The organism is Nostoc linckia z4, from assembly GCF_002608075.1.
In the GTDB taxonomy this organism is placed as follows: domain Bacteria; phylum Cyanobacteriota; class Cyanobacteriia; order Cyanobacteriales; family Nostocaceae; genus Nostoc; species Nostoc linckia.
Window position 1 is genome coordinate 1 of record NZ_LAHA01000069.1, and the last position, 42,893, is coordinate 42,893.

Genomic DNA, 42,893 nt, shown 5'->3' on the forward strand with positions numbered 1-42,893 from the left:
AAATATAAGCATTTGGGTAAGGCTGGAAGCCCTGCTCATATTGATGCTGTCCTCTCTGTGGCTAGAAGAACTCAAATCGATCACTTAACTTCCTGCATCGACTCTCTTCGTCAAAATTGGGTGGACTTGTACGATAGCCTCAAAGAGAAAAAGTAAGTCCAATCATCTTGTTCGCGTAAAACATTTGCGAACAAAATTTTCTTTGTTTTACCTCTATTTCTCCTTAACCGAGCAGTATTGGGGCGGTATCTCGCTCGTAAACCTAACCTATCATTGGCAGTGATGTTACAACGATTGCAGGATAAGCGATTAGCAGCACGGGCATTGTGTCAGACAGATGATGATATGACAGCGCGATCAGGGGTGGCGGCCGCGTTTGACCTGAGTTGGGAAACCTTGTCAGAAAGTGCCAAACTGCTAGGCTATCTGATCAGTCTGTTTGCAGCTGCACCGATTCCTTGGTCGCTACTAGAGGAATGTTTGGACAACCAAGACTCGGAGACTCTGGAAGATGTTCGCGACAGTGAGTTGATCAATCTGCATCTGCTGCAACAAACGACCCCCGGAACCTATCGTTTGCATCCCTTAATTCGCGATTTCTTTCAGACAAAATCAGCTCCCCAGCTTATTGAAAAGGCTGGGGAGCTAAACCCTGATATGCTGAAGCAACGATTTTGGCAGGTGATGGCAGCAGTAGCTCAGGAAATTACCCAAAGTTCCACTTACACTTACCAAAAGATTTTAACTATTTCTTCCATCATTCCCCATTTAGAAGCCGCTAGTAGGCTAAAAAACTGGCAGTTGAGTGATGATCAGTTAATGAGGATTACGCCTTACAGGAAAAAGAATTCTTGGAGAACCTCAATATTCGATCATCCCTCACGCTATGTACTTGAGCCTTACATGGGCTTAGGTCGATTCTATGAAGGTCAGGGTGCCTATACCCAGGCAGAACCCTGGTATACCCAATGCTTGTGGATAGCCCAAACCCGATTGCTTGCCAACTATCCTGGTCTAGCAACAAGTTTGCACAATTTGGCAGAACTTTATCGTGAGCAGGGATACTTTAGGGAAGCAGAATTGCTGTTTGAGCAATACTTGGCAATGAAAGACAAGCAGTTAGATGCTTACCATCCATATTTAGCATCCAGTCTCACAAGTCTAGCAAAGCTTTATTCTGAGAAGGGATACCGTAGTGAGTGTGGATTTCTCCTTCAGCAATCGGATGTAGTTACAATCTGTCTCGACAATTTGGGAGTACTTTATGTTAAGCAGGGACGCTACACTAAGGCAGAACCGCTCTTGCAGCAATCGCTGGGCATTCGAGAACATCTGTATGGCATTGACCATTCCGGTGTAGCAGTTGGTTTGCACAATCTGGGAAAACTGTATCGCGATCAGGGACGCTACACTGAGGCAGAAGCGTTCTATCAGCGATCACTAGAAATCAAGGAAAAAAACTTAGGATCTGACCATCTCAATGTAGCATTAAGCCTCCATAATCTCGCAGAACTCTATCGTGACCAAGAACGTTACAGCGAAGCAGAACAACTCTTTCAGCGAGTGCTGGAAATCAAGGAAAAGAACTTAGGAGCCGACCATCCCCACGTAGCTGTCAGTCTCAGTGGTCTGGGAACCCTCTATCGCTTACAAGGACACTACAGCGAAGCAGAACCACGCTTGCAAAGGGCATTAGACATTTGGCAACGGGATTTAGGAGAGACTCATCCTTTAGTAGGCAGAGGTTTAGACAACTTAGCAATGTTGTACGCGGCGCAAGGTGATGATGGGGTTGCAGAAGCATTATATTTAAAAGCATTGGAAATTCTCGAACTAAGGCTGGGATCTGAGCATCCCTGGACGCTCAGATGTCAGGAGAACTTAGAACAGTTGCAAAATCGTTCAAACTAGATGGTCAGCTTTCTGAAAAAGCTGAAGGTTTGATGGGAGCAAGCTTAAAGCCCGATTGACTGCGATCACTTCACAAAGAATTTTTGGGGGGTAGCCCATATCCGTCAATCAATTCCTGTGTGAGTACGCCTGTTTGATGGTCTTCTTTGTGCCTTTGCCTATTTTGTGGCCTAGTTTGTGAACCACAGGTAGAGTCGATGGAGGCTATTATGCCTCGCACCTCTCTGTTAGATCCGGACGTGTAGCTTTCGCTACATCCGGCTCCCGATGTTCTTAGAATATTATCCTTTTGCCTATGTGGGTATAATCGTGACAAGATTCATGTACAGCAATTAGATTTTTAGGTTTCCAATTGTTATGATTCCCGTCAATATGGTGTAGATGTACTCGTTCTTCACTTATACATTTCAAACCACAGTGACCACATGTATGTTTTTGCTTTTTAAGAGCTTTAGAGGTTTCCCCATCATAGAGCTTACTATTACGTTCACTCCAGTATGTTAAGTCTCCGTCAAATGGTGATTTATTCCCTTTGACATTGATATGAGAATTTTCGGAGTAAGGAACTTTGGGAAACGCCTTTTCTATCAACTTATCAGTTGATTCTTTTGTTATCTTTGATTCCTTTTTGAAAACTTTCCATGCTCTATTTCTGGTGTGCCAAAGTGAGAACCTTGACCCATCCATCTTGCAGAATTTATGGTAGTTTCTCCATCCTCTAACTATCGGTGCTAACTTAAGAGTTTTCACCTTAGAGCCATAATTCGAGTTGTTAACGATAGCCTTTACCTTCTGACGAAACTTTTTAAAATTATCCGCTGAGGGAATACTTCTAAATTTTCCGTTGCTTTGCACTTTAAAGTGCCAGCCAAGGAAGTCAAAGCCATCTGTCGTAGCGGTTATTCTTGTCTTCTTCTGACTTACGTTTAGTCCTCTTACTTCTAAGAATTGGCTGATTTTTTCAAGTATCTTTATTGCATCGTCTTTAGGTTTTAAGATTATTACCATATCGTCGGCATACCGTATTGATTGGTGAATATCTTCTATTCCATTGAGAGCGATGTTAGCTAATAATGGACTCACTACACCACCTTGACAAGTCCCTTGTTCTGGAAAATCAGGGTTTATTCCGGCTTTTAGGCATCGGAAAATTCCTTGCTTTATGCCTTTTGGGGCTATAAGGTTATTCATAATTGTGGTGTGTGAAATTTTTTCAAAACACTTTTCAATATCGAGTTCTATAACTCTCTTATTGATTCCATTAGTGCTAGAGTTTAGGTTTGAGAACAGAATTTTCTGTGCATCATGTGCCGAGCGCCCCGGTCTAAACCCATAACTCCTTTCATGGAATAGTGCTTCGTGTGCTGGTTCTAAAGCATATTTGGCGAGGCATTGCCAGCACCTATCCGCGATAGTGGGAATTTTGAGCATCCTGGTACTTCCGTCTTTTTTAGGAATGGAAATGTTACGTAACTTTTGGTGTTCCCAATCGTTACCAGATGCTTTTAACAGTTTCTCAAGTTGAAAGCGTTCTTTAGAATTAAGAGACTTTTTACCATCGATTCCTGCCGTTTTCTTTCCAGCATTTAGCTGTGATACTTGACGAATTGCCAATAACCTAGCCGCGTTGGATTTCAGAATAAGTTTTTGAAGAGATATGGCTTTACGCTTGTTTCCTTCTCGAACTGCTTTAAACACTCGTTTTTGTAGGCGGAATAGATTACGCCGAAATTTCTTCCAGGGTAAACTTTTCCATGATTCACTATAGTTTTCTATGTGCCTAACCATACTCTAACTCCAATGAGTGTTTTCTGAACACCTTGCAGCAATTACGCCGCATCCTACCCAAATCAAAGGAGTTCCGTATCTCGTCTTACCTAACTGGGGTTCGACTATCCCCAGTACCTTTGACTCGTTTTTATTCGTTCCCTCAGAAGATTGGTTGTTCCCTTAGGTGTAGCCATTTTAACCATCAGAAACCCTAGATTCTTGCTGTTGGTGGATAAGACCACAGCGGGTTTTAACTCTGATAAAGTCGGGTCTAGCTTATGTCCCGCTTCTTAATAGGTCACTTTTTTAGGCTCTGTTTCACCATAGGAACTCCCTATTAGCGCCAGTGTCTTCCCATAACGGAAGTCTGATTGCGCCCTGTTTCCAGCTTCACTCTCCATAAATCGAGTATGGTCGGTGTGGACAGATCAGGAGTCACGCCTGAATCTGGCGGGTAGGACTTTCACCTACATCTGTCTGAGAGTTCACCTCATCGAGGTGGCAAGTGTATGTACGGGCTAATTGCCGTCATTTTACTTACAACGAATCGCACTCATCCTTTAAGTGACGGATGTGGAGGCGATCGCTCTTTGCTGATTTTCCTTAACCCGCTTAAAGACAGCATTTCATTCACAAAAATAAATATATTCTTAAAATTGCAATAAATTGTTAAAAATTGGCAAAAATGCCTATTTTGGCACTTAATCTGATAATTGATATTGCATTCTAGATGTTCTCTAACCTGCATTCCCACAGCATATGCAAGCAATGGGGGCACAGAATTTCCGATTTCTCTTTGGGCGTGGAGTATTGCCTCACTGAAATTAAACCAATCAGGATAACTGTGCAAACGAGCAGCTTCTCTAACTGAGATAACTCGTGGCTGTTCTGGATGCAGGGGACGCAATGCAGTGCGGTTGCCACTCCCCGCTCTTAACGTCACGCAGAATCCATCCCATTGCAGCTTCTTTGATTTGGATTTAGCTTCCCTTGCACCTGGGGGAGTGTTGATGAATTGCTGAATTACTTCTGGTGTATGTGTTGTCGCTGCGAATCCCGTCTTAATGTTACTTACTATACCAAGATTCGGGAATATTTTTTCAAGATACTTAGCATATTCTCCCTTCACCCAATCTGGATGCCATTCTTGAGTGTTTTGCTTGGGGAGTAGGGGAATTGGCGACAAGTCCGCGATCGCATCTCTAACTGTATGTTGAGGTTGATGCTGCGGCGGTATAATTTCTCCAAACTTAGATGCAACAAAAAACACCCTTTTTCTAGCCTGGGGAACTCCATAATCTGAAGCGTTCAGGTTCCACTTTGAGAGAAAATAATGTTCTTCTAACACTGCTTGGAGGGAATCGGTGATCGTGCCAAACTTCTGATTCTCAATCCCTGGCACATTCTCCATGATTGCCGCAAGAGGATTGAGTTCCAACACCAGGCGAACAAACTCCCCCACCAACGAGTTTCTCTCATCCTCAACATTTTGCAGTCCAGCAACGCTAAATCCTTGGCATGGTGGCCCACCAAAAACGGCATGAATTTCCCCGTCCCAATTTACGTAGTTCGCCTGAATATGGGCGCGTATTTCTTTTGCCGTCACCTCTCGAATGTCTTTACACAAGACTGTGGCGTGCGGGAAATTATGTTGGTATGTTGCTAGGGCGATGGCATTATTATCAATGGCGATCGCTATTTCAAATCCTGCTGCTTTAAATCCCAAATCAAATCCACCCACCCCGGAGAATAGGCTAACAGCTATTTTTTTGTTTGTTGCTGTTGAGTTCATTGAGATTCTAATTAATATTAACTTCTTGCACTTGGCTTTAAAGACATATCAATTACAATCGGAGTTCTGCCTGACTTTCAAATCTGCCAGCCATCTGTCTAACCGACTATTACTAACTGTTTCTTCTATTAATGGGTAATCTGTAGTAAAGACTTTATACAGCCCTCCGGACTCCATTTCGTAAAAATTGACAATCAACCCTTCACGCTTGGCATTACTAAGCTTTTTGATTGCCTCTGGAAGCATCTGCCATACAGATTTCCTTTCCGAATCCGAGAGGAGGTTCCAAGCTTCTTCTTTAGCTTGTTGATATTGCCATAGTCCTCGGCGCACTGAGGAATAATCTGAAGCTTTCCGCAATATGTCTGCGAGGACTTCTGCATCAGTTGCTGGGACTTGATTCGTTCCGAACATCCCAGCCAATGTACTTTCTACTGCCTGAATCTCATCTTCTTCAAAGTCAATGTTTGACTCTTCAGGTTCTTCCAGGTATTCTTGGCAGTCATATTGTTCTGTATCCCTTTGCCACAAGGTTTCAAGTTCTCGCTGCATTACCTCAAGGTTTGTTGGGTTAACGATATTTTCATCGTTGACAGCAATCAATTCTTCTATGGTGTCAGTGAGTTGTTCACAAGGGATTAGTTCTTCAAAAGAGCCGATTTTATTCTTGGCTATCTCAGCTTGATGCTTTTCATATAAGTCAGCGATCGCCATTCTGACAATTCGCTGCGGTGACAATCCCAATTCCTCTATTAACTTCTCGGTAAAGACTCCTGTTTGGTAGTCATCCTCCATAATTTTGCCGAAGGTGTAATATCTATTTCCATCTGGTGTTGCTCGCCAGTTGCCATCTTTTTTTTCTTGATTCATGGCTTTGAGAAACAATCTTCTTTTCTCAATCAGTTCTAACACTAATCCACAAGTCAATCCACCAATAGGAATATCTTTCAATTCATCAATTAGGATTTTGTAGTTATGGGAACATAACCGAAGTAGTACCGATATTGGTAAAACCGCTAAATGTTCCGGACAACTGATAAATGCTTGAAAATTCTCGGCAATTCGGAGTGATCGCCTTTCCTCAGCACTGCCCTTATCCCAGCCGTACTCTTCTAACAGTGCGCGATACTCTTTTTTAGTGTAAGTCTGCTTGTACTCATAGAGTAGGAAAGCCGTGTGGAGGTACTCTAGGTTACTTTGCTCTATGTGGGTGGTAGGATTGGAGTCTATCCGATGCTTCTCGACGTATAATTTATTTGCAAAAGTTGTTGTAGTCATGACATTTTTCTGCGCTGTAATACGCGGTTTTATCTTTAAGACCAAGTTTCCTAATTCGACTAGTTAAATAAGTCAGGCCGCTTTTTCCCAATTTTTTGATGACGATTTGGAGATAGCAGCCAAAGCATAGCTCAAGGTATGCTTGTGAATTTTGGGCATTTTGTGAAACGACATATCTTGACCCCAATCTTGGACTGATTTGGTGCCAATATGTAATACTTGCGTGAGAGTTTTGACACAAGTTGCGCGAAAATTGGCGTGGGAAACAGTTTGCAGTATTTGCTGTTCAGTTAACCCTTCAAGGAATATTCTTTCTAGAAAGGTTTGAGCATCTACTTCCGGTGCGTTGTATTCTCCTCTCAAGATGCTTTTTAGCTGGTTTGGTATGATTTCGGCCGCGTGAATGTAAGCAAGTGAAATTTTGCAGTAGTTGGGTGTTCCGTCAAAATTGAGATCGCTTCCCCACTTGCGAACTGTTGGTCTTTGTACCCCTAAGACTGCACATAGTACAGTGATACATTTTTTGCGGTATTGTGAGTCGGTTTCTTCTTCCAGCAGTTCTCTGGGAGTGAGTTCAGCGATATCAAAACAGTGGCGTAGAAATTGCCTTGGTTCTAAGCCTTCTTTGGGTAAGTTTTTGAAGATTTCGCAGTATTTCATATTGGACTCGTGCAGAAATTTTGATTGAAACAGGTGTTTTTCTGCCATCTCAACTTTTTTGTGCTTTTGATTGAAGAATACCAAATCAACTAATTATGTATGTGTTTTATTTACATTTCGTAACTATTTAGCAGTGTAAAAACATTTTTACACTGCTAAATAGTTACGTTTGTTAACGTTTTTGCATATAAAGGCTTCAAATATGCTTTGTGGTTCCGATAAACTGAAGTAACATGAGTAAACAACAGCCCGAACAAAACCCAAAGCTACCTCCGAAGCGCGGTCGTCCTGTAGACGCAGAAAAAGACCGCGTGACAGTCCATATTAATGTTGATATGCGGAGTCAAATTGAGAAGTTAATACCTGACATGGGTAAAAGCTTGTCAATGGTAGTTAGGAACTTAGTAAATTTGGGTTTAGAGCTTGTTGGTTTATCTCAAAAGGGACTTACTGCTCCTCGGTCAGGTAATTTAGAGGAGTGGCTTGCGAGTTATACGTCTTTGGGAACTGAGCTGCTTATAGCCTGTGAAACTTTAAATTTATCAGCTCCAAAATCAGGACAAATAGCTATTTGGCTTTTAGACAAAATGGCTTTTGGGTCAAATGACCCTCAAATCATTAATGAAGAAGATACTGGTACAAAGCTTTTAGAAAGAATTCGTTTAGGAAAGAAATTACAAACATTTAGCCTTGAACAAGGCATAAAATTACCTGAAAATGAGGAATTTGCTACTTGGTTGGGGCAGCTATATACTAATGCTGTTATTGGGCAAGAGTTTGTAGCTGCTTGTCAAACGCTGGGTTTGCAGTTACCAGAGACAGGAAAACTACAGGAATGGTTACAAGATTTGGTGGAGCGATCGCGCAGCCTGTCTACAGTAGAATCGCAATTATCAAATGAGTTATTAGAAGAATGTGAGCGATTGGGGATAGATCCGCCAAAACCTGGTGAGGTTGGAGCGTGGCTACAAAATACCCGCCCTGCGGTATTTGAGGAGCCACTGCACGAACATAGGTTACCTTTTACAGATGATGGTTTGCCTTTAGGGGGGTCACAACCGTTTTTGGAGCATTTACTGACACTAAATGCACCGCCAACTGAAGATGAGGAGTATGACATTGCTCATAGGTTTGGTGTAGACCCAGCGCATCTGAAGGAACTCATATCCCGTATGAGATTTGACAGGAACGGACAGACAAATAATTGTCATTAATAAGCTTCGGGGATAAATGCATGGATGCCATTGAAGATTCCTCAACGTTGTGGACTTTATTATCTAGACCTGGATGGGAGATTAAGCCGAACCCAGTAAAGCATTTACTCAAAATTAAAGCTCCTGACTACCAGGAAGCATTAATACTTTATACTAACTATCGAAAATTTCTAGCGACGTGGGCTGCATCCCTCAACTGTACCTGTGCTTTGATTGGAATTCAGGGGATGCGTGGGGCTGCATTCAAAATTCTTGCAGCAACGCCAGCATCGCAGCAGAAGTTATACGAAGACTTAATTTTTGCGAGCTTACAAAAGTCGGTTCGTTTTGAATTTAATGGACTGGCCGGAAGCGATCTCTACGCCCACCGCAGGCATCGCTACTTTGAGGATAATATCTGTGAGTCTCCAGGCTTTTACATTGCCGAAACTTTTTTGTACCCTGAACTCAGACCAATTGTTGATGAAGTATTTTCAAATCCAGACAAGAAACTTGCTCTAACACGTATGTCTGACAATTTTCAATTGATCGTGTCCGCATCAGCAGCACGGGCAATGAGTTCTGACTCACAAGATGTGGTGCGTCGTCGAACCACAGATTTTTGGCACGCTAGAGACTACCAGATTTTTATACAGAAGTTTAAGCAAGATGGTAGCACAGGTTTTGAAATCACTTACCAGGCAACGACAAATCTGCCTAAGACTAATCCTTTAGCAGCGTGGGCACAGTTTACTACAAGTTATAGGTTTTTTGAGATTGATATAGGCGGGCGCAGGGAAGTTTACCGTTTGGGCGAAGGTAAAGACATTACATCAATCAACCGTCCCAAGATTGTTTCATAATTAGCGAGGTTTTATGGCAGTAAGATTCCTAGAAAATAAGGGCAGTGGCAATATCCTAGAGATTAGTAAAGCTAGGCTTTTAGAACTGACTCCTAATGTTTATCCCCTTACCTGGGAAGCGATTCTTTCAGGTAAAGGTGATAGTGTAGCTATCTTGGGTGCAGGTTTTGCCGAGCGAGAAGTTTTTTTTGGTTTTGAAGGAGTTGACTTGACGCGCTACCAACTTCCGACAATTGACTGTTACGACATTGCTACTCATCCACCAGAAAAGTTTTTAGCTTTACGCAGCCAATACCCAAATCTACAGTTAAATTATTTTTGCGATCGTAATTTAGCAGAACTTGAACTGACAACACTTTACGCTCCTAATAGCCTACGGCTAGTTTCAGTTCATGGAGTATTAGATTACTTACAACCAGATGCGGTTACAAAAACATTACTTGATATTGTGAAAGTACAGCCAGAGGCAATATCGATACGCCTGTTTTTAATAGGTAACCCGTGGTCGCGGAATTTTGCAAGTATAGAGCAACTGGCAATGGAATTAAATTCAATTGAAATTATTACAAGTGGCTTAGTTAAGCCGATTGATTTTGATATATTTTGTCGTACAGGTATTGTGCAATTAAATATTACAGACAAGGATAAAATTGAACATAATTTATTACCAGATTACGGTGCATCTCATGTAATGCCTGATAAATTAGTTGGTTATTTAATTAGTCAAGGATATCAGCTTGTTGTAACTGACGTGTACTCACTTTCAAATCAGGATTTACAAGGTGATGGCTCAAAAAATCATAGTAGTAATAAAAATGTATTTTTAGATAATCCACATGGAATGTTGTTATTTTTTAAAAAATAAAATACTTATTTGATATCGAGCTAATTAACGAAGATGAAATTGTTGACAAGAACAGTTAATGAAATAATGTTCTTGCAAAAACTCTATATTGCTCAAAATAAAAGAATTTAACTACATTAACATTGCAGATAATGTAGTGACGAACTGAATCAAAAAATTAAAACTCCTACAAATATAGTATTGCTTTATTCCAAGAAGAGGCATAAAGCAATACTTTTGCTTACCAACTTAAACTTAGCAGCGGATGTTATATTTACTAAGTTTGTGGGAACACTAAGAATACGGGTTTTAATACCGTTATAAAAATATAAGCACAATTATTATACACAAACGATACGGCAAGTGCAAAAAATGGCCTGTGTAGCCAGAAGAAAATTAACTAAGAGGCAAGATATAGAATATGTATTATCCCAACGATATTGAAGAAATTTGTTACGAGCAAAATCATATTGAAAAGGTATGGGATGAAATGAAACAAGTTATCCCGACTTACTTTCAACAATATATTGATACAGAAAGTGGATACTCAATCCCAGAAAGCGAAATTGAAAAGCTCGCTGTTAAATTTGGTTCTACCTGCAAACCAAAAAGTAAGCCAAAAGATACAAAAAAAATTCTGGAAAGGCTTTTGAAAGAATCTATAAAGGATTATGAAAAAGACCGCCAACGTTATCAAGATATTCTTGATTTAGAATCATTATCAGAATACAAATTCGATGTAAGTGCCTTCAAAAATACAATTTTAAGAAATCAAATTCCGATTATTAATAAAACACTGAAAAATATACATGCAAAGGAACTTGACAAGTTCCGTGCTGCATTTAATACTACACAACCGGGAGACTTGTTTAAAGTAATTTATAACATTGTTCAATTAGCAAATGAATGGCATAATGAGTGGTATAAAGAAAAAGAATTTGAAGAAATTGATACCTGCGATGGCTTGGAATATTATGAGTTAGATAAAGAAGCCTACATAGCATATGGAGTAATTGGCGGGGGAATTAAAAGTCATTTCATTTACAAGCTTTTTCCTGAAATGTATCCAAATAGAAGCAGAGAAGCTATTTGGGCATTATATTATTTAAGCAGTAAGAAAAAGTTTGGTTGTAAAGAAGACTCTCAGTTTCTTATGATCAATGCGAGAGAAGGAACAACTCAGCAAAATTATTTTTATCCGTATGCCTTGTTTTCATTTTACGCTATTAGAATTTATCGGCAACTAAAAGAGCTTTATGCAAAGCATGGAGTAAGCTTACCTATTGAATATAGATTTGTTCTAGTGGATAGCTTTCTCTCATTTGTCGCAAGAAATCATCAGGCTGAAATTGACGATTTAAAGAAGAAAGCAGAAAGCTATCATTATGAATACTAAAGCAAAAGAAGTTTTTGAAAAAGAGTTTCCTGCTTTAGCAGGTGTGTTTTCTTTAAAACCATTTCAAGAGAAAGTAATTAATCATCTTATAGAGAATGGTTCAACATTAGCAGTAATGCCGACAGGTGGTGGAAAATCCCTCATTTATTGGGTTACTGCAAAAGCACTAAAAGGAACTTGTTTAGTTATTTCACCATTGATAGCACTTATTGACGAACAGGCAGAAAAACTTGAAAAAGAAGGTTTTGAAGTCTTAGCTATTCACAGTGGTATGGGAGCTTCAGAACAAATGAAGCAATTAAAAAAATTTGCTCAAGGTGAATCTAAACCTGATTTCATTTTTGCTAGTCCAGAAAGGATGGCGACAGACGGATTTTTTGAATACTGTATTTCATTGCAGATAAATAAAATCAAATTAGTCGTTATTGATGAAGTCCATTGTATAAGCCAATGGGGATTTGATTTCCGACCATTTTACAAGTATATACCAACTTTTCTTGATTCAGTGTTTTCAGATAAATGGCCAACAATTTTAGGTTTGACAGCCACAATAAATCCAAAAGAGCTTATCGATATTACTACTGATTTTAAAATTAAAAAAAATTCTATCATCAAAGATGATGTATTGTTAAGATTTGATATTGATTTGAAAGTTGAGAAGCTATCAAACGAAGAAGAAAAGAAAGCTCGTCTTTGGCAAATAATAGATAACCACACCAACGAGAAAGTATTGGTTTATTTATATCGTAAATACCACAAAGGTGGTGTGGAAGATTTGTGTGAAACTGCAAATCAAAAGGAACTAAAGGCATTATCATTTCATGGAGATATGAGTAGCTCCGAACGGCAAAGTGTTCTAAACGAATTTAGAGATGGTTCAACCAATTTAGTTTTTGCAACAAATGCCTTTGGAATGGGTATTGATATTCCCAATATTCGAGTTGTAATTCATTTTATGATACCCGAATCTATTGAGCAATATTATCAAGAAATTGGACGTTCAGGAAGAGACAAAAATGGTGCTATTTCCTATATGCTTTATTCTAATAAAAATGTTCAGGTAAGAAAAACACACTTTATCGACAAATCATTTCCTCAAGGGGATCAAATCAAAGAATTGTTCAAAAAGGCAACTAACAATGAAGTTGGTAAAAAGACTTTGCAATATTTTGCAGAAGAAGAATTACAATCGGCTCTACCTTATTTTTTGAATTGCGGTGCAATTACGATAGAAGGCAAAGGCTTTACAGGCTTAAAAGTTTTCAAAACTAACTCAAACCCTATGTTGAAGTCAATAATTGAATCTTCAAGAACGGGAATGGTTGTTCCTGTATTGTTAAAACCCGAATTTTCAAAACTTACTTGTCGAGAATTTTTCAACATAACCTATAAAGCATTAGTTGATAATGAGGCAAAATTAGCTAAAAATCTTGACAAATGCTTAATTATTGAAGCAACAGAAGAATATCTTACTGATGAGCAAATTGAAACAATTAGTAATGAGACTGCAAGTAAAAGAGAGTATAAACATAATCTATTAGATTATCTCGTTTATCTCCTTGATAACTTTGACAGTTCAATTTCAATGCACCAAGATATTGGAAGATATTTAGGCGTAAGTAAGCATTCACTAAATAAGATACATCAAACTGAAAATGGGATTTGGGTTCGTTCAAAATCAGAAGTGATAATTGCAAATATTCTTTATCGTTCAAATATTGATTTTCAATATGAAGAAAAACTTTTTTATAATGAAACTCAATGGAAAGAACCTGACTTTACAATAAGACATAATAACAATGTTTGGTATTGGGAACACCTTGGGCTTTTGGGTAACGAGCAATATAACGAAAATTGGCAGGAGAAAAAGCAAATTTACAAAAAACTCGGAGTACTTGACAAAGTATTAACGACAAAAGAAAGTACAGTTTTGAGCAATCAAGTGAATGAGTTAATTAAAAAAATTAAAATGTCATAATAACAAAACCTAAAATTATATTTGGTAAATTTCTATATTTAGAAATGGTGAATTATGTGGTAAAACTAAATTTGTTTTTTGTCAAATCATATTAGTGGAATAGCTCTTTAGGTGTTCTGCGTTGCTTGGCTTATCGCATCCAACAAAAACAAACCTAAATCTTTATGCAGTGCTTCATTATGCTGCGGACAACCAGTTGAATGTAGACACCTTGGACAACCAGCTTCACAATCACATTCAACTGCTAGCGCATATGCTTTAGCAGCGAAATTGGTCAAGTCAGAAAAGATAGCTTCTGCTGCTCCATTACCACCTTCACAAGTGTCAAAAAAGTAGCCAATTGTTCTAGTTTCTTTTTGCGTAACTATTCCATCTACATCTAGGCTAGAGGACAAAACTACCAGGGGTACAGCTTTTACTATCTGGTGTTGGATGCTATGGACTGCTGTAAAATCAGCACTACTAGTCCATAGTGTTTGATATTGTTCAGGAACTTCACCTCCTGTGGATGTTATAATTTCTTGTTTGTATTTGTTGACTTGTACTTGTATCGCTTTTTGTAAGGGTTCATTTATTTCCACCAGTACACAGGGCGCTTGGTATTTTGTAACATATGGCTCCTCAAATGCTACTTCTGACTGAAGTTTTGTTACTTCAGCTGCTCCTAGAGGATGCCTACATAAGGAGCAAGTTTTCCCGTCAAGCGGTTTTTTGTAGTTACCACAACGCTGATTTTTACAAGTCATCCCGTAAGTGCGTTTCATCAACCGATAACCTGTAACAGAATTAGTAATTTCTCCCCAAACAAGGGTTAAACGCAACCGAGCATCTTTGATTTTGGTGGGGATAATTTTGGACTCTGCCAGTGTAGAAAGTGGTTGAATATCTAATTCTGATTCGGCTTCAGTAAATAAATCTGTATCTTTACCTAAATAAGCTAGTAATGCTTCTCCTTTCTCTTCATTTAGACTTTCGCTGCGGTAGGCTATTAACTCGCCGCTATCATCTTGTACCATATATACTGCTTGCGGAAATACTTCCCGATGGGCAAGCGAAAGTGACATAATTTCTAAAATTTCGCCTGTGTGCTTCTCAATTAAGGAAATCGAGGTTTGAGGGCTGCTTCTGAGGTTGATGTCTTTGTGCGGATAACCCCTTCCCCAAAGTTTGCCATTATTACTCAGAAAAATTTTGTTTTGTTGTAAAAGAGAACCTGCAACTGCGTCGGCGGCTTTTCCGAAACGGCTATTGAGTTCCTTTAAAGCCAGACTACTTTCAATGCAGCCGCATTCTAAATGTTTGCCTAGAATTGTGGGATAGTCTGGGTTAAAAGCAGCAGATTCAACTTCTCCCGATAATAACTGTTCGCTATGCCGAGCGTAGAATACATCAATAGGATTTTGTCCCAAGGGTAGATAAATTACAAGTCCATGCTGCTTGCGTCCTGCTCTTCCTACTCGTTGCCAAAATGACATTAAACTACCCGGAAACCCACGCAGCAAACAGCAGTCTAGCTCAGGTAGATCAATTCCCGCTTCCAAGCTAGAGGTTGAGATAATTACTTTAATTTGTCCAGCTTGCAGTTTTTGAATAATCTCCCGGCGGCGATCGCCCGTTAAGGAACTGTAGAAGACTGCGACTTTGCTTATTAAATAACCTAACCCAAGGCGTTGTGTTTCTCTTTGAATTAAGCCTAGTAAACCTTTGACAGCAGCACGAGAGTTACAGAAGACAATACCACTGAGATTATACTGCAACCAGGAAATCACAATTTTGGAAGCTTCAACATTAGCTGCACTATTTGGAGCAAGACATAACAGGGTACGTCCTGCATTAGCTGCACTACTACGTTCAATTAAGTGTAGTCTTTGGGGTTGATGGGTTCTGCCACTGAAGCGCAATGCCATCTCTTGGGGATTACCAATTGTGGCACTAGAGCAGATAAATTGTAGCCTCTGGGAATTACCGCCAACAGCATCAACTGCTAACCTTAGCCGCCGCATTAAATTAGCAAAGTGCGCGCCAAAAGCACCAATATAGGTGTGGCTTTCGTCAATTACACAGTAACGCAACTGTCTTAAAAACTGCCGCCATCCTTCTCCCTCATCTCGCCGCCGCACATTGTAAAGATAGTGATGCAATAAGTCGGGACTGACTGCCAAGATGTTTGGTGGATTAGGAATAAACAAGCGCTGCCGTTCGGATGTGGGTGTATCGCCCGTCATTAATGCGAGTTTGAGACGATTATTGGGCATTGCCTTAACGAGCGATTGTAACTTTCGCATTTGGTCGAGGGCTAATGCCTTGAGTGGGAAAATATATAATGCCGTTGTTTGCGGTTGCTTGATACAGGATTCGAGGATGGCGAGATTGTAGCACAGCGTCTTTCCGCTGGCTGTGGGCGTGGTAATACTTAGGTCAAACCCAGCACGTAATTTTGTCAGAGCTTCTAGTTGATGAGAATAAATGTTGGTGATACCGTTATTTTGCAACGCCAAACGTAAAGCAGGCGGTAAATCGCTGGGTACGGGGTGAACGATCCCTTGGTTGAGATTTTTGATATCCACCGCCGTGATGCTTGCAATCAATTCTTGAGCTACAGACTGAAATGCCAGGTGGGGGATTTGTTGAATGCGTTCGGAAACTGTTGCAGCTCTTGTATTAGTTTCTTCAATCAAAGTTGTGGAAGAAACCAAGTTGGCGTTACTTGATTGAATTGAGCCAATGGCGATCGCTTCTTCCCAATCGCCAAATTGAGTTGGAGTAACCTCTTCAACAAACTTAACAATTAACCGCCTGCCCAATAACGCCATGACTTCGCCTACTCCATACTCTGGGGAGTAAACTTGTTTACCCACACTTAACCATTGGGGAGGTTCTGGAACAGTTTGGTTGGCAGCGCGGATAATGGCGGCGTAATCAGTGGGTTTGTTATCAGTCACAAAACTACGTTTTTGCTACTGGTGCTTGATTACCTGTCAGTATAAACCTAATGAATTTAGTCTGAACATTGTGCTGCTTGTGTTGGTATATTCAATTTCTTATCGGCATACTCGAATTTGCGGAACTACAACAAACCAATCTTCTGTTAGGTTGCAGTAACCAATATGCCATACTATCAAATCTCTAATTACTTAAAAGTATGTTAATAACTTAAAAATAGATAGTTCTAACTTAATAGAACTTAAACTCCAATTACTAGAAAAATAATTTCTCCGTTTATCTAAATAAACCAGGGTGTATTTTCTAGTGCTGTGTGCAAATGAAATGACTGATTTTGACGAAGAAAAGCATCAGTTAAATAAGCAATGTCTCCAGCATATTTAGTTGTAATTGGTTCAGCACAAAGTGAATCAGTAGATGCCCAATTTAGTTTTGTTAGGCTAAGAATTTGAACTGCCAAAGCTTTCAAATCCGGGGCGGAATTAGGTACACCGCTTGGCTGTTCTGTCCAAATATTTATTTCTAGAGTTACAGGTGTTCCCAATGTTTTACGATAAGGATTATAGCCAGTAGTAGAAAGATAAATTTGATTGGGAGAAGTTATTACATAGCTACCACGGCTAAGGCTACCATCAGTTTCAACTCGACTATCATAAAGTCTTAAATGATGATGAGTATTTATCCATACAAACGAATAAGTTCCCTGTGGTCTAATGCTACGAGCAGCTCTTAAAATCGCCACCTTATCTTCTTGTGAAAACTTAGCTGAATAATGAAAATAAATATGTGGAGTTTCAGACAATGAAAGACGCGATAAAGTTTGTGTAATTAATGTTTGGAAATGTTCAGTTTTTTCACTGTAGGGAAATGCTTCTGTGTTTCCTGAATAAAACTCCCACCTGCCATATTGATTAAAAATGTTTGCATAACCCATTAAGCGTTCAGAACCTCGCCGACCACTTTGCGTGTAAGAAAGACCAATAAAGAAATCAGCGTCAGGGATTGCATCTGGGAGAACCCAAGGAGTAATACCACATTTAGCAACAAGATTCAAAGCTAAATTCAGGTCTTTCCAATCTGGATTTTCCAGAGTAGGCGTATCAACCATTTGGCAAGGAATGCCATTTTCAAGTAGCAATCGTTTTATTTGATAGTAAGGAGAAGTTTCGTCATCAATTGAAAATCCTTTTTCAGGAACATGGATTAAGAATATGCGCCTCAAATTTTTATTACCTATCCACTCTGGATGTTCGCTAAGTAATCGTCTACACTCATTTGTAATCTCTTTTGGTGAGGTAACATTAATAATTGAATTATAGATAAAGCGCGTACAAAAAGTGCGTTCAGAGCCACGATATTTGTACTTTCCTGTTTTAATACGCTCGATTAAATCCGCCATATTGTTCCGCAAGCTTGCGATACAGATTGGAACGATCTCAATAGAGGTTGATTCATTGTAGTAAGCCCCAAATTTAGTAATACCTTCTCGGATATCCGGTGATTCACGACGACGGTTAAATTCAACATTTGGTTCAGTTATGCTTTCAACTCTCAGTCCTTTTATTATGTGATTTTGACGTAGTAAAAATACTGGAGAAGATTGCATTTCTATATATAAATCATTAAAATTTAAGGGAAATATTGTTTGAGCAATATCTGTAGCAATTATCTGTGTTTTTTCGGCCCTAATTTTTGCAGCGTTAGGTTTTAAAGCTAAACTATACTCTTTAATTAATTGGTGAAAATTTAATTTAATTTTGTGTCGATTTAATTCTTGTTCAATAAAATCTCTAGGAAGATTGGGGATGACTTTATTACTAGGAACTTGTTCTTCTCTTTCAAAATCAAAAAAGAAAATACGGCTCCATTCTGCATCAGCATTAATAATCTTACCACGTCGCCATCCCTGCCATTGTGCTGTTACTGTTTTTTCAAGCATATCGCTCACTTGAAAATTACTTAAAAGAGTAGATAAAGATTGGACATTCTTAACTTCTAATGTGTAATCAATACAAAGGTAATATTGCCCCAAGTAATGACGAATTTGAAAAGTATATGCTGGATAAAATCTGACAATTTTATTAGCAGCTTGAGATAGGGGAAGTGCAATACCTTTTTTATGAGCTTTCAATATACCGAATGATAATTTATCAATATACCAATCATTAGCTTCGAGAGCATCTTTAAGAGATGATAAAATATCTTTAATACGATTATTTAATAATTTTTTGTTTATTTCTTGTCCATTAATATTAGTAAAATTCAGAGGAAATAAATTAGTAAACTCAGTATAAGTTTGAATATTTGCGGATTGAAGTTTTGCTTCTCTTTCTTCTGCGTTACTAAATAAAATTACTGTTGTTTGTGATTGACTGACTTCATAGACTGGTGCTGGTAGATAGAGATTAAGCATTTCATCTCGCATTCGTTTAGTGCCTTCACTAAGTGCTCTTACAAATGCAGCACCATCTTTATCTCGTATCATTTTTAGCCATTCAATTAATAAGGAATTGCGTGGAGTTGAAACAAGGATAGTATTTTCCAAAGAAAAACGCTCGGGAACATTGAAATCTCTTTGCAGAATGCATCCTGAATTACGAACAATGAAGCCATCTTTATACGATTCACATTCAATAGGAAGTTTTGAAGCATATTCTCGGTGAGCTACGGCATTAACGATTGCTTCATCAATTGCAATATAAGGGTATTCTGGTTCTTCTATAAATCCACCATCTGGACTCCTTCGCTGATAAAGTTTAAAAAACCCTGATTCCTTAAAGAATGTACGTAAATTACGGATTTGTTTCGTAATTGAACCACTGAATTGTTTTTCAAAAGTGGGTAATCTGCGGGTTGCTATATTTTCTGTAGTTGTTTCAAATCGAAGAAGACGAATATAAGACCAAGTTAGTAATCTTTGAGGATTTGCAGCAAAAAATAAGAAGCCTGCATTTGTAAATGCATACTGATTTCCGTCTTTAATTAATGCCCCAGCATTATATAATAGTTGTTCATCACTGTATTCATAGTCAGCGTCTAATAAATAAACTTTACGAAACTCTTGTAATACTCCTTTATCTAAGTCATTAGGATCGTAACAACAGCAAAATTCATGCTCAAAATCAAGGATTCTTTTGTCTCGTTTGAGTTGGTAAAGTTGTTCGTAATTTAATAAAATATTTTGAAACCCTTGGCGTTTCCAAGCTTGAGGAGAGTTACCTATTGTTTGACAAATTCCATATTTTGTATATGGAACATATATTAAAGCAATTATGTTGGAACTGTGAGTTTCATCTTGACAGTCAACTAATCGGACTTGAGCCGATTGATTAGAGAGTACACCATTGATGTTGAGCAAGTTATTTAACTTTTTTTCTCCCAGGTGTTTAATGCCTTTTACTTCACCTTTATTTGAAATTCCTATTACCAAAAGGCCACCTGACAAATTTGTATTCGCAAATGCAGATATACATTCTGTAATTTGTTCGGTCACTTTTTGGATTTGGCTATTACCGACATTGCCACACTGGTCTGGACGACCTGCTTCTTTACGGTCGAAGTACTGACCTTCAAAATCGGAGTCAGAGCTAGCTGTTAAAAATTCCCAGTAGTTCTCTGGACAATCGAAAACTTCTTTGGGTTTGGGCATGAAACTGGAAATTACTGAGTTTGCTGTAATTAATATATCGTGTACTTTCGCTTATGCAAGAGTTTATGGAATGATACCTTAAATAAACCTTCTTGCGATCGCAAAAATCCTGTATCATCTACTGAGTTAAACTCCAGCAATCCATTACTGAAAGCCAAATCTTACCAATAATAAGTAAATGATTATACTCAATCATTAAATTCCCGGTACTCGTCGTAGTATATTCTTTGCCACCAAAGTTTCAAACTGCGATCGCATTCCTTTAGCAGCTACAGGGTCATCAATTAGTACACCAGCTTCAATATTGCGTTCGTGGGCGGCTTCAGTAAAGTTAGCTGAAGTTACAAGCAGGCGTTCTTCATCTACGACAACGCATTTTGCATGAAGACAGGCTTTTGTACCTGCACCTGGGGCGAGCGAACGGGGGTCATAAAACACTTCTGGTAAGCGTTGTCCCGTCCATATCTCTTTACGGAATGTGTCTGCAAACTCTTTTAAAAGCGTTGACTCTGGTAATTTATTGTTGTGCGATCGCTTCACATTAAGGAACATCCTGACATTTATCTCTGGATTTGCATCCATCCGGGAAGCCAGTACACCAAACAAAGCTTGTGCTTTTTTCCCTTTGTCAACAGCAAAACTAGAAATGAGGATGCTACTTTTGGCCGTGCTGAATAACTCGCGCACAACAACGCTAGTATCGCGGCTTTGGGAACCAACAACTTCTTGTCCTGTCCAAACCAACTCTACTCTGTCGTGTATTTCCTGAGATGCTGACCGTTCTGCTGCTAGTAGACGCAATGTGTAAGCTATGTGGTCAGGAGTAGCACCCATTGCATTAAGTCGATTGAGTTCCTCAACAACACTGCTACTGAGAATTTCTGGGACGTAGGTTTTAATAGTTGAGATGCTAAAGGGTGGATGAAGCCTTCCTGTTTCAAAGGCTGTAGCCAAACTGAGCAAAACTGGTCGGCTCAGTTGGAGAAACGCTGTCATGACAATTCCTGATTGAGAAAAAACTCAGCACCCAAACCCTCAACTGTAGCTACGACAAGCGCCCGGTCAAGAAATTCGTTACCACGTTCGCAGGAAGATTCAGCAATTAATAAACATCCATGACAGGCTGCACCATGCAAAAAACGCTCCTCTTGTACGTTGTCTGGCTGGTGTTGGGCGCAAACAGGGTCGTTAGAACATAACCTTCCTAATTCTAGGGCGGTAGTTAGATGGTACTCAATTCGCTTGCCAATTTGTACTAGACCTCCCAAAGTTCCCTCCGACCCAGGGGAACCAGTGTATAAAAGAATTCCATAGCCAGTGTCACCAACATAAATGCGTTCACGAATTGATGAAGCAGCATAACCACATTCTAGAGATACTGCTGTGATCAATAGATGTGACAAAGAATGCAGCATAATATAAGGTATTCCAGGAAATTTAGCTTCTGGGAGTGCCTTGCGCTTCTGCCACACCTCGAAGCCCCTCCTCAATTCCAGCCCACGTTTTTGCACCGCAGGCTGCTTTACCCAGTTTTCTATTGCCTGTTTTTGAAAGCTGATAAATACACCTTCACCACGGTTTTCGATGGCAGGAACCCAGCTTGGTTCGATATCAAGGGCAGCCCGTCGCACATCCAGTGCCAGTTCGCCATCAATATCAGGCATTGCAGGTTCAAAGCGGGTGAACCCGACTTGGGCAATGACCTCTCGTAACCGATGTACTAGAATAATCCGGTCAACACGAGAGGATAGTAATGGTGGCAAAGCAGTTAACTTGCGGGCGCGGGCATAAAAGTCACCATCTGGGGCATCTTCTCCCATCTCTTCTGGGCTGGAAAGCAATGTTTCAATTTCTACTTGTTTAATAGTTTTACCTTGGTCTCCTTGTCCACTTTGCTTGCGCCGTATTTCTGCCCATACAGCTTCATCGCTAAATCCTTCCAAGGCGTTAGCAACTTTTTGTTTGCGGCGTTCTCTTTTGACATCATCTGAGCTTTCTGCATACTGAAGAAAGTCTTCATAAACTAAATTAACTGCTGCTCGCAGGGCTTCATCTGAGTCTGGGAGGGAGATAACACTCAAAACTTGAGAAAAGTAAGTATTACTTGCAGCTCTTACTAGCAGTCGGTTGTACTCTGGTTTACCAGTAACGCGGGAAACACAAGGTTCAAAAGCTTTTGGCCCTAGCCAAGGACGATGCCCCAGACATTGACCCAAAATTTTGCCATTGGGTACTGTGGCATCGGAGAGGGGACGACGAGCGCCGCAGGCTTGACAGCGAACGAAGATATCTACGAAATCGTTGCCAGAACCACGTTCGTCAAGCCAAAGCTGACCCCGGCATTTACTGAAAGTATCGCTATTGCTGTGGACAAAGCGATACCAGTCGATATCGCTGATGTGTCCGTTAACACAAGCTTGGACAAAGCGAACGGGGACAACTGGGATTTTCTTTTTGGTATCGCTGAGGTATTTACCTTTAACTAAACTACCCCAAGGTATCAGAGGACGGGTACGGTATTCTTTGGCGTTAGGGGAAGTCCAAGTTTCTTCTACTTGGGCGACAAACCAAGTGGGGAAGGTAAAAGCTGAAATCCCACTTCTGGCGGCGGCTGGGTCTTGCTCGTCTGTAGGTGGCGCATACATAGCAATGTCTCTGACATCCAAAATCTCGGCAACCCTGGCTGCAAGGCGGTCTTCGTAAATTCGCCGTCTATTACCCCGCCAGTGGTTGAGTCCGCCGATGATGACTGAGTAATTTGGTAAGTCCACCATTGCGCCGGGGCCAAAGGTGGAGATAATTTGGCTTTGCCGTATTTCTCCTGAAGGCTTGCGTTTGCTTTTTGACTTCATTTTTCGTCCTCCTCAACCTCAAAACCATCAGGGTTACAAACCCACAAGTTGACTGTGGGTTCTACATCTCGGAGGCTGCGTTGTGCTTTGAACTTGCGTGCTTCCATTGGTTGCTTTTCAAGTTCTGGGTCAAGGGGGTCGAATAATAATGGCGGTGCTTGACCTACTTCTTGTTGGTATTGCAAGCTGATTTTTTGACTAGCAATGCGTTCCCAAGTGTCTAGTAAATCTTTCACCCGTCCGCGAACTTTTTGACGTAGTGCTTCGGCTTCTAGGGCATCAAGTTCTTTATCGTGCATTTCTGCGCGATCGCTAATGGCATCGACCACATATTCTAAATCCTGCCGATGTTGTAAAATCTCGATAGCACGCGGTGGTGCAGTCATACCAGGATGTCCTAAACGCGCCAAGGCAACGGAAATAGCGGCGATACCCCGGTCAATGGCACGAGGTGAAAATGGGGTGACGCTAGTTGCTTCTACGGAACGGTAAAAGCTGGTATGCCAAGCTGGGAAGCGTTCGTAGTGAGAGCGATCGCGTGGTCGATGTATATTTAATAATGTAATCACCAAACCAGGGCGATTTTCATCCCGTCCCACCCGGCTGGTAGATTGAATATACTCGGATGCTGTTTTTGGTTGACCCAACACGACCATCAACCCTAAACGGGTGATATCCAAACCCACGGATATCATATTTGTTGCTAAGGCTACATCGATATGTTTCTTCTCGTGAAATGGTAGTGCCAAGCAGCTTTTGATTTCAGCAACAACATTAGTGCTGACACGGGAAGTTAATTCCGCCGGTTCATAGGCAATTTGACGGTCAGCAAATAAACCTTCAGTTTCGTTGACTCGTTTTCTCAAGCTATACCTTGCTAGACGAGAGTTGACTTCATCTTCAACGATGCGGCGACTACCACCTAATTCTCGCAGGGAGTTAAAATATCCCAGCAGGGTCATGTAAGGATCTGCGGGGTTATCAGGATTTTTTGCTCCTCCTGCTGCTTGATAATGTTTCTGTGCAGCACCCAGTAGTGCTAAGTAAGTTCGTAACAGTACCACTTTTAAGCTTCGTCCCTGGGCCGCAATGCCTACATAGGTACGGGCATTACTGACACTTGCTGGCACGGTTTTGGCGAAAAATGAATCGCGGCGATCTGGGCCGGGAGGTGGGAAAATATCTACAGCATCTCGCCCAAATAAGGCTCGAATTTGTTTACTAGCTCTCCGTACTGTTGCGGTAGAAGCAATAATTTTAGGGCGTAATTTTTTACCTTTATTTTCTCGGCTGCTCAGTTCGTCAATGGCAGTTTCATACAACCCTACCATTGTTCCCAAGGGGCCGGAAATTAGGTGCAACTCGTCTTGAATAATCAAGTCTGGGGCCGGTAAATGACCAGCAAGTGCTTGACCGCGACCGGGATGGGCAGGCCCGTAAAAACCATCTTTGTCATAACGGTCTACCAATCCAAATAATGCCCCAGTTTCTCCTACCCAAGGGAGATTAGCGAATTTATCGACGGTGGCGATAATAAAGCTGGGTAATCGTTGGTAAATTGGTTCATCTACGGCAACAATGGGCAACGATTGATTGCGGGTAAATTTGCATTTGCGGTTGATACAAGTAATTTGCAGTGACTTTGGCTGGTTTGCATCTGGTAGTAATTGAAAGGAATCAGAGGTAAAGCGTTTACCGCACCAAGGACAGTTTTCTAAAGGGATGGGTGAAGGTTTGCGGGTATCATTTTGAAAGGCAATAGTACGAGCGCGGGCGGTGTATTCATCGTTATCGCCTTTTTTTCCCATACGGTTGGGAGTGGCGGTTTGTCCCACCCACAGTCCAATTTCAAAAGGCCAGGGGCCTAATTTTTGTGTATCTTTTTGTCTTTCTAACTCTAAGGCGCAGACAAGAGTAGCAGCACGACTTAATTGATCGAGGGTAAGCAGGCGCAGGGTATAACGCATCAAAACACTTACGCCAGCTGAGTTTATTGTGGGGTTTCGCAGGCGGCGCAATACCATTGCAAATGCTGCTAATCCTAAGTAAGCTTCGGTTTTACCACCGCCTGTGGGGAAAAACAGCAAGTCTACTAATTCTCGGTCAGGGTGTTCGGGATGGGCGATACCAACCAAGTTCATTAGTAAAAACGCCAGCTGAAAAGGTCGCCATGCCGGAGGTCTGACAGATTCTGGGGTAGTATCTGTATTGTGGGTAAGACGCTGACGGATAGCAATGGCGATCGCTCGATTGGCAATTTGAAATGCTTCTAATACATTAGGATCGTCTAGGGCTTGCAATCCGGCGGCGATGCGTTTGTTTGCCCTGGTTGCCCGGTTGAGTAAATCGTTAGCAACTTCCAGTCTTTCTGGTTCACTGGGAAGATTGAGCTTTTGTGCTTCAATCCACACCCCATAAGCATCAACTATCCCAGACATCATATTTCGCAGAGTTTCCACCGTGGGTGCGGCGGCGAGTGCTTCCATCCCCAGTTCCACGCCTGCAACTTGCTCAGGTACTACCTTTTCTACATCAGCAATGGGCATCCAAGCAGTGCGGACTTCTTGACAAGTAGTGTCATCGTTGGTGACAGCAACAGCTGAAACGTTATGTCCTACTGCATACTCATAATCATCTCGATACTGTAAATCTGCTACCTTCTCATCCCAATCATCACCGTGTCGTCCGCGCAGGTTGGGACGAGGAACGAGAGAATAAGGGGTGCGGATGATGAGGCAAGTTTGGAAGGCGAAAGCAATATCGCTGTAGGGGTTGGCGGCTGGCGGGCGATAGTTCACCAGGAACACGGACACGGAACGAGTACCAACAGGAACTAACTCCGCCGCAGTTACGGGACGCACTGAGGTAACGAGTCTCAAACCGTTACTACCAGGAATTTCCCAATGTTTGGGTACATTACTTAAATGGAGAGGAACAGTTAATTCTGCTTGTCCGGGGGTTCTTTGCCACAGGCGGGGCAACTGGAGTTGGCTTTTGGAGTCTTCCTGATTTTCTTCATTTTCTTCATCAACCGGACTGTAATCGCCCCAGTGAACAGTAACATTTATTTCCTTAGCGGTTGCTGGTACAAGGATGCTTAAACCCATTGATGAGGGGAAAAATGCTCTCCGAGCGGAGGCACTGTCGGGTTGCTTTTCATCATCGCCAGCGTTGACTTGAGAAATCTCGTCTATGTCATCGTTACCTATATCTTCTGAACGCTGTTCTACCGAAGCTTCATAAGGCACTAAAAAACCCGTGAGATACCACTTAGATGGAGCTTGGTCGATGATTTCATCAACATGGGCGATATCATTGGGCGTAGGCCCCACTAAGTCAAGTTGTAGGGCATCAATGAGACATGAACGCACTTCGGCAGGAGTATGGGGCATGGTGTATCGCTGTTTACTCCTTTAAAAGATATAACAAGCAATTAACTGTTTTCTTATGTTGCCCGAAGTGTTTAAAAGTGTCAAATAATACTTTTGTTTAAAATCGTAGAAATCATTTGAGTTCAATGGTCACTGCAAAATTAAACTCACTAAAAATACGCTGATGTGCTGATTATTACCTAATCCCACCAAGCATATAACTTTTGAGAATTTATCTCTAGCTCATCGCATCCCCAAACAAATTGAACAAATTCACCAACAAAATCTAAGTCTTCCACACCGATAACTGTAATCGCATCAACAACTAAATTTGGGTTTTCTGCGCTGGTAAATGCTGTTCCATCAAAATTTACTATTAACCCTTTTTCTTGGCATTTCTTTCCAAATTCGATAAATAAACCTACGGATGGAGCTGCGTTAAAACTTGCAGATGTTGTAGTGTAACCATCTTTAACAATCTGTTCTAAGATTTCCAATGATAAGCCCTGAAACTTAATTGCATTAGGCGTATATTCATTAATTGTAGTACCCAGGATTTCCTCAATACGTTGAACCATAAATTTAATGATATAGATTCATCATTGATTGATAGAATTCGAGTGCTATCTGTTGAAAAGCTAGATAATTTAGCAGAAGCACCACTAGATTTTTCAGAAATATCTAATTTAGTAGCTTGGTTAAACCAGAATGAAAGTAATTAATTTCATCAATTAATCAACTTGTCAACCACGATTCAACAGATAATGTTTTTACTTCTTTAATGCGCTGAAAATCGCTATCGGCTGAGACGATGGTAAGATTATGTTGTAGGGCAATCGCTGCAATCCACAAGTCATTTTCACCAAAACCTAAATCAGTTATTTTAGTTTTTCTCCGCTTGCTTTTTTCTTTGGGTGCAAATTGATTAAACAAATCAGCTTTGAGTTGCCCGTAGATATTAGCAGTTTCTTTTTCAATGTTATGAATATAGATACCTCTAAGAAAATTTATGATTAGTGCTAAATTACTTTGTTGTCTTTGAGAACGTACAGCCATATCTATCAATTCTCCCTGCACAATCACACAGGTTGAAACTAAACTATTTTCGACCTCAAGCAAACGATTTAGTATATTGATATTTCCTAAAATGGCAAGACTACAGTGATTTGTATCGAGTAAGTACATTATTCAAAAGGATTATTATCATCAAATTTCGCTTGACCACGACTAGCAATGACTAGCCTTAGACACTCTTCTAAATCATCGCCTTCCCAAGTACCTATGGTTCTTAGATGTTCTAGAAGTGACCTACCTGTAGAATTAACTGTAGGTGTTATGGTAGATTCTACTTGATTTGATTTTGGTTGTACTTGGGTTTCTTTTGTTTTTAAGAAGCGCAAAAAATTAAGTGTTTCGGCTATTAGTTCATCTGGTGCTGATTCAATTTCTTGGAAAAGTTGTTCTCTGATTGTCATATTTATACCTGTTGTTTAATTAATGTGTTTAAAGTGCAATTTACTCCAAATTTAACCCTGGTATTATTGGCGCATCTTCTTTAATTTTACGTGGTTTACTAGCTTTCTTTTTACTAGCTTTAGCCTTGGGTTTCTTTTGTGCTGCTTTACCGCCGATTATTTCAGCTTGCGCCCGTTTTTGGTTAAGGTCGAGTAGGCGTGCTAAAACTTCATCATGCACTTCTTCTGTCCAACGGTAACGCCAAGGTTTTTTGCGTTGTCGTCCGTTGCTGGTTTCTTCCTCGTCTTCCTCGTCATCGTAGTCTAGCAGGAAGGTGCAATCGGTGGGGATGTCACTCCAGCCGTAAGCTTCGAGTACGGCTTTATCCATTGCGGCGTGCAGTGAGCGTAATTTTAGGATATCAGGGTCGCGTTCTTCTGGGTCGTGGAAGCGGTTGTAGGTGTCGGTCAGTCCTTGGTTGTTGCGAACCATTAACGCGGCGCGGTATTCGTAGTATTCTTTACCTACGGTTTCTAGAGTGGGGTTGGTTTCCCAGTTTTCGGGGAAAGGGAAGGTTTCAAAGCAGTCTGAGGGGGTGTAGCGGAGGTCATCTTTCATGGATGAACCAAAAAATCTCGCCCAAATTTCGTGGATACGAGATTGTAAGATTGCAAATGCCGACATACTGGAAAATGCAAATATAACTAAAGCATCAGACCATATTGCTCTTGAAGGAAGCATTGTTAATGTCCAATGTGGTTGATGTCTAGAACAAGCTAAAACATTATTTAGTTGATGAATAGATGCTTGAAAATCATTTCTTGGTCGCCAAAATAACCACCAGGGAGCTTTAGCTACATCAGAAGCTTTTGTTAAACGTGAGGGTTTAACTTTTTGCTCTAAAATTTCTATTAATTCTACCCATTCTCTTGCTTCATGTTCTTCCATAGACCCAAAATTAATAACATAACGCTTGTGAGAATGAGTAGGACTTTCATTAACTTCTGAACCACCCAAATAAGGAAAAATACGCTCTTGATTTTTTGGATTATTAGATAACAGGGTGTTCATTAATGAAATTGGAGAAGCGTCAGGATCATCATCCGCGAATAAAAAACCATTTCCATACAGTTCAATACCCTTGGTAGATTTACCAGACATTTCTAAAAGTTTACTTGGATTATCATGACCTCCAGAGTGGACAAGAAAAGCAGTAATTTGTTGTACAGGTTTTTTATCGAGATAGAAAGGAGGTGATATTTTACCTTTAAAAATATTGATAATACTAACAATTACTGCGGCTTGACCAAACCATTTAAATCTTCTTTGTGCTTCAAAAATAATACCGTTATTTTTACAAATCCATCGAAGTCCCCCATAACGGGTATCACCTTGAGCAATTGTATTAGTTGCAATCAGCCCTAATGAACCACTTTCACGTAATAAATCAAATGCACGACGGAAAAAATAAGCTACTAAATCCGTTCTATTTCCTGTTTCTGGAAACTGTGTTGTAATCCAATCGAGATATTCTTTTGAAGTTGCACCAGAAATCATTGTTCCACCCAAAAAAGGCGGATTACCAACAATTGCATCAAAACCTGGATTTTCTCTATCAAAAACCTCTGGAAACTCAATATCCCAGTTAAACGGAATAATTCCCTTATCTCCACTCCGCAACCTACTAGCAATTTCCTCCAAACTCTCAGTATCAGCTTGGTGATATCGCCACTTTCTTACTAATTCTGCAATCTCAGTTTCTCTCTCTTCTCGCTGCTTCTTATTACTTCCCTCAAAAAACGCCGCAATTCTCACATCCCCCGTTAACCGCGCTTGGTACAATTCTTGTTCTACTTTGTATAAATAATCTCGCTTTTGGTCATCATCAGCATCACTGCGGGTATCCAACGCCTGAATTTCCGCCCGATAAGAACGCGCACGGTCAAGTTGCTCTTTTAAATATGCCAATAGCGGTAAATCGTAAGTAGCATCCTTTCCAAAAGACCCAATCTGCTCTTTCCTCAACCCTACCAGCGAATCCCCACATTTGAGGGCATGGTCAAGAAATGTAAACGGTAAATCCTTTGCCAGCGTCACCAACCATAAAGATAACTTCGCCAAATTCACCGCAAACGGGTTTTTATCCACACCATATAAACACCGTTGCGCCACCAAGCGACGCGCAATTAATAATGGTTCTTCTTTGCCATAATTGCTAATTGTCGCATTCTGGTTGGGATGCCTTTGGCTGGCGGAGCGATCGCTAATTTCCTGGCGAGTATCGTTTTCCTCGCGTTCCCAAGCTTCCACCACCTTCTCAGCCAACTGACGACAGGTTTCTACCAAAAACGCACCAGAACCCATCGCCAAATCACAAACTTTCAAAGATAAAATTTGTTCCGCAGTCGGTTTTTCTCCCAACCCCTCCAACACCGGACGCAGGGTTGTTTCCACAATTGGTTTAGTCAGTGACCTGGGCGTATAATGCGAACCAGAACGCCTGCGTTCTTCACCTGGCTGCAAGTACAGCGAACCCACAGGCAATAAATTTGGTGTTTGCCGCGATACCTTCCGACCTAGTGCGATCGCTATATCTTCCAATGATTGCGCTGCTTTCAGTTCCTTGAGAGCATTACCTGATACTTCGCAATTTGCCAATTCCTTCAGTAACTTTTGGCGATCGCCCGATTTCGCTGCCAAAATCGCTGCTACATTAACTACCACCGTTGTAGAAACCTTTGAACCCTTGGGTTTACTGTAAACTCCAATACTAGGACTTTCTGCCTGTTCCACAGCAAAACCCATAATGCCTTCATATACCGAGCCAATTTGCTCCACATCTAGCGATCTATAAGATAGCCGTTCTCCTTCCAAAATTAGTAATTTTTCTAACAACCGATAAATCACACCATCGGGGATTCGCGGAGGCTCGATTGCTTGACCCGCCACCCCTTCGGGGTTCGCCAGTCCACTCGGCGGCATAGCCGCACGTGTGGCTGGTCTCACAAACTTACTACCGCGTGGGCGACCTTCTAAAAACGCATATTCATCTGGGTCAAAAAGCTGACCATGCCGTGCTGGTAAATACTCTGGTGTTTGTCCGCCGCCATCATAAACTAAGCGAAATAAACTCAACAGCCATGCCCACGCCCCATAACGCTGATCCATCGTGTCGGGGTAGTTTCCAGCATCTTCACGTAGCCGTTCATACAAGCCAGTTACAGAATAGTTACGCTGATAAATATCGTCTGGCGGCATTAGCCCTTCGTCCTCAGCGTAAAGCAAAAATACCAGCCGCATCAGGGTAGTGATTAATCCACCGTAAATGTGTTGTGAATCTGTAGCAGCAATTTCATCTAATAATTTACCATCAACTGCCGCATCCGCCATTTGAAACCCACGCAGCAGTTCCCACAAAGCATCCAGCACTTGGTTAGCCAAGGTTGTAGAAACTTCCGCTTGGTACTTACGGCTGTCTTCCAACAAATTTTTTAAAGAACGACCTGTAGTAGCACTAAACACCCGAAATGCCGATAGCAGCATTTCCATCGCCCCCAAAATCAGCCTTCCAGACACCTCACACATCGCCTGCACTGGAAAGGTCAAGTGTCCAGAAGACTCGCCCCGTGGCGCATACACCAAACGCAGCAACCCGCCATTACACAACAAACCTATGGGTATTTGCGTCTCCCGCAGCAACCGCTCAAACTTAGCTTGGGAGCTGGCGTGCCAACCACTGCTAGACTTAGTTAATTCTGGTGCGACTACATCCAACTCAGTACCAGGAGAAATTATTTGCACCAAAATCTGCGGCTTGTCGCTATCTGGGTCAGGCACAATATAGGTAGGCGCAAGAATTTCGCTGTAATCAGGTAAAGCTATCTCATATTCTGGTGATGGTTTAACAAGGTCGCTCTCAGCCCAGCCTAATACATTAACCGTAAAAGCGGGAAAATCAGCAATCAAGCCATCTTCATCAACCGCAGCCAGCAAAGATTGTTGCAAATCTACAACATTCCGGTTGACCACCGCCTGCGCCTTCACCAACGCCGGGGGAGATACCACCAACCCTACAGGCTGGAGAAAACCCAACCACTCTTTATGTCTGGTGATTTCTGGGTCAATTGCCATCGTTTCTCCTTTGCGGTCTTTGAGTCTGGTACAGTTTGTTTACTTAATCTGATAACATCAAAATCTGCTAATGCACACGATATTGGTGCGATGCGAACAAAAATACAACTAATTCGCGGTCAAGATAGCATGACCGTGGAAGCAGTTTTAGTAGAATTAGTGCAAAAGCACGTCAATGATTATGCCTCAGAGTGGAAAGAACAATTAAGATTGTACGGACAAGAAGATAAATTTTGGGACTGGGAGTTTAAACTTCAGTTCGTTATTCACAGACAACCAAACCGCGAAGGCTATGCAATTGAGTACGAAAGCAAAACTCAAGGGTTAATGCTGATTGAAACTCAAATGCACGGTTCGCGTATCAGTGAGGGTAAACGGTTAGTATACATTGATGGAATAGCTTCTGCCCCTTGGAACCGGGAATTTATTCAACGCCCACCAAAATTAAAAGGCGTTGGTACTGCACTTTTAGCATTTGCCAGAAACCGCAGTATAGAACTAGGTTACGAGGGTAGAGTTGGGTTGCATTCGCTACCAGGAGCAGAAGAATTTTATGATAATCAAGGGATGATTGATTTAGGAGAGGATGAAGATTACGAAGACCTAGTTTATTTTGAGTATGGAGTTTGCCGTTCTTCTGAATAAGGTAGCGAGGTGAAGTTAATGAATCAGGAAGAACCTAATTATATTCAAAGCACTTTTAATCAAGAAAATCCAGTAAATCCGATGGATTTATTGTTTGATGAAAAATGGTTGAGAAAAGCTGTTGAAGCAGAAGATAAAGTAGGTGGTAATATTGGTGCTGGATTGGATTGGGGTTCTGGATTTGGCGACCTCATGCTTAACTTTGAACTTTTAGGACGTTTAACAACTTTACGGGTTTCTCTTAATCGAGAAGTGCGGTTGCTGCTGAATAATTGGAATTTAGGAACAGCTACAAAAATTGCGGTAAAAACTGCAAGAGATAGATTACTTCAAAGATTAAGACTACCTACACCAGAAGTCAGAGAACAGATACTCATTGTTTTGGGAAAAGATGAACTTTATGGCGAAGAGTTTATTTCTAATCGAGAGATACTGCGCGAATTGCTGGCGGTGTTGTTGAAACAAGAAGATTGGGAAACTATTGCAGCAGTTGCAGCAGATTCGTTAAAAGAGACAATTATGTATCAAGTTTATGTTGAAAAAATTTCAGCATAAGTCATAAATTGAAATAGATGAATTCATCTATGACTGATTTAACTACCAACCAGCAAAATTTTAGAATAAATGATATCCTCACTCGCTTACATAAGTTAGCAGAAAACGTAATTTGCTTGATTGGAGGAATTCAATGAGTCGTCCACCATTACTAGACCCAAATCGCTCATATACTTTTAGCAATTACTTTGAATTAGGGTTTGCAGTTGATGATTTAGTAGCTGAATTTGGTTATTCATTCGAGCGTAAATTTCTGGAATTACCCCAATATTCAGGCTCATTAGACAGACTTGCCGAACTAAAACAACGAATTGAAGAAGTATTACCTTTTGTAGATTTAGAAAACGAAGCTACTCGCCGGGAAATTTTAATTGCACCGATTGTTACTGATTTAATTCATTATTCCCACGCTAAATTACGAATAGAATACAATATTAAAGTTGATAATAAACTCCAAGGTAATTTGGACTATTATTTACGAACAACAACAAATTTAATTGTGATTGAAGCCAAGCAAGCAGATATAAATAGGGGATTTATACAACTAGCCACTGAGATGATAGCTCTCGATAAATGGACTGATTCTACACAAGCTGAAATATTAGGAGCAGTAACCACAGGTAATGTTTGGCAATTTGGTAGATTAAATAGACAAAAACAAAGTATTGAACAAGCCATTAACCTTTATCGAGTGACTGAAGAATTGGAAGTTGTGGTCAGAACGTTGCTGGCTGCACTGATGAATTAACCGCTAACTGGATACAAATAAACTATACCTACAGGCTCAACTCGTACTGCCTTCACTTCATAAATTGCTTCAATTCGTGCTGGTTCGCGTACCAACTCTTGGGCTAACATATTTAGCCGCTTATCCCAATGGCGACGGTCTGCTTCTAACTGACGCAACTCTTCTTCAGGAAATAATGACAGCTGTAGAGGTTGTTCGGTTTCTTGTTTAGTTTTGAGAATGCGATCGCGTTGTTCTTCTAAAATCTTCTTCATTTCCTCAGCTTCCTTTTGTCCCCTTGCTGTCAGCTTTTTCTTGGCGCGTTCAGCTAGTACCTCTGCGCGTTTGTGCAAATGTGGTGTCAACTCTCCCACATCCTGAGATGTAGCTTGACATAAGCGTTGTCTCACTGATGCGGGAACCTCTCGCAACCGGGGAGAAGCCAAGGAAGTTTCCAGTAAAACTAAAACATCGTCCTTTTGTCCTTCTGGTAAAGCTTGTAACTTTTTACGCCCTCTAGTTACTGGGTCTGACCATTCCGCAGCCACAGCAATTACTTCATCATGTAATCTAGTAGCGCGATCGCCATACAAAGATAAACGTCCTAAAATTAACACTTTGGGTAAAGGTTCATCCGTGAGACACACGCAAGCACGAGTTAATTCATCATGGATAAAACCCTGCGATAAAAAGCGTCCCAGCAATCGCTGTACCAATCGGTGTTCCAAATGCAAGTGAACTACATCGCCATCCAAAGTACCTGAGTCACGGAAGATTACCGGACGAATAGGAGCTTCCCGCCGCCATTCCCAAGGTTTTTGACCTTGTTTTCGCGGTATTCTTAAGGTATCAAGGGTACTAGCCCAGGTGGGGTCTGCTCCCAAGCGTTGGTTAAGAGATGGTACTATCCAACGTGCAGTAGTAGGGTCATTAGCTGCCTCATTAGCATCCACAGGTGCAAGCGAACTGACTCCCAAAATTTCCAAAGAAGCGGAAATAGCATCCCGAAAATGGCGGTCATCCAGTCCCAACCAGTCCTGCGAAGTTTTGAGCATTTCTTGAAGTTGTGCTACTTGGTTCACCAATTGCTCTTTCCTGAGTCTAATTTCCTCCAGTTCTTCATCAACTACTTGGGAGAAAGCGTTGGCTTGAGTTTCAGACTGGTCTACTTTTTTGATTACCTCAGCAATTGAATTTGCTTGTTCATGGCGAATACCCCCTTCCAGCAATCTTGATAAATTCTTCTCTACTACTGGAGAAAGGCTACCCAGTTCTTTTTGTATGGTTGCTGTCTTTTTAATTAAGATATCTAATACTCGATCTTCGGCTCGCTGTGGCAATGCAAAATAGTAACAGCGAACAATAGGCGATCGTTGCAGTTTTCTATCAATCCGCCCATTTCGCTGTTCCATACGGCTGGGATTCCAGGGAACGTCAAAGTGGAACAAATCAGCACAGTTATTTTGTAAGTTTACCCCCTCCCGTGCTGCGTCGGTGGCAATGAGGATACGTAGAGGATGGCGAGACGGGTCAGTATTAAAAGCGAGTTTGATTGCTTCTCGACGTTCTTCGCTCATACCACCGTGAAATACATCAATACGTTCATGCTCCCGCTCTGAGCCTGCAATCAACGCTTCTAATTGCTGTTGGAGGTAACGCTTTGTATCTGTATATTCAGTAAATATAATTACTCGGCGGTCATTCCAAGTAGCCCCTGGTTCGCCCAAATTTGGACACAGATTACTACGAATCCAATTTTCTAGTTCTTTGATGCGGGGGTCTGGCTGATAACGTGCAGCATTTGCAGTCTCAGACATTTCTTCTAGTAGTTCTAATTCGCGGGCTGTAAGTGCAGAGGTCGTAGCTTGACTAGTTGCTGCCATCATCTGAGCATCTTCTTCCGCCTGTACTTCTATTTCATCAAGTTCAGCGCGGTCATCATCAGCACCTGGAGGTTCCCACAGTAGCGGTAAATTACGTGACAATCTAGTTGTATTAGAAGTAGAAGCAGCTTGCTTTTCAATTGCAGTACGATGCACCTTTAAAGTTCTAGCAAATGCTTCGATAGAGGAGAGTAGGCGTTTTTGCAGAGAAGTGACAACAAGCATCGCTGACTTTTGAGTGGATTTGGATGTATCTTTTAACCGTTCCTCACGTAGTTGGCGATATTCTTGTAACAATCGAGACAGCTTTAACTCTGGAGCATTTGCAGGTAGCCCATCAATAACTATGGGAATAACTTGGCGATTAGGAAAATCTTCTCCTATCTCCCGGAGGTCGCGTTTTAATCGCCTTACCATCACAGTATCAAGTAGTTTTGGGTTGCGAACGGGCACGCCTCGACAAAACCGTTGTGGGTCAAGAATTTCTAGTAATGCGGCAAAGCTGTTAGAGTGGCCGTTGTGGGGAGTGGCAGACAGAAACAGCTTATGCTCAAACCGAGGTGCTAAGTCACGGACAGTTCGTGTCAGTTGAGAATCAACAGCATATTTGGCACCACTTGCTGGGGCGGCGTTATGAGCCTCATCAAGTATCAGCATTGATGCAGCAGAAAAATCACCTAACCAATCACGTAATGGTGCAGCATAGGTTTCATCTCGGAGTAGCGCATGAGAAATAATAAAGCGGTTGTGCGTTGTCCAAGGGTTAATTCCATAGCCACGTTCTTGGCGACGGGAGGCAACAAACTCCCGATCAAAAATCATAAAAGTGAGTCCAAATCGGCTCTCCATTTCATCGCGCCATTGTCGTACCACCGATGGGGGACAGGAAATGATCACGCGCCTCACTTTTTGGCGCATCAACATTTCACGCAGGATCAGCCCAGCTTCAATGGTTTTTCCTAAACCAACATCATCAGCAATAAACAAAGCCACTCTAGGCATCAGTAAAGCTTTACGTAGCGGCTCTAGCTGATAAGCTTTTACCTCAATTCCAGCTCTGTAAGGTGCTTGAAATAATTTTGGGTCTATTGAGGTAACACAGTTCCAACGCAATGTGTGCAGATAAGCAGAAAATAGCCGTGCATCGTCAAATCCTCGGCTGGCAACTACATCCCAATTAGTTGCACTTATGTACTGAGCATCAACTTCTCTCTCCCACAAAACTTCCAGAGGAGCTCCTAGTGCATCGTCATCTAGACACGAAAGGCGAACTAAGGTGTCTTCCTCAGCAGACGGCCCAAGAACTACATCTTCTACAAGATACTGTCGGGAGCGTACCCGAACGATTTGTCCGGCTTCAAGGTTGATTGCTGGCATTTTGTCCTACATAAGTACAATGGCACTTTGCGTTTTATCATCCGAAAGGCATTGCTGCCATAGCATACACACCTAAAGTACCGGACTTATCAACTAGTGTTAGTTATAAATTTTACCACTAGCTGTCCGTGAGACGCAGCAATATCAGACGATTATATTTTAATTTCAGACTATGATAAAGCGTGGCATTTGCTACCAAAATCATCTTTTTGAGCTACTAACAATCAAATAATTTCAACATTTGAAATACATACTGTACTTATGATTATGAATTTTTCGGCATTACGATATTAAAACTGAAAGTTTACAGATAGAAAAGTAACAATTGATTTTGATACCAAAAATTTCACTTTTGACTATGAATTTCTGTTAGAGTGCTTTTTTCTCAAAAAAGTTATTTTTTCAATTTCTTACTCATATATACAAACGTGCTTGCATTATCAACAGGCAGTATGTAACTTGGCTAGTGTGTAGTTTATTTGGAGATAGGTTGAAATATAGATGTATTTGAGTTGAGCTATACCTGTACTAAACTGGCATATTTGGTAAATTATTTTCTAATTTACAAACAGTTTAGTAATTTGCTAGTTTAATTCGCTTCTCATTGATGTTGTCTTTTACTTGGAATTGAGTTTGATGGTATGTGAAAACGTTATCTACACCCAAAAAACACTTGCTGAAAGGTACGGGATTTCAATCTCTGCTTTACAAAAGTGGTATCCCTATGCCGGTATAGTAAAACCGCGAAAGCGGGGAGGATATTTTGATGCAGCAACAGTTGAGATTGCTGATGTTTTTTACGTTGCTACCAAAATTCGGCGGTTGACGTATAAGGAATATTTACAGCAAGTAATTCCTGCTGGTGGCTTAGATGCTTATTTACAAAAAGTTAATGGCCTAACCCTTTATAACTTTTTGACCAAGCATATATCTGATGAAGAAAAAAACAACCCAATTGTGCAATCAGTAATTAGGAGAATTGAGCGGAATGAAGCATATCAACAAAGTGGCAGAGACTTTGCAGGTGTCGCCTGATGTAGTACGTACCTGCTGTCGGTTGTTAGATTTAGCTTTGCAGCCAAATGATACGCTTGACGAAACAATTGAACAGCAATTAGTTCAACTTAAAGAGATAGCTTCTCGTGAAGGTATGTCCCTTGAAGAAGCTGCCCAGCACTTGATTGCAATGCGCGATCGCAAATCAGAAGTAGGCGAACATAAGTTCGACAAGCGCGAGTATATTAAACAGCGATTTGGCGTAGATCCAGAACAAGCTTCCCCCGACAGCTTTGTAGGAATACTTTATCGGGATGCTGATAGGGGTATTCAGTTAGGAGAATTACGCCATAAAGTGGTGCTTGAATCTTCCACACTTGCTCTAGAAGAATTTGTTTTTCATGGCAGTAGTTCGCTGGCTGAAGGTAATACTTCCGTTTCGCCCGGTTACGACCAGGCGCAAGAGCGAATCAATTCGCGCATTGATAACGATTTTTTCGGCAAAGTGAACTGGGGGGAAGAGACTCATCCACTGTTGGTCAGTACATCGACACCGCAGCCGAGACAGTTGAAGTCCTCGCAGCCGAAAACCGTGCAATCTCCGAAGAAATAGTTAGCCAGATGCTACCCATCTGCTATCGAATACGGGATGAAAGTTTACTTAATTTGAGAAAAACATCTACTCAAGCAGTTGGTATAAATTTACTTTCGGTAGTAGCTGGTACTGTGATTGGGACGTGGGTAGCGGTTCCCCCAACACAAGATAAACAGGAGATTTACAGCATCCAGCCAATTTTGGTAGGTGTAGGCATAGGTGAATTAGTGGGTTTAGTTCTGGCACTAGTAGTTATTTGGTTTACCAGGGAGTAAGTATGAGTGCAGCATTTGACTTTTTGGTTAACACAGCAGGTGGTTTGTTAATGAACTTGGGTGTTTCTGGGATGGTGGGACAGCTATTGGGAGTGGGGGCCACTCTTGCCTTGCACCCTCTGTTACTACTAACCGGGATAGTTGTGGGTGGTGCAGGAATTGCGATCGCACGCGAGTTAAACAAGCGCCCTCAGTTGCAGTTGGTTGTTGATAATACGTGAGGGGTAAATTATGTTTACTCCTACACCTGTGCGAAATAAACAACCAAGTCGAAGAAGACAAAAGGTAAATGTCACCCTGTGGACGGTTTGTTCGACTGTTAGTGCGTTGTCTGTGATTGGGGCGGTTGCATTAATGGTTGGATGGAAGCAACAAATTCCAGGTAATCAAATATCAGAGGTACAGCAAGTAAAGGCGCAAGTTGCCCAAATTCGAGAAGTGTACTTAGAAAAGCTTTCCCGTACTGACTACAATATAGACCATCTGTCCAGTTACTCCTCAGTAGAAGGTGCGCCTACTCTTACGGGCTGGCGACAGTTGGCGGCGGCATTGTGGGGACAGCAATTGCGGGGTGAAATATCCAGAATGCAAGCTAATGAGAAATCTGGGTTTTACCGCCTTCATTATATGCCAGCACTGGAGATAGTTAAGTTCAACTCTCTGGATGTTTTACTAGAAGCGGCTTCTGGAAATAATAGTTTTTACTGGGGATACCGCAAAACTGATGGTACGAAAGTAGAGGAGAAGATACCAACTGGGGCTGCTGCTGTTTTGATCTTGGGTAAATTAGAGGCGATTGATTACGCACAGAATTTGGAATCTCAACCATCGGTTGACCTGAATCAAATGCTAATTCAGATTAGGAATGCTCAAGAACCATACTCACTTGCACAGGCGCAGCTGTTACGGGCGCGCGGGTATTTAGACCCAGTAGAGCAGATGGCACAGGTGGCAGATATCCGCGAGAAAATACGCCAGAAAGAGGAGGAAAGGCGAATATATCTCCAACAAATGAAGAAGCAATTACCTAATCTAATTCCTAACAGAAAGCCTGTTAATAAATCAGGGGAGTGATGTCATGTATGTCAAGTTTGCTGCTGCGATAATTTGCATAGCTTTGTGTTCGCTCAATGTTGTAGCGGCAGTCAAACGTACACCTATTCGTACTACCCTGGAAGGTTCAACTCGGACAACGGTTGAAATGATGCCATCTCCCAATTCAGAAGTGCATTGGATGAGTGCAGTTATATTTTTGGCTGGGTTTGCTTGTTTCTTGAGTTGGGGCATTTATGACTATAACAATGCAGTTGAAGAAACAGATGAAGTGTCTGATAACTTGGGAACTTCTAACAATCAACAACTTCATGTTGGTGTTTCTAATACTGATATTCAGCCTTCTTTAATCCCCCCAGTTTCGCCTCCTGGGATGAGATTTAATAATGAGTTTTCTGCTAAAAATGTCGTTCAATTTTCTCCTCGTTCTACTGTTTCTGGATTAGGGCGAGTAGATAGTAGTCAGTTTGTTGAAAATGGAGTGCAAAATCAACCTGGAATGTTATCTCCAGAAGAGTTTTACGCCCAACTTCAAGATGAAGATTTTTGGGAAGATACTAACTCCCAAATAAATAATAAACCCGCCAGCTATAGGAATCCGATTTGATTTCTGAAAAAATCTAAGTATATGTAGGGTGCGTTATCACGAAGTGTAACGCACCGTATTCTGGGCTTTGGTGCGTTGCGCTGCGCGACAACACACCCTACGTATTTGTTCAAAAATCAAATATGAATCCTATAGTTAGTTAATTTGAGGTCATATTATGAGTAGAAATCAACGCCGTAATTTTGATGTTGATTATTCTGAAGGTGGAGCAATTGTGCCTGCCAATCGGTTGCAAAATATGTTGCAGCAGGTACAGCAAGGAGGAATGGTAAATCAGCAACCTAGCGTTTCTCCTATGACCACTTATGAGACTCAACCAGTAGAAGTTAGGTATATTAATGCACCTACTGCTTATAAGCCGAGAGTTCCTCAGATAGAAATTCCCTATATTGAGACTTGGAAAGCACATAGGTTGCATCCACAGAATCCCTGGAGATTTGGCTGGTATCCAGTATATTTTTTATCTGATGTAATTAAATCTCCTGTGGGTGTTGCTGCTGTAGGAGTGTGGTTATTAATAATGCTGTTGAATTTTCTCCTGAATGGCAGTTACACCGGGCCAGGATATGCAGCTGGGAAGAAGATTGAAGTTGTACCCAAGGAAGTTCCTTCTTTTGCCCTGCCTGTGGTTAAGCAATTGGAATAATGTGGGTAAAGGCAATTTTTTGGTTCGTACTGCTGGTATGGATTGCAGATATCTTGCAACCGGGATATTTGCAGTTTTATAACTGGCGTAATGCTGTGGCATTGGCACAAAAGCTTCAATTTTTATCGCCAACAGTTGTTTCTACTGCTGCACCTGGCGTGAATATGTCTTCTAATCCTGTCTCTACTCGCTATTCCCCTAAAGTTAAGGAATCTGCCACATCCGGAGATGGCCTAAATTCTCCTGATTGCCGTGTAGCTCAGAATGATTTTGAGGAAGTATTGAGTACTGCAAAGATTGGTTGTTGGCAGGTTTCTCCTGCTAATGCAAAAAGGCGTTGAGACAATGCGAATAATCTTTGAAACTGACGCTAAAAAAGAGGTTAGTAATTCGACTGTAACTAGTTTGGATGAGACAGCCGATACTAATTCGAGTGAAAGTTGGAGATATGCGATCGCAACCTCAGTTGTCATTGCAGCTATGGTCATTCCCCAGGTTTCTGGATGGATTGAATCTCAGCTGTTAGTTAAATCTCTCCAGAATCTAATACTACTTAGAACTGTTGTTAGCAATAAGGTTTTAAATAACGGTCGAATTGCCTTTCCTACTGCGGCTGGTACTCCTGTAACTAGTGAATTTGGTTGGCGGACACACCCCATTACAGGCGATCGCAAGTTTCACAGGGGAATTGATTTTGGTGCAGCCAAGGGTACGCCAATTTATGCAGTTGATGCTGGTCGAGTAGTTTTTGCGGGTGACAAGGATGGTTACGGCAAAGCAGTTGTTATTCAGCATCAGGAAAGTTTATCTACTCTCTACGGTCATGCCAGTCAGCTGTATGTACAGCAGGGACAACAAGTTGTCCGTGGGCAGATGATTGCAGCAGTAGGTAGTACGGGGTTTTCGACGGGGCCACATTTACATTTTGAGGTTCACGTTAATGGTGTAGCGCAGAACCCCCGCCCTTATTTACACGAATATTTAGCAAACCGTTGAAAGTTATTTAGCTATTGGCAAGAGCAATGCAAATTGTACCGATTTTTATATCAGGTGTAGTTGGTGCAGCCTGCTCTGTTGCATTTTCTTATGGAGTAGCTTCACTGCCATGTGGATTGGTATCCAAGGGTGCGGATAGTGTTTGCCAAGTGCGTAGTTTTGGTAAAGCAGTTGATAGTTGGAAATTTGGGTTTATTGTCGGTGGTTTAGTAGGATGGGAGCAACGCGATTTTGTGAGGTCGGGTAAAAACCAAGCGTTCGCTAAAACTGACATTTGTGCATGAAGTAATTTTGTTTACAGTTAATATACGTAATCATACGATAAATCATCTTGATGAGATATCTCAAAAAGATTGCTAGTAAGTTATTTGACGATTATTTCCAAATATATCTACGATAAGTCTTTAATACTCAGTATCAATTATGGCAAACAATAAATTGAATACAGAATT

The 42,893-nt window shown here is 41.2% G+C and carries 33 protein-coding genes and 1 pseudogene; 20 read left to right on the top strand and 14 right to left on the bottom strand.

What is annotated here, in order from left to right; translation table 11 throughout:
• Nucleotides 1–237: 237 nt before the first annotated feature.
• Nucleotides 238–1,911, top strand: a complete 1,674-nt coding sequence (locus VF06_RS33135) for a tetratricopeptide repeat protein (RefSeq protein WP_143861808.1) — start codon at nucleotides 238–240, stop codon at nucleotides 1,909–1,911.
• Nucleotides 1,912–2,184: 273 nt separating this feature from the next.
• On the opposite strand, the gene VF06_RS33140 is transcribed toward VF06_RS33135, so the two are convergent.
• From VF06_RS33140 to VF06_RS33155, 4 genes are all read right to left on the bottom strand, one after another.
• The gene (locus tag VF06_RS33140; protein ID WP_099070259.1) at nucleotides 2,185–3,699 is read right to left on the bottom strand and encodes a group II intron reverse transcriptase/maturase; all 1,515 of its coding nucleotides are present in this window, start codon (nucleotides 3,697–3,699) and stop codon (nucleotides 2,185–2,187) included.
• Nucleotides 3,700–4,234: 535 nt separating this feature from the next.
• Nucleotides 4,235–5,473, bottom strand: a complete 1,239-nt coding sequence (locus VF06_RS33145) for a DNA cytosine methyltransferase (RefSeq protein WP_099070258.1) — start codon at nucleotides 5,471–5,473, stop codon at nucleotides 4,235–4,237.
• A 48-nt stretch (nucleotides 5,474–5,521) separates the two neighbouring features.
• Nucleotides 5,522–6,751: an Alr2735 family protein gene (locus tag VF06_RS33150; protein ID WP_099070257.1), complete on the bottom strand. Its 1,230-nt coding sequence runs from the start codon at nucleotides 6,749–6,751 to the stop codon at nucleotides 5,522–5,524.
• A 72-nt stretch (nucleotides 6,752–6,823) separates the two neighbouring features.
• Nucleotides 6,824–7,411 (bottom strand): hypothetical protein, encoded by a 588-nt coding sequence (locus VF06_RS33155; protein WP_099070266.1) that lies wholly within the window; start codon nucleotides 7,409–7,411, stop codon nucleotides 6,824–6,826.
• A gap of 233 nt (nucleotides 7,412–7,644) precedes the next feature.
• On the opposite strand from VF06_RS33155, the gene VF06_RS33160 reads away from it, so the two are divergent.
• From VF06_RS33160 to VF06_RS33180, 5 genes are all read left to right on the top strand, one after another.
• Nucleotides 7,645–8,625: a hypothetical protein gene (locus tag VF06_RS33160; RefSeq protein WP_244918196.1), complete on the top strand. Its 981-nt coding sequence runs from the start codon at nucleotides 7,645–7,647 to the stop codon at nucleotides 8,623–8,625.
• Between the two features lie 20 nt (nucleotides 8,626–8,645).
• Complete coding sequence (locus tag VF06_RS33165; protein WP_099070256.1) at nucleotides 8,646–9,467, top strand: hypothetical protein; 822 nt, start codon at nucleotides 8,646–8,648, stop codon at nucleotides 9,465–9,467.
• Nucleotides 9,468–9,480: 13 nt separating this feature from the next.
• Nucleotides 9,481–10,332: a hypothetical protein gene (locus VF06_RS33170; RefSeq protein WP_099070255.1), complete on the top strand. Its 852-nt coding sequence runs from the start codon at nucleotides 9,481–9,483 to the stop codon at nucleotides 10,330–10,332.
• Between the two features lie 400 nt (nucleotides 10,333–10,732).
• On the top strand, nucleotides 10,733–11,707 hold the full coding sequence (locus VF06_RS33175) for a hypothetical protein (protein ID WP_099070254.1): 975 nt from the start codon (nucleotides 10,733–10,735) through the stop codon (nucleotides 11,705–11,707).
• Nucleotides 11,697–13,685 (top strand): RecQ family ATP-dependent DNA helicase, encoded by a 1,989-nt coding sequence (locus VF06_RS33180; protein WP_099070253.1) that lies wholly within the window; start codon nucleotides 11,697–11,699, stop codon nucleotides 13,683–13,685. Before VF06_RS33175 ends, VF06_RS33180 begins: the two co-directional genes overlap by 11 nt.
• Before the next feature lie 107 nt (nucleotides 13,686–13,792).
• On the opposite strand, the gene VF06_RS33185 is transcribed toward VF06_RS33180, so the two are convergent.
• From VF06_RS33185 to VF06_RS33210, 6 genes are all read right to left on the bottom strand, one after another.
• Nucleotides 13,793–16,627, bottom strand: coding sequence for a DEAD/DEAH box helicase (locus VF06_RS33185; protein WP_099070252.1), 2,835 nt, complete (start codon nucleotides 16,625–16,627; stop codon nucleotides 13,793–13,795).
• 281 nt (nucleotides 16,628–16,908) lie between these two features.
• On the bottom strand, nucleotides 16,909–20,277 hold the full coding sequence (locus tag VF06_RS33190) for an RNA-binding domain-containing protein (RefSeq protein ID WP_099070251.1): 3,369 nt from the start codon (nucleotides 20,275–20,277) through the stop codon (nucleotides 16,909–16,911).
• Between the two features lie 195 nt (nucleotides 20,278–20,472).
• Nucleotides 20,473–21,273, bottom strand: a complete 801-nt coding sequence (drmC, locus tag VF06_RS33195) for a DISARM system phospholipase D-like protein DrmC (RefSeq protein WP_099070250.1) — start codon at nucleotides 21,271–21,273, stop codon at nucleotides 20,473–20,475.
• Nucleotides 21,270–23,129, bottom strand: coding sequence for an MrfA Zn-binding domain-containing protein (drmB, locus tag VF06_RS33200; RefSeq protein WP_099070249.1), 1,860 nt, complete (start codon nucleotides 23,127–23,129; stop codon nucleotides 21,270–21,272). The genes drmC and drmB overlap by 4 nt, the downstream gene beginning before the upstream one ends.
• The gene (gene drmA / locus VF06_RS33205; protein WP_099070248.1) at nucleotides 23,126–26,521 is read right to left on the bottom strand and encodes a DISARM system helicase DrmA; all 3,396 of its coding nucleotides are present in this window, start codon (nucleotides 26,519–26,521) and stop codon (nucleotides 23,126–23,128) included. Before drmA ends, drmB begins: the two co-directional genes overlap by 4 nt.
• A 179-nt stretch (nucleotides 26,522–26,700) precedes the next feature.
• Nucleotides 26,701–27,078: a hypothetical protein gene (locus VF06_RS33210; RefSeq protein ID WP_099070247.1), complete on the bottom strand. Its 378-nt coding sequence runs from the start codon at nucleotides 27,076–27,078 to the stop codon at nucleotides 26,701–26,703.
• Between the two features lie 42 nt (nucleotides 27,079–27,120).
• On the opposite strand from VF06_RS33210, the gene VF06_RS43125 reads away from it, so the two are divergent.
• Entirely contained in the window at nucleotides 27,121–27,222 is a 102-nt protein-coding gene (locus VF06_RS43125) for a DUF4351 domain-containing protein (protein WP_244918197.1), read from the top strand.
• 13 nt (nucleotides 27,223–27,235) lie between these two features.
• Here the strand turns inward: VF06_RS43125 and VF06_RS33220 are convergent, their stop codons facing one another.
• The 3 genes from VF06_RS33220 to VF06_RS33230 are packed head-to-tail and all read right to left on the bottom strand — an operon-like array spanning nucleotide 27,236 to nucleotide 32,086.
• On the bottom strand, nucleotides 27,236–27,685 hold the full coding sequence (locus tag VF06_RS33220) for a type II toxin-antitoxin system VapC family toxin (protein WP_099070245.1): 450 nt from the start codon (nucleotides 27,683–27,685) through the stop codon (nucleotides 27,236–27,238).
• Nucleotides 27,685–27,975, bottom strand: a complete 291-nt coding sequence (locus VF06_RS33225; RefSeq protein WP_099070244.1) for a DUF2281 domain-containing protein — start codon at nucleotides 27,973–27,975, stop codon at nucleotides 27,685–27,687. The genes VF06_RS33220 and VF06_RS33225 overlap by 1 nt, the downstream gene beginning before the upstream one ends.
• 40 nt (nucleotides 27,976–28,015) lie before the next feature.
• Nucleotides 28,016–32,086, bottom strand: coding sequence for an Eco57I restriction-modification methylase domain-containing protein (locus VF06_RS33230; protein WP_099070243.1), 4,071 nt, complete (start codon nucleotides 32,084–32,086; stop codon nucleotides 28,016–28,018).
• A 90-nt stretch (nucleotides 32,087–32,176) separates the two neighbouring features.
• Between VF06_RS33230 and VF06_RS33235 the strand changes: the two genes are divergently transcribed.
• The 3 genes from VF06_RS33235 (at nucleotide 32,177) to VF06_RS33245 (ending at nucleotide 34,034) form a co-directional block, all read left to right on the top strand.
• Nucleotides 32,177–32,731, top strand: coding sequence for a GNAT family protein (locus VF06_RS33235; RefSeq protein ID WP_099070264.1), 555 nt, complete (start codon nucleotides 32,177–32,179; stop codon nucleotides 32,729–32,731).
• An 18-nt stretch (nucleotides 32,732–32,749) separates the two neighbouring features.
• Complete coding sequence (locus VF06_RS33240; RefSeq protein WP_099070242.1) at nucleotides 32,750–33,286, top strand: hypothetical protein; 537 nt, start codon at nucleotides 32,750–32,752, stop codon at nucleotides 33,284–33,286.
• 133 nt (nucleotides 33,287–33,419) lie between these two features.
• A complete protein-coding gene (locus VF06_RS33245; RefSeq protein ID WP_099070241.1) occupies nucleotides 33,420–34,034 on the top strand; it encodes a hypothetical protein in 615 nt (204 codons plus the stop codon).
• Here VF06_RS33245 and drmD read toward each other — a convergent pair.
• Nucleotides 34,031–37,273, bottom strand: a complete 3,243-nt coding sequence (gene drmD / locus VF06_RS33250; RefSeq protein ID WP_371411469.1) for a DISARM system SNF2-like helicase DrmD — start codon at nucleotides 37,271–37,273, stop codon at nucleotides 34,031–34,033. The genes VF06_RS33245 and drmD overlap by 4 nt on opposite strands.
• A gap of 636 nt (nucleotides 37,274–37,909) precedes the next feature.
• Between drmD and VF06_RS33255 the strand changes: the two genes are divergently transcribed.
• From VF06_RS33255 to VF06_RS33300, 10 genes and pseudogenes are all read left to right on the top strand, one after another.
• Entirely contained in the window at nucleotides 37,910–38,308 is a 399-nt protein-coding gene (locus VF06_RS33255; protein WP_099070240.1) for a hypothetical protein, read from the top strand.
• Nucleotides 38,309–38,330: 22 nt separating this feature from the next.
• Nucleotides 38,331–38,882, top strand: a complete 552-nt coding sequence (locus VF06_RS33260) for a hypothetical protein (protein WP_099070239.1) — start codon at nucleotides 38,331–38,333, stop codon at nucleotides 38,880–38,882.
• An 8-nt stretch (nucleotides 38,883–38,890) separates the two neighbouring features.
• Entirely contained in the window at nucleotides 38,891–39,139 is a 249-nt protein-coding gene (locus VF06_RS33265) for a hypothetical protein (RefSeq protein ID WP_099070238.1), read from the top strand.
• Nucleotides 39,140–39,141: 2 nt separating this feature from the next.
• Nucleotides 39,142–39,360, top strand: a complete 219-nt coding sequence (locus tag VF06_RS33270) for a hypothetical protein (protein WP_011316696.1) — start codon at nucleotides 39,142–39,144, stop codon at nucleotides 39,358–39,360.
• Nucleotides 39,361–39,370: 10 nt separating this feature from the next.
• A complete protein-coding gene (locus VF06_RS33275; protein WP_099070237.1) occupies nucleotides 39,371–40,213 on the top strand; it encodes a phage terminase large subunit family protein in 843 nt (280 codons plus the stop codon).
• Between the two features lie 4 nt (nucleotides 40,214–40,217).
• A complete protein-coding gene (locus tag VF06_RS33280; RefSeq protein ID WP_099070236.1) occupies nucleotides 40,218–40,799 on the top strand; it encodes a hypothetical protein in 582 nt (193 codons plus the stop codon).
• A 157-nt stretch (nucleotides 40,800–40,956) separates the two neighbouring features.
• Nucleotides 40,957–41,445: a hypothetical protein gene (locus VF06_RS33285; RefSeq protein WP_099070235.1), complete on the top strand. Its 489-nt coding sequence runs from the start codon at nucleotides 40,957–40,959 to the stop codon at nucleotides 41,443–41,445.
• On the top strand, nucleotides 41,445–41,786 hold the full coding sequence (locus VF06_RS33290) for a hypothetical protein (RefSeq protein ID WP_096585442.1): 342 nt from the start codon (nucleotides 41,445–41,447) through the stop codon (nucleotides 41,784–41,786). The genes VF06_RS33285 and VF06_RS33290 overlap by 1 nt, the downstream gene beginning before the upstream one ends.
• Nucleotides 41,787–41,790: 4 nt before the next feature.
• Nucleotides 41,791–42,441 (top strand): M23 family metallopeptidase, encoded by a 651-nt coding sequence (locus tag VF06_RS33295; protein ID WP_099070262.1) that lies wholly within the window; start codon nucleotides 41,791–41,793, stop codon nucleotides 42,439–42,441.
• Between the two features lie 26 nt (nucleotides 42,442–42,467).
• Nucleotides 42,468–42,656, top strand: a pseudogene (locus tag VF06_RS33300) (glycoside hydrolase family 24 protein); the annotation flags it as partial.
• Nucleotides 42,657–42,893 lie beyond the last annotated feature (237 nt).

Bases quoted from the DNA above. Each gene is read 5' to 3' on its own strand.
- VF06_RS33175 (WP_099070254.1), top strand. From the start codon at position 10,733: ATGTATTATCCCAACGATATTGAAGAAATTTGTTACGAGCAAAATCAT.
- VF06_RS33210 (WP_099070247.1), bottom strand. From the start codon at position 27,078: ATGGTTCAACGTATTGAGGAAATCCTGGGTACTACAATTAATGAATAT.
- drmD (WP_371411469.1), bottom strand. From the start codon at position 37,273: ATGCCAGCAATCAACCTTGAAGCCGGACAAATCGTTCGGGTACGCTCC.
- VF06_RS33225 (WP_099070244.1), bottom strand. From the start codon at position 27,975: ATGACAATCAGAGAACAACTTTTCCAAGAAATTGAATCAGCACCAGAT.
- VF06_RS33165 (WP_099070256.1), top strand. From the start codon at position 8,646: ATGGATGCCATTGAAGATTCCTCAACGTTGTGGACTTTATTATCTAGA.
- VF06_RS33295 (WP_099070262.1), top strand. From the start codon at position 41,791: ATGCGAATAATCTTTGAAACTGACGCTAAAAAAGAGGTTAGTAATTCG.
- VF06_RS33155 (WP_099070266.1), bottom strand. From the start codon at position 7,411: ATGAAATACTGCGAAATCTTCAAAAACTTACCCAAAGAAGGCTTAGAA.
- VF06_RS33170 (WP_099070255.1), top strand. From the start codon at position 9,481: ATGGCAGTAAGATTCCTAGAAAATAAGGGCAGTGGCAATATCCTAGAG.
- VF06_RS33280 (WP_099070236.1), top strand. From the start codon at position 40,218: ATGTATGTCAAGTTTGCTGCTGCGATAATTTGCATAGCTTTGTGTTCG.
- VF06_RS33245 (WP_099070241.1), top strand. From the start codon at position 33,420: ATGAGTCGTCCACCATTACTAGACCCAAATCGCTCATATACTTTTAGC.
- drmC (WP_099070250.1), bottom strand. From the start codon at position 21,273: ATGACAGCGTTTCTCCAACTGAGCCGACCAGTTTTGCTCAGTTTGGCT.
- VF06_RS33285 (WP_099070235.1), top strand. From the start codon at position 40,957: ATGAGTAGAAATCAACGCCGTAATTTTGATGTTGATTATTCTGAAGGT.
- VF06_RS33190 (WP_099070251.1), bottom strand. From the start codon at position 20,277: ATGCCCAAACCCAAAGAAGTTTTCGATTGTCCAGAGAACTACTGGGAA.
- VF06_RS33270 (WP_011316696.1), top strand. From the start codon at position 39,142: ATGAGTGCAGCATTTGACTTTTTGGTTAACACAGCAGGTGGTTTGTTA.
- VF06_RS33160 (WP_244918196.1), top strand. From the start codon at position 7,645: ATGAGTAAACAACAGCCCGAACAAAACCCAAAGCTACCTCCGAAGCGC.
- VF06_RS33220 (WP_099070245.1), bottom strand. From the start codon at position 27,685: ATGTACTTACTCGATACAAATCACTGTAGTCTTGCCATTTTAGGAAAT.
- VF06_RS33265 (WP_099070238.1), top strand. From the start codon at position 38,891: ATGCTACCCATCTGCTATCGAATACGGGATGAAAGTTTACTTAATTTG.
- VF06_RS33235 (WP_099070264.1), top strand. From the start codon at position 32,177: ATGCGAACAAAAATACAACTAATTCGCGGTCAAGATAGCATGACCGTG.
- VF06_RS33230 (WP_099070243.1), bottom strand. From the start codon at position 32,086: ATGGCAATTGACCCAGAAATCACCAGACATAAAGAGTGGTTGGGTTTT.
- VF06_RS33180 (WP_099070253.1), top strand. From the start codon at position 11,697: ATGAATACTAAAGCAAAAGAAGTTTTTGAAAAAGAGTTTCCTGCTTTA.
- drmA (WP_099070248.1), bottom strand. From the start codon at position 26,521: ATGCCCCATACTCCTGCCGAAGTGCGTTCATGTCTCATTGATGCCCTA.
- VF06_RS33240 (WP_099070242.1), top strand. From the start codon at position 32,750: ATGAATCAGGAAGAACCTAATTATATTCAAAGCACTTTTAATCAAGAA.
- VF06_RS33255 (WP_099070240.1), top strand. From the start codon at position 37,910: ATGGTATGTGAAAACGTTATCTACACCCAAAAAACACTTGCTGAAAGG.
- VF06_RS33275 (WP_099070237.1), top strand. From the start codon at position 39,371: ATGTTTACTCCTACACCTGTGCGAAATAAACAACCAAGTCGAAGAAGA.
- VF06_RS33150 (WP_099070257.1), bottom strand. From the start codon at position 6,751: ATGACTACAACAACTTTTGCAAATAAATTATACGTCGAGAAGCATCGG.
- VF06_RS33140 (WP_099070259.1), bottom strand. From the start codon at position 3,699: ATGGTTAGGCACATAGAAAACTATAGTGAATCATGGAAAAGTTTACCC.
- VF06_RS33290 (WP_096585442.1), top strand. From the start codon at position 41,445: ATGTGGGTAAAGGCAATTTTTTGGTTCGTACTGCTGGTATGGATTGCA.
- VF06_RS33145 (WP_099070258.1), bottom strand. From the start codon at position 5,473: ATGAACTCAACAGCAACAAACAAAAAAATAGCTGTTAGCCTATTCTCC.
- drmB (WP_099070249.1), bottom strand. From the start codon at position 23,129: ATGAAGTCAAAAAGCAAACGCAAGCCTTCAGGAGAAATACGGCAAAGC.